54 protein-coding genes (2 of these 54 running past the window's edge) are annotated in these 57,303 nt (G+C 48.3%); 29 read left to right on the forward strand and 25 right to left on the reverse strand.

The genetic code is table 11. The features are described from left to right. The 5 genes from Q5L94_RS09030 to narL all read right to left on the reverse strand — a co-directional run. Positions 1-1,045, reverse strand: the 5' portion of a protein-coding gene (locus Q5L94_RS09030; RefSeq protein WP_317498113.1) for an acyl-CoA dehydrogenase. The gene continues 128 nt to the left of window position 1, outside the view; only the first 1,045 of its 1,173 coding nucleotides appear in the window; its start codon is at positions 1,043-1,045; its stop codon lies off the left edge, out of view. A 20-nt stretch (positions 1,046-1,065) separates the two neighbouring features. Beyond that, positions 1,066-1,755: a helix-turn-helix domain-containing protein gene (locus Q5L94_RS09035; RefSeq protein WP_317498114.1), complete on the reverse strand. Its 690-nt coding sequence runs from the start codon at positions 1,753-1,755 to the stop codon at positions 1,066-1,068. An 85-nt stretch (positions 1,756-1,840) separates the two neighbouring features. Beyond that, complete coding sequence (locus Q5L94_RS09040; RefSeq protein WP_317498115.1) at positions 1,841-2,038, reverse strand: YfhL family 4Fe-4S dicluster ferredoxin; 198 nt, start codon at positions 2,036-2,038, stop codon at positions 1,841-1,843. Beyond that, positions 2,035-3,333, reverse strand: a complete 1,299-nt coding sequence (gene yegQ / locus Q5L94_RS09045; protein WP_317498116.1) for a tRNA 5-hydroxyuridine modification protein YegQ — start codon at positions 3,331-3,333, stop codon at positions 2,035-2,037. The genes Q5L94_RS09040 and yegQ overlap by 4 nt, the downstream gene beginning before the upstream one ends. A gap of 137 nt (positions 3,334-3,470) precedes the next feature. Next, positions 3,471-4,130, reverse strand: a complete 660-nt coding sequence (gene narL, locus Q5L94_RS09050) for a two-component system response regulator NarL (RefSeq protein WP_317498117.1) — start codon at positions 4,128-4,130, stop codon at positions 3,471-3,473. 248 nt (positions 4,131-4,378) lie between these two features. On the opposite strand from narL, the gene Q5L94_RS09055 reads away from it, so the two are divergent. Next, a complete protein-coding gene (locus Q5L94_RS09055) occupies positions 4,379-5,683 on the forward strand; it encodes a nitrate/nitrite transporter (RefSeq protein WP_317498118.1) in 1,305 nt (434 codons plus the stop codon). Positions 5,684-5,702: 19 nt separating this feature from the next. Here Q5L94_RS09055 and Q5L94_RS09060 read toward each other — a convergent pair whose 3' ends face one another. Beyond that, the gene (locus Q5L94_RS09060) at positions 5,703-7,499 is read right to left on the reverse strand and encodes an ATP-binding protein (RefSeq protein ID WP_317498119.1); all 1,797 of its coding nucleotides are present in this window, start codon (positions 7,497-7,499) and stop codon (positions 5,703-5,705) included. Between the two features lie 193 nt (positions 7,500-7,692). Continuing rightward, on the reverse strand, positions 7,693-9,933 hold the full coding sequence (locus Q5L94_RS09065) for a nitric-oxide reductase large subunit (protein ID WP_317498120.1): 2,241 nt from the start codon (positions 9,931-9,933) through the stop codon (positions 7,693-7,695). A gap of 371 nt (positions 9,934-10,304) precedes the next feature. Here Q5L94_RS09065 and nrdG point away from each other — a divergent pair, with 371 nt between their 5' ends. From nrdG to nhaD, 3 genes are all read left to right on the forward strand, one after another. Next, the gene (gene nrdG / locus Q5L94_RS09070) at positions 10,305-10,778 is read left to right on the forward strand and encodes an anaerobic ribonucleoside-triphosphate reductase activating protein (protein WP_317498121.1); all 474 of its coding nucleotides are present in this window, start codon (positions 10,305-10,307) and stop codon (positions 10,776-10,778) included. Between the two features lie 2 nt (positions 10,779-10,780). Next, on the forward strand, positions 10,781-12,619 hold the full coding sequence (gene nrdD / locus Q5L94_RS09075; protein WP_317498122.1) for an anaerobic ribonucleoside-triphosphate reductase: 1,839 nt from the start codon (positions 10,781-10,783) through the stop codon (positions 12,617-12,619). A gap of 191 nt (positions 12,620-12,810) precedes the next feature. Continuing rightward, positions 12,811-14,244 carry a sodium:proton antiporter NhaD gene (gene nhaD / locus Q5L94_RS09080; RefSeq protein WP_317498123.1) on the forward strand — a complete coding sequence of 478 codons (1,434 nt, stop codon included), beginning with the start codon at positions 12,811-12,813 and terminating at the stop codon, positions 14,242-14,244. Positions 14,245-14,644: 400 nt separating this feature from the next. On the opposite strand, the gene hemN is transcribed toward nhaD, so the two are convergent. Both hemN and Q5L94_RS09090 read right to left on the reverse strand, forming a co-directional pair. Beyond that, positions 14,645-16,006, reverse strand: coding sequence for an oxygen-independent coproporphyrinogen III oxidase (gene hemN / locus Q5L94_RS09085; protein WP_317498124.1), 1,362 nt, complete (start codon positions 16,004-16,006; stop codon positions 14,645-14,647). A gap of 34 nt (positions 16,007-16,040) precedes the next feature. Beyond that, complete coding sequence (locus Q5L94_RS09090; protein ID WP_317498125.1) at positions 16,041-16,538, reverse strand: SCP2 domain-containing protein; 498 nt, start codon at positions 16,536-16,538, stop codon at positions 16,041-16,043. Positions 16,539-16,628: 90 nt separating this feature from the next. On the opposite strand from Q5L94_RS09090, the gene Q5L94_RS09095 reads away from it, so the two are divergent. The 3 genes from Q5L94_RS09095 to Q5L94_RS09105 all read left to right on the forward strand — a co-directional run bounded on the left by Q5L94_RS09095 (position 16,629) and on the right by Q5L94_RS09105 (position 19,807). Continuing rightward, positions 16,629-17,621, forward strand: a complete 993-nt coding sequence (locus Q5L94_RS09095; protein ID WP_317498126.1) for a peptidase U32 family protein — start codon at positions 16,629-16,631, stop codon at positions 17,619-17,621. Between the two features lie 5 nt (positions 17,622-17,626). Continuing rightward, the gene (locus Q5L94_RS09100; RefSeq protein WP_317498127.1) at positions 17,627-18,499 is read left to right on the forward strand and encodes a U32 family peptidase; all 873 of its coding nucleotides are present in this window, start codon (positions 17,627-17,629) and stop codon (positions 18,497-18,499) included. A gap of 105 nt (positions 18,500-18,604) precedes the next feature. Further along, complete coding sequence (locus tag Q5L94_RS09105; protein WP_317498128.1) at positions 18,605-19,807, forward strand: NnrS family protein; 1,203 nt, start codon at positions 18,605-18,607, stop codon at positions 19,805-19,807. Here Q5L94_RS09105 and Q5L94_RS09110 read toward each other — a convergent pair. Beyond that, positions 19,804-20,196: a YbaN family protein gene (locus Q5L94_RS09110; RefSeq protein WP_317498129.1), complete on the reverse strand. Its 393-nt coding sequence runs from the start codon at positions 20,194-20,196 to the stop codon at positions 19,804-19,806. The two genes, Q5L94_RS09105 and Q5L94_RS09110, sit on opposite strands and share 4 nt — an antisense overlap. Next, positions 20,193-21,737, reverse strand: a complete 1,545-nt coding sequence (gene norR, locus Q5L94_RS09115) for a nitric oxide reductase transcriptional regulator NorR (protein ID WP_317498130.1) — start codon at positions 21,735-21,737, stop codon at positions 20,193-20,195. Before norR ends, Q5L94_RS09110 begins: the two co-directional genes overlap by 4 nt. 157 nt (positions 21,738-21,894) lie before the next feature. Here norR and Q5L94_RS09120 point away from each other — a divergent pair, with 157 nt between their 5' ends. Continuing rightward, complete coding sequence (locus Q5L94_RS09120; protein WP_317498131.1) at positions 21,895-22,434, forward strand: hemerythrin domain-containing protein; 540 nt, start codon at positions 21,895-21,897, stop codon at positions 22,432-22,434. Here the strand turns inward: Q5L94_RS09120 and Q5L94_RS09125 are convergent. Further along, positions 22,428-23,618, reverse strand: a complete 1,191-nt coding sequence (locus Q5L94_RS09125; RefSeq protein WP_317498132.1) for a murein transglycosylase domain-containing protein — start codon at positions 23,616-23,618, stop codon at positions 22,428-22,430. The two genes, Q5L94_RS09120 and Q5L94_RS09125, sit on opposite strands and share 7 nt — an antisense overlap. 107 nt (positions 23,619-23,725) lie before the next feature. Between Q5L94_RS09125 and Q5L94_RS09130 the strand changes: the two genes are divergently transcribed. From Q5L94_RS09130 to Q5L94_RS09150, 5 genes are all read left to right on the forward strand, one after another. Beyond that, a complete protein-coding gene (locus Q5L94_RS09130) occupies positions 23,726-26,389 on the forward strand; it encodes a M14 family zinc carboxypeptidase (protein ID WP_317498133.1) in 2,664 nt (887 codons plus the stop codon). Positions 26,390-26,398: 9 nt separating this feature from the next. Continuing rightward, positions 26,399-27,061 (forward strand): TrkA family potassium uptake protein, encoded by a 663-nt coding sequence (locus Q5L94_RS09135; RefSeq protein WP_317498134.1) that lies wholly within the window; start codon positions 26,399-26,401, stop codon positions 27,059-27,061. Continuing rightward, a complete protein-coding gene (locus Q5L94_RS09140) occupies positions 27,058-28,428 on the forward strand; it encodes a TrkH family potassium uptake protein (RefSeq protein WP_317498135.1) in 1,371 nt (456 codons plus the stop codon). Before Q5L94_RS09135 ends, Q5L94_RS09140 begins: the two co-directional genes overlap by 4 nt. Positions 28,429-28,492: 64 nt before the next feature. Next, a complete protein-coding gene (locus Q5L94_RS09145; protein WP_317498136.1) occupies positions 28,493-30,385 on the forward strand; it encodes a methyl-accepting chemotaxis protein in 1,893 nt (630 codons plus the stop codon). Positions 30,386-30,411: 26 nt separating this feature from the next. Then, complete coding sequence (locus tag Q5L94_RS09150) at positions 30,412-30,846, forward strand: DUF4399 domain-containing protein (protein ID WP_317498137.1); 435 nt, start codon at positions 30,412-30,414, stop codon at positions 30,844-30,846. On the opposite strand, the gene dinB is transcribed toward Q5L94_RS09150, so the two are convergent. Further along, positions 30,843-31,913 carry a DNA polymerase IV gene (gene dinB / locus Q5L94_RS09155; protein WP_317498138.1) on the reverse strand — a complete coding sequence of 357 codons (1,071 nt, stop codon included), beginning with the start codon at positions 31,911-31,913 and terminating at the stop codon, positions 30,843-30,845. The two genes, Q5L94_RS09150 and dinB, sit on opposite strands and share 4 nt — an antisense overlap. 84 nt (positions 31,914-31,997) lie before the next feature. Between dinB and Q5L94_RS09160 the strand changes: the two genes are divergently transcribed. Together Q5L94_RS09160 and Q5L94_RS09165 are read left to right on the forward strand one after the other, a co-directional pair. After that, complete coding sequence (locus tag Q5L94_RS09160) at positions 31,998-32,423, forward strand: cytochrome c5 family protein (protein WP_317498139.1); 426 nt, start codon at positions 31,998-32,000, stop codon at positions 32,421-32,423. A gap of 222 nt (positions 32,424-32,645) precedes the next feature. Continuing rightward, positions 32,646-35,246, forward strand: a complete 2,601-nt coding sequence (locus Q5L94_RS09165) for a diguanylate cyclase domain-containing protein (RefSeq protein ID WP_317498140.1) — start codon at positions 32,646-32,648, stop codon at positions 35,244-35,246. Positions 35,247-35,253: 7 nt separating this feature from the next. On the opposite strand, the gene rep is transcribed toward Q5L94_RS09165, so the two are convergent. Further along, positions 35,254-37,263 (reverse strand): DNA helicase Rep, encoded by a 2,010-nt coding sequence (gene rep / locus Q5L94_RS09170; protein WP_317498141.1) that lies wholly within the window; start codon positions 37,261-37,263, stop codon positions 35,254-35,256. A 110-nt stretch (positions 37,264-37,373) separates the two neighbouring features. Here rep and Q5L94_RS09175 point away from each other — a divergent pair, with 110 nt between their 5' ends. From Q5L94_RS09175 to Q5L94_RS09185, 3 genes are all read left to right on the forward strand, one after another. Beyond that, the gene (locus Q5L94_RS09175; RefSeq protein WP_317498142.1) at positions 37,374-37,619 is read left to right on the forward strand and encodes an accessory factor UbiK family protein; all 246 of its coding nucleotides are present in this window, start codon (positions 37,374-37,376) and stop codon (positions 37,617-37,619) included. A 9-nt stretch (positions 37,620-37,628) separates the two neighbouring features. After that, entirely contained in the window at positions 37,629-38,369 is a 741-nt protein-coding gene (locus Q5L94_RS09180; RefSeq protein WP_317498143.1) for a ferredoxin--NADP reductase, read from the forward strand. A 291-nt stretch (positions 38,370-38,660) separates the two neighbouring features. Then, the gene (locus Q5L94_RS09185) at positions 38,661-39,098 is read left to right on the forward strand and encodes a hypothetical protein (protein WP_317498144.1); all 438 of its coding nucleotides are present in this window, start codon (positions 38,661-38,663) and stop codon (positions 39,096-39,098) included. 143 nt (positions 39,099-39,241) lie between these two features. Here Q5L94_RS09185 and Q5L94_RS09190 read toward each other — a convergent pair whose 3' ends face one another. The 6 genes from Q5L94_RS09190 to Q5L94_RS09215 all read right to left on the reverse strand — a co-directional run bounded on the left by Q5L94_RS09190 (position 39,242) and on the right by Q5L94_RS09215 (position 43,825). Then, positions 39,242-39,559 carry a CcdB family protein gene (locus Q5L94_RS09190; RefSeq protein ID WP_317498145.1) on the reverse strand — a complete coding sequence of 106 codons (318 nt, stop codon included), beginning with the start codon at positions 39,557-39,559 and terminating at the stop codon, positions 39,242-39,244. Beyond that, the gene (locus Q5L94_RS09195; protein ID WP_317498146.1) at positions 39,559-39,804 is read right to left on the reverse strand and encodes a type II toxin-antitoxin system CcdA family antitoxin; all 246 of its coding nucleotides are present in this window, start codon (positions 39,802-39,804) and stop codon (positions 39,559-39,561) included. The genes Q5L94_RS09190 and Q5L94_RS09195 overlap by 1 nt, the downstream gene beginning before the upstream one ends. Positions 39,805-39,932: 128 nt before the next feature. Then, positions 39,933-40,664 (reverse strand): DsbA family protein, encoded by a 732-nt coding sequence (locus tag Q5L94_RS09200; protein WP_317498147.1) that lies wholly within the window; start codon positions 40,662-40,664, stop codon positions 39,933-39,935. A gap of 30 nt (positions 40,665-40,694) precedes the next feature. Next, positions 40,695-41,219, reverse strand: coding sequence for a protein disulfide oxidoreductase (locus Q5L94_RS09205; protein WP_317498148.1), 525 nt, complete (start codon positions 41,217-41,219; stop codon positions 40,695-40,697). Beyond that, positions 41,212-43,293 (reverse strand): protein-disulfide reductase DsbD family protein, encoded by a 2,082-nt coding sequence (locus tag Q5L94_RS09210; RefSeq protein WP_317498149.1) that lies wholly within the window; start codon positions 43,291-43,293, stop codon positions 41,212-41,214. The genes Q5L94_RS09205 and Q5L94_RS09210 overlap by 8 nt, the downstream gene beginning before the upstream one ends. Before the next feature lie 49 nt (positions 43,294-43,342). Then, positions 43,343-43,825 (reverse strand): hypothetical protein, encoded by a 483-nt coding sequence (locus Q5L94_RS09215; RefSeq protein ID WP_317498150.1) that lies wholly within the window; start codon positions 43,823-43,825, stop codon positions 43,343-43,345. Positions 43,826-43,903: 78 nt separating this feature from the next. Here Q5L94_RS09215 and Q5L94_RS09220 point away from each other — a divergent pair, with 78 nt between their 5' ends. Further along, positions 43,904-45,448 (forward strand): YifB family Mg chelatase-like AAA ATPase, encoded by a 1,545-nt coding sequence (locus Q5L94_RS09220; RefSeq protein WP_317498151.1) that lies wholly within the window; start codon positions 43,904-43,906, stop codon positions 45,446-45,448. A 97-nt stretch (positions 45,449-45,545) separates the two neighbouring features. Here Q5L94_RS09220 and ltaE read toward each other — a convergent pair whose 3' ends face one another. Continuing rightward, on the reverse strand, positions 45,546-46,568 hold the full coding sequence (gene ltaE / locus Q5L94_RS09225; protein ID WP_317498152.1) for a low-specificity L-threonine aldolase: 1,023 nt from the start codon (positions 46,566-46,568) through the stop codon (positions 45,546-45,548). 128 nt (positions 46,569-46,696) lie between these two features. On the opposite strand from ltaE, the gene Q5L94_RS09230 reads away from it, so the two are divergent. The 4 genes from Q5L94_RS09230 to Q5L94_RS09245 all read left to right on the forward strand — a co-directional run bounded on the left by Q5L94_RS09230 (position 46,697) and on the right by Q5L94_RS09245 (position 49,770). Further along, positions 46,697-47,662 (forward strand): cysteine synthase family protein, encoded by a 966-nt coding sequence (locus Q5L94_RS09230; RefSeq protein WP_317498153.1) that lies wholly within the window; start codon positions 46,697-46,699, stop codon positions 47,660-47,662. A gap of 29 nt (positions 47,663-47,691) precedes the next feature. Beyond that, complete coding sequence (locus tag Q5L94_RS09235) at positions 47,692-48,864, forward strand: cystathionine gamma-synthase (protein WP_317498154.1); 1,173 nt, start codon at positions 47,692-47,694, stop codon at positions 48,862-48,864. 214 nt (positions 48,865-49,078) lie between these two features. Continuing rightward, on the forward strand, positions 49,079-49,309 hold the full coding sequence (locus Q5L94_RS09240; RefSeq protein WP_317498155.1) for a hypothetical protein: 231 nt from the start codon (positions 49,079-49,081) through the stop codon (positions 49,307-49,309). A gap of 29 nt (positions 49,310-49,338) precedes the next feature. Next, complete coding sequence (locus tag Q5L94_RS09245) at positions 49,339-49,770, forward strand: VOC family protein (RefSeq protein WP_317498156.1); 432 nt, start codon at positions 49,339-49,341, stop codon at positions 49,768-49,770. An 18-nt stretch (positions 49,771-49,788) separates the two neighbouring features. On the opposite strand, the gene Q5L94_RS09250 is transcribed toward Q5L94_RS09245, so the two are convergent. Next, positions 49,789-50,748 carry a threonine/serine dehydratase gene (locus tag Q5L94_RS09250; protein WP_317498157.1) on the reverse strand — a complete coding sequence of 320 codons (960 nt, stop codon included), beginning with the start codon at positions 50,746-50,748 and terminating at the stop codon, positions 49,789-49,791. 62 nt (positions 50,749-50,810) lie between these two features. Between Q5L94_RS09250 and Q5L94_RS09255 the strand changes: the two genes are divergently transcribed. Beyond that, complete coding sequence (locus Q5L94_RS09255) at positions 50,811-51,419, forward strand: YjaG family protein (RefSeq protein ID WP_034818955.1); 609 nt, start codon at positions 50,811-50,813, stop codon at positions 51,417-51,419. On the opposite strand, the gene Q5L94_RS09260 is transcribed toward Q5L94_RS09255, so the two are convergent. Then, the gene (locus Q5L94_RS09260; protein ID WP_034818953.1) at positions 51,367-51,669 is read right to left on the reverse strand and encodes a membrane protein; all 303 of its coding nucleotides are present in this window, start codon (positions 51,667-51,669) and stop codon (positions 51,367-51,369) included. The genes Q5L94_RS09255 and Q5L94_RS09260 overlap by 53 nt on opposite strands. After that, positions 51,666-52,247 carry a 16S rRNA (guanine(966)-N(2))-methyltransferase RsmD gene (rsmD, locus tag Q5L94_RS09265; RefSeq protein WP_317498158.1) on the reverse strand — a complete coding sequence of 194 codons (582 nt, stop codon included), beginning with the start codon at positions 52,245-52,247 and terminating at the stop codon, positions 51,666-51,668. Before rsmD ends, Q5L94_RS09260 begins: the two co-directional genes overlap by 4 nt. A gap of 103 nt (positions 52,248-52,350) precedes the next feature. Between rsmD and ftsY the strand changes: the two genes are divergently transcribed. The 5 genes from ftsY (at position 52,351) to Q5L94_RS09290 (ending at position 56,612) form a co-directional block, all read left to right on the forward strand. Continuing rightward, positions 52,351-53,682, forward strand: coding sequence for a signal recognition particle-docking protein FtsY (gene ftsY / locus Q5L94_RS09270; protein ID WP_317498159.1), 1,332 nt, complete (start codon positions 52,351-52,353; stop codon positions 53,680-53,682). 2 nt (positions 53,683-53,684) lie between these two features. Beyond that, positions 53,685-54,362 carry a cell division ATP-binding protein FtsE gene (gene ftsE / locus Q5L94_RS09275; protein ID WP_011233490.1) on the forward strand — a complete coding sequence of 226 codons (678 nt, stop codon included), beginning with the start codon at positions 53,685-53,687 and terminating at the stop codon, positions 54,360-54,362. Beyond that, positions 54,359-55,348 (forward strand): permease-like cell division protein FtsX, encoded by a 990-nt coding sequence (gene ftsX, locus Q5L94_RS09280; protein ID WP_317498160.1) that lies wholly within the window; start codon positions 54,359-54,361, stop codon positions 55,346-55,348. The genes ftsE and ftsX overlap by 4 nt, the downstream gene beginning before the upstream one ends. 145 nt (positions 55,349-55,493) lie before the next feature. Continuing rightward, entirely contained in the window at positions 55,494-56,354 is an 861-nt protein-coding gene (gene rpoH, locus Q5L94_RS09285; RefSeq protein WP_317498161.1) for an RNA polymerase sigma factor RpoH, read from the forward strand. After that, positions 56,355-56,612, forward strand: coding sequence for a YkgJ family cysteine cluster protein (locus tag Q5L94_RS09290; protein WP_317498162.1), 258 nt, complete (start codon positions 56,355-56,357; stop codon positions 56,610-56,612). Here Q5L94_RS09290 and Q5L94_RS09295 read toward each other — a convergent pair. Then, positions 56,569-57,303, reverse strand: partial view of a divergent polysaccharide deacetylase family protein gene (locus Q5L94_RS09295; RefSeq protein WP_317498163.1) — the 3' portion only. It continues 21 nt past the right edge of the window; the window shows 735 of its 756 coding nt (coding positions 22-756); its start codon lies beyond the right edge, outside the window; the stop codon is at positions 56,569-56,571. The two genes, Q5L94_RS09290 and Q5L94_RS09295, sit on opposite strands and share 44 nt — an antisense overlap.

Here is a 57,303-nt window from a genome sequence, read left to right on the forward strand (position 1 = left end):
CGTTACCACCGTGCATGTCACGAGCCTGGCGGGCAATATCCAGCGCCTTACCACAGCTGTTACGCTTAATCAGCGATATCGCAGTGGGGCTTAATGTGCCTTTATCAAGCTCGCGTCCGGCTTGCAGGCAGCCTAATAACCCCAGGCTGATTTCGGTCTGCATGTCGGCCAGTTTTTTCTGTATTAACTGGTTTGCTGCCAGCGGGCGACCAAACTGGCTGCGCTCCAGCGTATATTGTCGTGCTGCGTGCCAGCAGAATTCAGCTGCACCGAGCGAGCCCCAGGCAATACCATAACGGGCCTTGTTAAGGCAGCTAAAGGGGCCTTTTAAACCTTTAACGTCCGGGAAAATGTGATCTTCGGACACTTCAACGCCATCCATAACAATTTCGCCGGTGATAGAAGCACGTAATGAGAATTTACCGTCAATTTTAGGTGCGCTCAGGCCTTTCATGCCTTTTTCCAACACGAAACCGCGAATCTCACCGTCGAGTTTTGCCCAGACCACGAATACATCCGCAATAGGCGAGTTTGTGATCCACATTTTAGAACCGGAAAGAACATAACCGTTGTCGGTGCGCTTGGCGGTGGTACGCATACTGGCCGGGTCAGAGCCAGAGTCGGGTTCGGTCAGGCCAAAGCAACCAACCCATTCACCGCTGGCTAATTTAGGTAAGTATTTTTTACGCTGAGTTTCAGTACCAAAGGTGTAGATAGGGTGCATAACCAAAGAGGATTGCACACTCATGGCACTGCGGTAGCCGCTGTCGACACGCTCAATTTCTCGTGCAATAAGGCCATAGCTAACGTGGTTAACACTGCTGCCGCCGTATTCTTCCGGTAAGGTTGCGCCTAACAAGCCCATCTCACCCAACTCGCTCATAATTTGGCGATCAAAGTTTTCGTTGCGGTTCGCCTCAAGCACGCGTGGCATGAGCTTTTCCTGAGCGTACTGATGGGCGCTCTCCTGAATCATTTTTTCTTCATCTGACAAGGTGTTTTGCCAGTTGAGCGGATCGGACCAATTAAAACCGGCGGATGACATCTGACCTCCTGAAAAAAGTACTAAGCGACTCGACGCTCCAGAGCCGTAAAGTCATTAATAGTGAGAATAGACTGCTCGGTGTTAATCAGCTGTTGCTCTTTCAGTGCGGTAAAAATACGGCTGACAGTTTCCACGGCCAGGCCCAGGTAATTGGCAATATCTGTACGCGTCATTGGCAGTCGGTACTCACTACGGGAAAGCCCATGTTGATGCATATGCGTGCTTATTGAAAGTAAAAAAGCCACAACTTTCTGCTCCGCACTGGTATTCACAATGTTTAAGTAGTGTTTGCTGCAATTTGCTAAACGTCGGCTCATAAGCTGCAGAAGGTTACTTTCAACTTTAGGAAGCTCTTGTGCAAATAGTTTGCTCAGTCTTATTTCACACAGCATAGAGGTTTCCATGGTCTCGCAATATGTGGCTGCTGAACCGCTGGCTAAGCTCTCAAGACCGACAATATCACCAACCATATGGAAGCTGGTAATTTGTTGTTTACCATTGCTATCAATGGTGTAGCACTTTACCGAGCCGCTTTTTATTGCGAAAACTGAATTGAGCTTTTGTCCTTCACTAAAAACAACACTACGCTTGTTAAAAAGATGCGGTTCGCGGCTGCATTTATCAAGAATTTCGACATCGGTTGGTACTAAACCGGCGGGTACGCAAATTGATTGCATGCTGCATTGGCTACATTGAATTGGGGTACGCATAATCATCTCATCCGCTGAATTATTGATCTGGTTCACTATACAAAACCCTCCAGCAAATTTATCTACCTCTAAAGAGAGATGAGAGTTACCCCTTATCTTGTAGAATATCGACAGCCTCTACCGGACATACCGCGTAGCAGTTTGGTGTATCGTAATAACCTTCACACTCTACGCACTTGCTCTGGTCTATCTCGTAAATGCTGTCGCCCATAGAAATAGCTTCGGTTGGGCATTCGGGTTCGCAAACATCACAGTTAATACAGCCATCGTTAATGATAATCATGCTACTTTCCTCACGGTTGCTTCTTTTATCAGAAAACAAAAAGGAACATCGTTTTTCTCTATGCTGACCGGCGTCTGCAGTTTCACTTGATAACCGGAACCGGGGGCGCGGATCATGGCCTCGTCTTTAAGTGACTCCATGTGTGTCAATTGAAACGGATAGTTGCCTTTGGGTGTCATCAGCAGCAGTTCATCTCCAATAGAAAAGCCATTTTTCACCTCAACTTCATACACGCTAGTGTCTGCAGTTGCTGCTGCCAGTTGCCCGACCAGAATATGCTCGCCTTCGCTGTGCGAACGTTCATAATTCTGTAAGTCTTGTGGCGTATGGCGTTGCAAAAAGCCTGCGGTGAAGCCCCGGTTTGCCATACCTTCCAGCTCACTAAGCAGTTCGTTATTAAAAGGCTTACCGGCCACGGCGTCGTCAATTGCGCGCCGATAAACCTGAGCGGTTCTGGCAATGTAATAGTCTGACTTGGTGCGACCTTCAATTTTTAAGGAATGCACACCCATTTCAACTAAGTCCTTTACGTATTCAACCGCGCGTAAATCCTTCGAGTTCATGATGTAGGAGCCGTGTATGTCTTCATCCAGCAACATCAAGTCCTGCGGACGCTTCGGGTCGCCGAGAAGTACCGGCTCATATTGACCCACAGCGTTTTCCTTTGCTTGGTGCACTTCATAACCCCAGCGACAGGCATTGGTGCAGGCACCCTGATTGGGGTCGCGCTTGTTCATATACCCAGAAAGCAGGCAGCGCCCGGAGTAGGCCATGCACAGTGCGCCGTGTACAAATACTTCAACTTCTATGTCCGGTACCTGCTTGCGCATTTCAGCAATTTCTTTGAGCCCCAGCTCGCGAGACAAAATTACCCGCTCAATGCCTTGTTGTTGCCAGAACTGAAGTGCCGCCCAGTTGACCGTGTTGGCTTGCACAGATAAGTGCAGAGGTTGCTCGGGAAAATATTGTTGCAGCAACATAACCACGCCGGGATCGGACACAATTAAGGCATCGGGCTTCATGTCGACAATGGTACAAATGTGCTCAACAAACCGGGCCAGTTTGGCATTGTGTGGCGCAATATTGACCACAACGTAAAAACGTTTTCCTTGCTGGTGAGCTTCGTTAATGCAATCGCCTAAATTCTCCAGGGTAAAGCTGTTATTGCGTACGCGCAGGCTATAGCGAGGTTCGCCGGCGTAGACGGCATCTGCACCGTAAGCAAACGCCATGCGCATAGCTTCGGGGCTGCCGGCAGGACAAAGTAACTCAGGACGGAAATTTGCGGCTGACATAAAACACCTGTATCACCAAACTAATGACGAAGAATAACAGAGTCAGGAAATTGGCAGGTTGACGCAAATCAAGGAGAGATAGCGAGGGTACATGTTGGCAAAGTACCCTCCCAGTCATGGACCGTTATTATCAGTCCTTATTGAGGCGTTTTATTACCCTGAAGGTTGACCATCCATACGGCGGCCTCAACCCGCGAGCGTAGTCCCAGTTTTTTCAATAAGTGCTTTACGTGCACTTTAACCGTGCCATCTGAAATATCCAGTTCGCGGGCAATGACTTTATTACTCATCCCTTTAGCAATTAAGCTTAAAATTTCGTGCTCGCGATTGGTTAAGTTACTTAACTGCGAAGTGGTGGACTGCGTTGGTTGGCGCAGGGCGGTCGCCAGTATTTCGGTAATAGCTTCGCTTAAAACCATTTTGCCGGTAACAGCGCGGTGAATCTGTTCCAGTAGCAGCTCTGGTTCCATGTCTTTTAGTAGATAACCGTCAGCACCATTAGTTATTGCCGCAACCACATCATCATCAGCATCACTCACTGTTAACATGATAATCCGCGAGGTGACTCCTGAATCGCGGAGTCTTTTCAGAGTCTCTATGCCATCCATACCCTGCATGTTCAAATCCAGAACAATTAAGTCAGGGTCGTGCTCAGCCGCTAATAGCAAGGCGTCCGGGCCATTACTGGCTTCTGCAATAACGGTCATATCATCTTCCATTGCAATCAACTGCTTTAGTCCTTTGCGCAGTAGCGGATGATCATCCACTAGCATAATGCTGGCCGCATCGGTTGTCATAGTATTCTCCCTTGTAAATTGAACCCGGTTAGTTTGACATAGCTTGTGTACAAATTCACCGCGGACAAGCACTACTTACACTTCTGAATAAAACTCTCCCCCTAAAGAGGTAGCTGCTTACCCAATAATAAACCCAAAACTAACTCTTGATGTGAGTTGTATCCAAACCCTCATAGTTGCACAGTCTTTACTCTGTGAATATGACAACAAATTGCAATGTTATGGGCAAAGCTTCGCAAGCGAATACAATGAGCGATATTCGCGATTACCTCGGTTCTCGCGCGCTTTCCCGTGGGTTAACACTGAGTGTGTTATTACTGGGTGTCACCTTTTGGGCAAGCTGGAGCGTTATTGTTGTATTGCTGGCCAAATCAAATCTCCATTTAAGCCCGGTTCAGTTGTTGTCATTAGTTGCTATTGCAGGCGCAAGCGGGGCTGTGTCCAAGCTGTTAGGAACGCTGCTGGCAAACGTCTTCGGACGGTGGATGCCTACAGTTATCGCTACTCTTATGCTGCTAATGAGTATTATCAGCTTTGTTCAATTTTCAGCTATGCAGCTGAGCTATCCGGTATTGGTTGCTTTAGCTGCCGGCTCAGGCGTTGGCTGCATGATGTTTGCGCCCGCATTCGACTTAACTCGTCAGTCAAAGATCATGCTCCCCTTGCCGTTGTCCATGAGCCTGGTTATTGGCATGACGATATTCTCTCTGTTTTTAGCTCAGTTGGCTGTTCCTCTGCTGGCCACCTGGCCGCTGTTTTCGGTAGATTGCGCTCTTATACTTGAACGCAGTAGTGGTCACTTTTTTTCTCGCATTGAGGCAGGCCAGGTTATTCGGTTAAACAATTTCAGTTTTGTCTGGGCGATTCTTTTTGGCCTGACAGCCACTTTGAGCGCAGCCGCTGCTTTATTGTCAAACCACAAACAGTCATTACCCAAAGTCACCTTGAGAAAGCTGCTGACTCAAAATGGGCATGTCTGGTATTGCAGCATTTTGTACAACATGACGTTTGGCAGTTTTATCGGTTTTACTATGGCATTACCGCTGATGCTGGAATTTGTGTTCGGTTACAGCACCTTAATTCTGGTGTGGATGGGGCCTTTTGTTGCTTTGTTAGCCAGGCCTTTTGGACGTTGGCTGGCAACTATTTTTGGTGGCGCCCTGATAACGCAAATGAGTTTGCTATTGATGATGATATTTGGGGCTTTGGCTGGCCGCTATATGTACCTTGCTCAACATGGTGCCGCTGAACTCTACTTTGAGCCATTCTTCATCAGCATGCTAGGGCTGATTTTTACCAGTGCTTTAGGGAACGGCTCGGTCGTTGTCAGTATGACGAAAGTCTTTCCCAGAACTTATACTCACAGAGTGTTAATTTGGGCTGGCACTATCGCCATGCTGGGTGCGGTTTATTTGCCCTTGCGCTTCGCCTGGGCTTTGCAGTCGCAAAGTATGGATACCGTTTATATCGATTTCATTGTCTTTTATGTTATCGGATTCTTGTTAAATGGCTTTGTCTATTTGCGTCGTCATGGCCAGTTTTATAACCCTTAAGGGCGGGTTGGGTATTTTTCTATTGCAGCAAGTAGTCCGGTGTAAAGGTAAAGCAAACTTCTGTACCACCGCTTTCCAGTCTTGAAATTGTTATTTCACCACCAAGGTTACGGCTGCGTTCCTGCATAATCGCTAACCCGTAATGATTAACCTTCTCCGCGTTTTCAGGCAAACCGATGCCATCGTCAGTGATCCTAAGTGCCACGTCCTGCCCACTGGGTTGCGACAGGCTAATGTGCACTTCCCTTCCCTGGCTATGATTTACCGCGTTCTGACTGGCTTCACGAATAATTTGCAGTAAATGGATCTCTTCATGAGGCACTAGAGGAATATTATTAAGGCGGTAATCCAGGTGAACAACCATATGACTTTGTTCGGTTAACTGCTTAACCGTCGTCTGCAATGCACTGTAAAGTCCTGAGCCATCAACTTTTAAGCGGAAAGTCGTGAGCAATTCCCGCAGCTGCCGGTAGGCTGAGTTTAGGCCCTCTCTCAGCTCGTTACTGACATCATCTATAGTGGCGCGATCGTTCTTCTCAATGCCTTTGTGTAGTCTCGTAACCTGAATTTTTAAGTAGGACAAAGCCTGCGCCAGTGAGTCGTGCAGCTCGCGGGCTATAACGGTACGCTCGTGCATTAGTGCCAGCCGGCGCACTTGCTCTTCTTCCGATTTCAGACTTTGCGATAAGGCAAGCTGGTCCGCTGTTGAACTCATCAATTGCTGTTGCCAGGTTGCCAGAGGCTGTTCTTGCTCGCAGCGAACAATGAGTACACCGTAGTTTTGATCTTCCCGTTTTAGCACAAAGCGGTACACCAGCTTGTCATCTATTACCGAAGCTCCTGGGCCAGCTTTAAGACAGCTGGCGCAGTTACCAGCTTCACAGGGGTCGTGTGAACTGGGGCGCGGTTGCAGTTGCAAAAATGGGCGATTGCCTTCTTCTGTTAACAGACACAACTCAATGTCATCTACTTCGCCAATTTCGTACAGCTTTTCGATGACTTGCTGGTAATTATTGTAGTCATAACTGTGAACGATAATGGAGCGGGCGGTATCGTACAGAAAAGATAACACCTTGTTTTTGCGGGACAGTTCCTGAGTTTGTTGCTCTACCCGGCGCTCAAGGCCGCCATAAAAGTAGCTGACTGTCTCCGACATTTTGTTCATGGTGCGGGACAACTGGCCTATTTCATCTTCGTTATCAATTTTTGACTTAGCGGTAAAGTCGCCCTGACCCAAACGCTTGGAAACTGCCAGCAGATGTCGAAGCGGTTGGTTGATCTTTCGTTTTAGCACGGTAAGTAAAAAGAAAAATATGGCAACGATAAAGAATGAGGCTAAAGCCAGTGAGCTACGAACCGTCTCCATTCGTCTTTCTGAATGCTCCTGCAGCTGGCCGACCAAAGTGTCGAGTTGATTCACATAGTTGTCTATAGCGTTACTTTGCTGCTCTGAAAAGCGAGCAAAATCTTGTTCTGCTATTTCCGAGTGCACCCGCCGCCATTCGGTTTTAGCGCCGTTGGCTAACTGCTGAATACTCCCGCCGGCTTTTACGAAGTGACGATGAAGAAGAGGCTGTTCCCAGAGTGTTTCTATTTCTTGTGCCGTTTTGCTGGCCTTAATATTCTTACCGGCGGATAGCAGTAATGCGAACTTGTAGGCTTTCATCCGGTGTGAGCCCGCAACGTTAATTAACTCCGCGTCCTGCTCTGATTTTTCCAAAAGCCAGAATGCAGATAGAGAAGAGGCGCTGGCAATAATCACGATAAGCGCAAGCGATACTCTGAAGACATTAATTATAGAAGCGTTGCGTATCATTCCGGGCGACGTCCTGAGTGAAAGTTCCGGCACATGATATAGCATTTCGAAAGAGGGGAACAAATAAGTGCGAATTAATCCATCACTTTATTGCGAGGGTGCTAGGGGGGCGGCTCATACATCTTCAAGTAAACTCCTCACAAAAGAAAAACCAAGCTTCCGCAACAATTGCAGAAGCTTGGTTTATTAAGGGTTAGTCAGACTTATGCTTTAAGCCTTTTACAACTTGCCAGCTGATGCCTAATGCACCCACGATGAAGACCATATCACCAACCGTACGGAACCAGCGTAGGTTCTGTAGCAGAGGCTGCTGCATAAAGGCTTCACTGCGTGCATACCACAAGCCTTCGCTGGCGGCGGCGTAGAACTGAATGAAACCGACCGGCAACAGGCTGGTGAAAAGCATGAGTGCTAAGCCAATGTTCATGGTCCAGAATGCCATTTTCATCAGTTTTTCATCGAACTGCAGGTTCGGGCGAATGTAGCGCAAAATTAACAGGACGAAACCAAGTGCCAGGAATCCGTACACACCAAATAAAGCTGCATGTGCGTGAGTTGGCGTAGTGTTCAAGCCTTGCACGTAGTACAGCGAAATAGGTGGGTTTATCATAAAGCCGAGTACACCCGCGCCCAGCATGTTCCAGAAGGCAACCGCAACGAAGCAAAGTAACGGCCACTTAATGCGTTGCATCCAGGTTGCTCGTTTTTGCAGGCTGTAGTTCTCCCAGGCTTCATAGCCCAGAACAATCAGCGGCACGACTTCTAATGCTGAGAACGTTGCACCCACGGCCATGACTGGAGTGGTTGTACCGGCAAAATACAAGTGGTGGAACGTACCTGGTACACCACCGAGCATAAACAGCGACGCGGAAGCTAACGCAGCGACGGTTGCCATGCGACGGGAAACCAAGCCCATGCTGTGGAAAATAAAGGCCAGTGAGGCAGTTGCGAACACTTCGAAGAAGCCTTCTACCCACAGGTGAACAATCCACCAGCGCCAGTATTCCATGATAGAAATGTGAGTACGCTCGCCGTAGAAGAAACCAGCACCGTAGAACAGGCCAATAGCAACTACCGAAGCGGTAAACAGTGCCAGTAAGTTCTTGTCGCCCTTGACTTTGAATGCACCCCACACACAGCGCATCATCAGTACCAGCCAGAATACGATACCCAGGAACTTACCAATTTGCCATAGGCGACCTAAGTCGACGTATTCGTAACCCTGGTGACCTAACCAGAAGTTCAGGTGTGCAGGCATAATTTGCGCAATGGCTAACCAGTTGCCAATAAAGGTACCTGCAACAACTAACACCAATGCCCAGAACAGGATATCGACACCCAGTTTCTGATACTTGGGATCTTTACCGCCATTAATAATCGGCGCAAGAAAGAGGCCTGCAGCCAGGAACCCAGTGGCAATCCAGAACATGGCAGCCTGAATGTGCCAGGTACGGGTTAGTGAGTAGGGGAACCACTCGGAAATATTAATGCCGTAGAATTCCTGTCCCTCTACTGTGTAGTGTGCGGTTAATCCACCCAGTAAAACTTGTAGCGAGAACAGCGCAACCACAATAAACAGGTATTTACCTAAGGCTTTTTGTGAGGGCGTGAGCTTAATTTTGGCTATGGGATCATGCTCTGGCGCAACAGGGTCTTCTTCGTCGTGTTGACGTAAAAACGCCCATGCCCAGATTAAGAAGCCGACACCGGCAATTAAGAGAATCACACTGACAATTGACCAGATAATATTCTCCGCGCTAGGCACGTTATCTATCAAGGTTTCATGTGGCCAGTTGTTGGTATAAGTAATATCTGAGTCAAAACGTTCTGTCGACGCGGCCCAGGCTGTCCAGAAGAAAAAGTCGTTCATTACCGCACGACGCGCTTCTGAAGGAAGCGTATTTTCTTTCATGGCGTAGCTGACGCGGGTAGGGCGCAGCTCCGGGTCATCGCTGAACAGCTTTGAGTAATACTCGCCGGTCTGCTCAATAGCCTGAATGCGTCGCTCACTGAGAATAACGGTATCTGAAGCTTTATCGTAAGTATTGGTCCGATACTCTTCTTTCAGCTCGTATTCCAGTTGATTTTGCTGCGATCCCTCAAGCTGTTCGTAGGGTTTGCCAAAGACTTCGTTCGCGCGAATGTCCAACCAGGCAATAAGTTCGCGGTGTAACCAGTCAGCTGTCCAGTCGGGCGCCTGGTAAGCACCGTGCCCCCAAATGGAACCCAGTTGCATGCCACCAACAGACTGCCAGGCGGTTTGCCCGTCTAAAACAGACTCTTCGGTTGCAATGACTTTGCCATTGGTACTCATGAACTTATCCGGAATAGGCGGAGCCTCACGGTAAACTTCTGTTCCGAAGTACCCTAAAAGTCCAAAGGTAATTGCGAGAACCGCAATTAGCGTCCACCAAAGCTTACGATAACCGGCCATAATTGACCTCCTTGATGCTGAACAGCTTCATATTGTTACTCCATAGGTTTATGAGCAGAGAATTTTGATTAATTCGCTATGCATTCACCTAAGTGCAATATTGAGGCCATAGTTTAATTTACTGATAAATAAGGGATTTAATTTCAAAAGGGTATTTATAACTTAAGTTTATTAGGTTGTTTTTACTTTTATGGTCAAAAGTACCCGAAAGGTTATTTCTACCCTTTAATGGGTATCTCTTTAAGGCTCCTGTCATTTTTTTCTTCTTGCTTAAATCTTGAGCGTGATCAATGCACCCGAAACAGACTTAACTATGCTGAAGCACAATATGTAGTGATTATTTTTATATTAATAACAATATATGGTTTTTTATGGCGATTTATCCTGAATCTTTACATTACAGTGCAGAGCAAATTGTCTGGCAGGAAGTTCCGGGAAAAGTGACTTTAGCTTACACCATTACGGGCTGCCCGGTGGGGTGCAAAGGTTGCCATAGTGTGGATAGCTGGCCGGTGGGAAGTGGCTCATCTCTAACCCAGGAGCATCTGGCACAGCAGCTGCAAAAATACCGTGGATTAATAACCTGTGTTTTATTTCTGGGCGGCGAATGGCAGCCCACAGCACTACTGAAACTATTAAAGCAAATACGAAACGAAGGGCTGGAGACCTGCTTGTATACCGGTTATGAAGACGTCTCTCTGACCCTACGCGAACAACTGACTTATTTAAAAACCGGGCCGTGGATAGCTGCCCGGGGCGGGCTGGAAAGCCCAACCACCAACCAACGCTTTTATGACTTACGGACACTGCAGTTATTGAACTGCGCGTTTCAAACAGGAGAATAATTATGTTGCGCTTAAACCAAGAACAAGTCACTGGCAAAGTCGATTTCATTCACGAGTATCTGCATGCTCAAAACGCGGCCGATGGCTCGAAAATGGATGCAAACGCCAACGTCACACAAAAGAACATAGCAACGCTTGAAGCCGAGTTAATGAAGGACTTTTTTGTGCAGGTTAACCGCAAACAGGTCAGTAATAAAATTAGCGAACTCTTCGGTAATGATCTGGCGAAAGAGTACGTTCGACAAATTGAAGATCATGAAATATACGTACATGACGAAACCAGCCTGAAACCTTACTGTGTTTCAGTCACCATGTACCCGTTTTTACGTGACGGTTTAACTAAGCTGGGTGGAGAGTCTCAGGCACCTAAGCATTTAGAGTCTTTCTGCGGCACCTTTGTTAACTTTGTTTTTGCCGTGAGCTCGCAGTTTGCCGGGGCTGTTGCTACGGTCGAGTTTCTAACCTACTTCGACTACTTTGCTCGCAAAGACTACGGTTACGACTATTTGAATACGCATCGTCACCAAATTGAAAACCACCTGCAGCACGTGGTCTATGCGCTGAATCAGCCTGCGGCGGCCCGCGGCTACCAGAGTGTATTCTGGAATATTTCCATTTACGACCAGCATTACTTTGACAGTATGTTTGGCGAGTTTGTTTTCCCTGCGGACTTTACCAAACCTGAGTGGAGTTCGGTTAGCGCATTACAGGACTTCTTCCTGGACTGGTTTAATAAGGAACGTGAAAAAACGATATTGACCTTCCCGGTGGTGACTGTGGCCATGTTAACTGACAACGGTCAGTGCAAAGATCAGGCATTTGCCGAAAAAATAGCCGGGGAAATGGCAAATGGCAACTCCTTCTTTGTTTACTTATCTGACAATGCCGACTCGTTAGCGTCCTGTTGCCGACTACGCAGCGAAATTAGCGACAATACCTTTTCTTATACCCTGGGTGCCGGTGGTGTTGCGACAGGCTCTATTAATGTCATTACCATGAACATGAACCGTTTGGTGCAGGATGGCAGAGATTTAGAGGAAGAAGTCCGCAAAATCCACAAATATCAGGTGGCTTACAGAAAACTGCTGGAAGAATACAAGGAAGCGGGTCTGTTAACGGTCTATGACGCCGGCTTTATTACCCTGGACAAGCAGTTTTTGACTATTGGTATTAACGGCATGGTTGAAGCGGCGGAATCGCAGGGGATTACTGCAGGTAACAACCAGGCCTATAAAGATTTTGTGCAAAGCCATTTAAAAGTCATTTATGACGCAAACAAGGCCGCTAAAAAAGAATACGGGCACATGTTCAACACAGAGTTTGTGCCAGCAGAAAACCTGGGCGTGAAGAACGCCAAGTGGGATCGATCTGACGGTTATAAAGTGAGCCGTGACTGCTACAACTCCTACTTCTATGCCGTAGAAGACGAAGACGCCAATGCACTGGATAAACTGGTTCTTCACGGAAAAGAATTGATTGAATACCTGGATGGCGGTTCGGCATTGCATTTGAACCTTGATGAAAAGCTCAATACCTCTGGGTATTTGTCCTTACTGAACATTGCGGCGAAAACGGGCTGTAATTACTTTTGCATTAACGTCAAAATTACCATTTGTAATGCCTGTGAGCAGATTGATAAACGCACCTTAAGCGAATGTTCCAGCTGTGGCTCTGAAGACATTGATTACGGAACCCGGGTGATTGGTTACTTAAAACGAGTGTCTGCTTTTAGTGCAGGCCGTCGAAAAGAGCACCATTTGCGTCATTATCATCGCAAGCAGCCTGCAGAGGTTGCTGTGGGTGCGGCACAATCCAATAGGGTATTTCGCAGAGCTAGCTAAAGTGGCACAAAATGCTGACAGAGAGGGATGAGTTTTCCCTCTTTCTGTAGCTCTCAAAATTCGAGTTTTGTGGTAATCTCCGCGCGAAAATTCCTGCCGGAATAATCAACCATTTTCATTCTTAACCACCAACCAACAAGGAGAGTTGGTGCAGTTTATATTTTGGTTCTGAACTGCACTGAAAAAACGCTATGAAAAGATTACTGTTTACCGTCATTTCGCTGCTGTTTTCGGTATCAGTACTGGCTGCAGAACCCTCTGCTGACCGTATCGATCTCACCTCATCGACCGTTGGTTATGCTGCCATCGTCATTTTTATTCTTGCTTATATTTTAGTGATGGGTGAAGAGAAACTGCACATGAGAAAATCCAAGCCTGTGCTGCTAGCGGCAGGAGTTATATGGATACTCATAGGGTTTGTTTACACTGGCGACAACGCCGCCCTCGCCGAAGAAGCCTTCCGGGAAAATTTATTAAAATTTGCGGAGCTGATGTTGTTTTTGCTGGTGGCAATGACCTACATCAATGCTCTGGAAGAACGGCGTTTGTTCGATGCGCTCAGCGCCTGGTTGATGAAAAAGGGCTTCACTTATAGAAAGCTCTTCTGGATAACCGGGTTTTTAGCGTTTTTCATTTCGCCTATTGCGGACAACCTGACCACAGCTCTGTTGATGTCAGCCGTGGTTATGAAGGTTGCCGAGGGCAATAAAAAGTTTGTCGCGCTTTGCTGCTCCAGCATTGTTATAGCCGTGAATGCTGCCGGCGCGTATAGCCCATTTGGTGATATAACCACACTTATGGTTTGGCAGTCCGGCAAGGTAGAGTTTACTGAGTTCTTACAGCTGTTTGTGCCTGCATTGGTGAACTACTTAATACCCGCAGTTATCATGAGCTTCTTTATTGAGAACAAAAGCCCGACAACGCTGCATACCGAAGTGGAACTTAAGCGGGGAGCCCTGCGCATTACCTTCTTGTTCTTGTTGACCGTTGCAACCGCCGTTGCATGCCACATTTGGCTGGAGTTGCCTCCTGTGCTCGGAATGATGATGGGGCTGGGCTACTTACAGTTCTTCGGCTACTTCCTGCGTATGACCCTGCCGGGGTCACTGGCGCGCAAACGGGCAATGGCAGAACGCGAGGGCGACCAAAAACGCCTGCAACAACTTGGTGGTGTCGTGCCATTCGATGTATTCAGCCGGGTTTCCCGTGCCGAGTGGGACACCTTGCTGTTTTTCTACGGCATCGTCTTATGCGTTGGTGGTTTAGGCTTTATGGGTTACTTAGGTTTACTGTCCGAGTCTCTTTATGGTGGTTTAGACCCAACCATAGCAAACAGTATTCTTGGCGTGGTCTCCGCTCTTGTAGATAACATTCCGGTGATGTTCGCGGTACTGTCCATGGACCCTGAGATGTCCACCGGACACTGGCTGCTCATAACCCTGGCCTGTTGTACCGGCGGCAGCCTGCTCTCTATCGGTTCCGCCTCAGGCGTTGCCTTAATGGGACAAGCCAGAGGTTACTACACCTTTATGTCGCATCTAAAATGGACACCGGTAATAGCAATAGGTTACGCAGCCAGCATCCTGCTACACCTATGGCTAAACCAAGCCACCTCCCTGAGCTAGTGGCGGGGAGGGGGGGAAAGGACTCTCTTGCGGTTAAGGTTTCCGGCTCAGAGAGACGCCTGCAAGTACATCCCTGTAAGGCTTGGGTGGCGCCATCCTTGGCGCCACACACTCTCTGAGCCGGAAACCTCAACCACTCGACGTCCTTTCCCTAACCTATGCTTTGCCGAGGCTTCTTCGGCGCTCTTGCTTTTCGGATATTGTCGTTCAGCCGGCTATTAAGGTTTGTTTTCCGAAGTCAGCTGATAGAGGTAACCCGGTCGCGGCACGCGCCGGAGAGCTGGTAAGAAAGTGTGTGGCGCCAAGGATGGCGCCACCCAAGCCCCCAGGGATGGGTTCACGGCGTCTTTCTTACCAGCTCTCCAAGCGTAACCGAGGCCGGGTTACCGCCCCCAGCCAGCTAAACGACTTTGGAGTAGCGGTTTTGGCCGTGATCCAGGTATTCGTCGAAACAGGCGCAGATGCTGCGAACCCAGAGGCGACCTAAGTCGGTGACGCGGAGCTTTTTGTCGGAGACGTCGACTAAGCCGTCTTCAATGAATGGTTTTAGTAGCGGTATGGCTTCGGCGAAATGTGCCCAAAAATCTTCGAGATCCCATTCTGCTTTAAAAGCTTCTATATCAAGCTCGAAATGGCAAATAACCTGAGAAATTAATGCGGCACGCAGCTTATCTTCATCGTTTAACGCCATGCTTTTTATAATGGGTTTTTGTCCGTTATCTATCATTTTGTAGTAGGCAGGAAGCTCTTTTTCGTGTTGCCACAGCACACCGTTTACCTGGCTAATGGATGATACACCTAAGCCCAGCAGTGCGTCCTGACCGTCGGTGGTGTAGCCCTGGAAGTTACGCTGCAAGCGGCCTTCGCGCTGAGCTATGGCAAGGCCATCGTCTTTTTTTGCAAAATGGTCCATGCCGATAAACTGATAACCGGCGTCGTTCAGTTGTGTAATGGCTTGTTCCAGCAGACTCAGCTTAACCGACGGCTGTGGAATGGATTCTTCCGGTATTTTTTTCTGCCCGGCGAAACGCTGGGGTAAATGGGCGTAGCTAAACACCGAAATGCGATCGGGATCCATTTCAATGACTTGCTCAATAGACTTCTTAAAGGTTTCCGGGCGCTGGTAAGGCAGGCCGTAAATAAGGTCTAAGTTAATTGACTCAAAGCCTAATTCTTTACTGAGTTTTAGCTGATGCGCAATAAGCTCAATATCCTGTACGCGATTGATCGCAATTTGAACTTTCTTGTCGAAGTCCTGTACCCCATAACTTACACGGTTAAAACCTAAATCGCGTAAATGGCGAAGCTTTTCGTCGCTGCAGCTGCGTGGGTCAATCTCTATGCTGACCTCAGGATTATCCGCGAAGGTAAAATGCTGATGAACCAGTTCCATTAGGCGGGTCAGTTGCTGTTCGGTCAAAAAGGTCGGGGTGCCACCGCCTAAGTGAATCTGGCGGATCTTCTTGTCCTTTACCATAGGCTGATACATCGCCATTTCGCGGGCGAGATAATCCAGGTACTTATCGGCTTTATGCTGGTGGCGGGTAACAACTTTATTGCAACCACAGTAATAGCAAAGCTTGTGGCAGAAAGGTAAGTGCAAATACAGACACAGTCCGTCATTTGCGTTTTTCAGCGCGGCTTCTATGCGGCTTTCTGAAAATTGTTCGGAAAGCATTAACGCTGTGGGATAAGACGTATAACGAGGCCCATTAATATTGTATTTTTCTATTAACTCTTTATCCCAGGTAACTGTACTCATAACCACCTCTTGACCCCAGCCAAAAACTATTTAATTAACTTATCTGTATTGTTTCACCTTTTTCTTTATAAATAAAATCACTAAAGCGCTCTCCTATTAAATATAAGGCCCTTGGTAGCTTTTGATTTACCTCAATAGTGTCTAAGAAGTTTTTTAAATGTAACCCTAATTCGGTATTGCCTTTCACCATTAGTTTTCGATTAAAGAATAATGTGTCGGGGTCAACCTTTCCGTAAATCAGTAAAAGCAGTGCGTCAGCGTCTGCTGAAAGCTTTACATCGGCTTCTGCTAGGCCCTTAAGGGATTTCAGTTGATTTCCTTTTAACGTCAAAAATAGAGATAAATCAATGTCTTTGACCTTTATCTCTATTATGTTTCCGGAAATAAAATTAAGCTCTCCTGAAGAAATTTCTTCCTTAAATAAAAGGTTTAATAACTTTTCAGATCCAAAGTTAATAAATTGAGACGGAATTAATTTATTTATTGGGCGAATTAATTTAGGTATAGAAGATACCCAGTTGGTGGTATTCATGTTTTTCTCCGTTTGCAACAAAAATAAAATTTCGAGCACTATAATGAATTAATAATTAGTGCGCTACAAAATATTAAATAGAGGTTTTAAATGGAATTGCTGTGTCCGGCCGGAAGTATCCCTGCATTAAAAGCGGCTATAGAAAATGGTGCCGATGCGGTCTATGTGGGACTAAAAGATGAAACCAATGCGCGTCATTTTGCAGGTTTAAATTTAAACCAGATGAAGCTATCGGAAGCAGCGGACTATGTACACAAGCATGGGCGTAAACTGCACGTTGCCATTAATACCTTCGCGCATGCCAACAGTTGGGAGAAATGGCGTCAGGCGGTTGATGATGCTGTGCTGGCGGGTGCCGACGTGCTGATTATCGCTGACTTAGCTGTATTGGCTTACGCCGCCGAAAGATACCCGAAAGTAGAACGGCATTTATCGGTACAGGCCTCTGCAACCAACGCCGGAGCCATTCGATTCTACCAGCAGTTTGGCGTGTCGCGGGTGGTCTTGCCCCGAGTGCTGTCTATGCAGCAGGTGCGGGCACTGGCGCGTACGACGGATGTCGAGCTGGAGGTATTTGCTTTTGGTAGCCTCTGCATTATGGCGGAAGGGCGTTGCTACTTAAGTTCTTATCTGACCGGTGAGTCACCCAATACAGCAGGTGCCTGCTCGCCTGCAGCTTTTGTCGAGTGGGACGAACAGGACAACAAACTGGAATCTCGACTTAACGGTGTGCTTATCGACCGTTTTGATGAAAACGAGAAGGCCGGTTATCCCACCTTGTGCAAGGGGCGTTTCTCGGTTGATGATGAAATCTACAATGTGCTGGAAGAACCCACCAGCCTGAACACTTTAAGCTTGTTGCCGCAACTTTATAAAGAAGGCATTGCTTCGTTGAAAATTGAAGGTCGGCAGCGCAGCCCGGCTTATGTGGCGCAAATTACCCGGGTGTGGCGTCAGGCTATCGATACGGTCATGGCAGATCCCGACAACTTTGAAGTAGTGGATAACTGGAACTCAGTTCTGTCATCACTCTCTGAGGGCAGTCAAACGACGCTCGGCGCGTACCACCGGAAATGGAAGTAACCAACATGAAGTTTTCATTAGGACCTATTCTGTATTTTTGGCCGAAACAGCAAGTTTTTGATTTTTACCAGCAAGCCGCGGAATCAGATGTTGACCATGTGTATCTGGGCGAAACCGTTTGCAGTAAGCGTCGTGAGTTAAAGCTGGATGACTATCTGGCGATAGCGCACATGCTAAGAGAAGCCGGGAAAAAAGTAACGCTGTCGACAATGACCTTGTTGGAAGCTCCTGCGGAGCTCCGGGAGCTGGGTAAATATTGCGATAATGGCGAGTTTGATGTCGAAGCCAATGATGTCAGCGCTATTAACTTATTGCAGGAGCAGGGGCTGAACTTTACCGCCGGGCCGGCCATTAATATTTATAATCACCAGAGCCTGCGCCGTCTTATTGATATGGGCATGACCCGCTGGGTGGTTCCATTTGAACTTTCCCGCGACTGGCTGCAGGACGTCTTACAGCACAACCTTATTGACACCGTGAGGGACTGCTTTGAAGTGGAAGTTTTCTCCTTTGGTCATATACCTTTGGCCTGGTCTGGTCGCTGCTTTACTGCCCGCTCGGAGAACCGCCCGAAAGATCGGTGCGAGCTGTGTTGCATAAAATACCCGGAAGGCCGGGAAGTGAAAAGCCAGGAAGGTCAGCAGGTGTTTGTACTTAATGGTATTCAGACGCAATCGGGTACACGCTATAACTTGATAAACCAGCTACCGGGTATGAATGGCCTGGTCGATATTGTGCGTATCAGTCCGCAACCCGAGGGGACTTTCGACTGGCTACAACGCTTCCGCACTAATATCAATGGGGAACACCCCGTGACCCTGACGAGCAAAGAGAACAATGGCTATTGGTTGCAACTGGCGGGGCTAGCGACAGGCTAGAATCTCTAAATAGGTATTAACTGACTTTTAGTGGTAGAGCGTCGATCTTCGTCAAAATAAAAGGTATATTAAAAATGTATCTTTTATTAATAAGCGGTGACAGTGATGCAAATCACAGACAGACAAAAAGAAGAGCAGTTAACTCCTATTCTGCGGCAGGCGTTTCGGCCTCTGTTCCTTTTGGGTGCAGGGTTCAGTGCCGTAGCGATGCTGCTGTGGGGGTTAGCACTTGGTGGAAAGCTCAGTTTGCCTGTATACGGCAACATCATGTTCTGGCACAGCCATGAAATGATATTTGGCTTTGTTATTGCCATAGTCCTGGGTTTTTTATTAACTGCGGTGCAGAACTGGACCGGACTTAGGGCACCACATGGCAAAACTCTGCTTATTCTGACCGTTTTATGGGCAGCCGCCAGGTTAATGTTGCTGTTGGGCGGTGAACTGCCGTGGTGGTTGGTTGCAGGCGTGGATGTCAGCCTCTTACCTGTTGCCGCGTTGCTGTTCGGGCGTATGGTGTTAAAAGTAAATCAGACCCGGAATTTATTCTTTGTGCCCATTTTGCTGTTGCTGACGGTGTGCAACTTGCTTATGCACTACGGCTTACACTTTGGTCACTATCATATTCAGGTGCTTGGTGCTTACAACGCAGTATTTCTGGTGACCTTGTTAATGGCTATTATTGGCGGACGAGTGCTGCCAATGTTTACTGCCAACGGTACTCAAACGCCCAAAGTAACGCCAATTGTCTGGCTTGATCGCATCGCCTTAGGCAGCTTGTGGCTTATCTTTGCTGTGCACTTTCTGAATCTGCACACGCTGTTACCTAACCAGATAATGGTCGTTTTATTTGGTGTTTCAGCTGTGGCTACCGGTGTAAGAGTTGCGCGCTGGAAAATCTGGATAACCTGGAGAGTACCGCTGCTTTGGTCATTGCATTTAGCTTACTGGTTTATTCCGGTTGGGCTGGCCTTATTTGCATTGCGTTACGCGGGCTTTGACCTGACTCAGAGTGTTGCGCTGCATGCCTTAACCGCCGGAGCTATGGGAAATATGATCCTAAGTATGATAGCGCGCGTTTCGTTGGGTCATAGTGGGCGTCCGTTGCAACCAAAACTGATAATGACCGGCGCATTTCTACTGGTGTTAATAGCCGCTTTAACCCGGGTCTTCATAATGTGGCTGGTTCCTGATTTAGCCAGCCAGTGGTTAATGTTTAGCGCTATAGCCTGGACAATGGCTTATGGTATTTATGTTGTGGTTCATTTTAAGGTGCTGACAACCCCCCGCGCCGACGGTAACGCAGGTTAAGTCTCTTGCGGAGAGTGGTCGGGGCGCGTAGCCAGCCAGCACCCGACCACAACCAGAACAACCCCGACAATTGCTTTTAACCACACCGGAACCTGCGGAACAAATAACCATAGCACCAGGTACCCGGTTGCCATCATGACTAAGGCGATTATCTTAGAGCGGCGTTTAATGACCCGGTGTTCGCGCCAGGCTTTTATGTCCGGGCCGTATTTAGGGTGGTTAAGCAGCCAGGCTTCAAGCCGGGGCCAGCCTTTACTAGCAGCCCACAATGCAGCAATGAGAAAAGGTACTGTGGGCATTACCGGCAGGGCAATGCCAATAAGTCCAAGCAATACAAAAAATAGCGCCAGAGCGCGCCACAATAACCGAATTAACAGCTCCCGCGTCACGACTTCATTCCTAATCGGCTGGCCATTTTGTGCAGGTTACTGGCATCCAGCTGCAGGTCTTTAGCGGCCTGGCTCCAGCTGTTGTTATGACGGCTCAAAGCCGCTTCTATCATCTTACGCTGAGTATAATTTACCGCTTCTTTCATCGACACGTTAGCCGGAGGTAAGTTGGTTCCTGCGGAGTTTTTTCCAGAGTCGGCGGTGGCTGACAAAGGCAGTTGCACATCCAGATCCAGCATGTCGGGTTCAATAGTGGCAATATCGGTTTTTTCCACTCCGTGGCTCAGTAGCTTAATAGCGGCCCGGCTTATAACATGTTCCAGTTCACGCACATTACCCGGCCACTGGTATTGTTGTATAGCAAGCTCAGCCTCCGGCGATAAGCGCAAAGCCCGCAACCCCAGACGAGCCCGGTTTAGCTCGAGAAAATGCCCGGCCAGAATAGACACATCGTCACCGCGCTCGCGTAATGGCGGAATTGGCAAAGGATAAACCGAAAGGCGGTGGTATAAATCAGCACGGAAAGTTTCATTACTGACTTGCTGGCGCAGGTTGCGGTTGGTGGCTGCTATAAGGCGAACATCTACTTTTCGGTATTTGTCAGAGCCTAAACGCTGAATTTCACCATTTTGCAGTACTCGCAGTAACTTGGCCTGTATGGATAAGGGCAGCTCGCCAACTTCATCCAGAAACAGCGTGCCGCCGTGAGCGACTTCAAAGCGTCCTGAACGATCGCTGGTTGCCCCGGAAAACGCCCCTTTTACGTGACCAAAAAGCTCGCTTTCTGCAAGTGACTCCGGCAGAGCCGCACAGTTCACATAAATAAGGGGTTTGTCGCTGCGTTGCGAGAGCAAGTGCAGTTCACGGGCAAACAGCTCTTTACCGACACCGGTCTCGCCCAGCAGCAACACGGGCAAATCGGCACTGGCAACTACCCGCAGTTCTTTGAGTACACTTTCAATGGCTTTGCTGTGCCCGATAATTTCCGATTCGTTTCTTTCTGTGGTTCCGGATTTTGGCATGGTGCGCTGCTGGCCTTGTCGCAGAGCCCTGACGTTTTGCTCCAGCTGGCCAATGCGAACGGCGGTCTCAACGAACAAGCTAAACTTTTGCAATTCAATCATTGAGTTGTCGGTAAAGGTTCCGGGATGCAGGGCGTCTAACGTCAGCACGCCCCAACACTTATTCTCCAGATACAAACTCATACCCATGCAGTCGTGAACGGGTAGCGCATCACCAGGCTGATCAGCGAGCAGTCCGTCGTAAGGGTCTGGTAATGAAGAGTCGTGCTCAAACCGCACGGGGTTACGAGAAGCCAGTAATGCTGCTAACCGGGGATGTTGTGCCACAACGAAGCGGCGGCCCAGGGCTTCGCGTACCAGTCCCTGAATAGCAACCGGTTGCAGCACTTCATTATCCAGCTTTAATAAAACCACTGCGCCGCAGTTAAAGTGGCTGCGCAAGGTGTTGACTAAATTTTGTAAACGAACGGCTGCAGGCTGCTCGGTAAGCAGGTCTGCTAATAGACTTTCTTGCAACATGGTTAAATTGACTGCCCAGGTTAAAAATACCCTTCTTGGTTGGGTTGATAGTACCGCGGCACCCCGGAGAGTCAATAATCCTAACGGGGTAGGAGCTGGCCTGTTTGTTGCAATCCTTACTGGAGTAAGAAACTTTATTTAGCAAACAGGAGTGACCATGAGTACTTTCGATGACCGTTTACAGACTGCCGAGCAACAATGGCAGGACGCTTCACCCAAGCATTTGATAGAGCATATTTATCTGCGTTTTCATCAGCGCCATCGCGAACAGCTTCCTGAGTTAAAGCAATTGGCCATGCGCGTTGAAGCCGTTCATGGTGATCACCCCGAAGCCCCGGTTGGTCTGACTGAACACCTGGATAATCTGATGCAGGAGCTGGAAAGCCACATGACAAAAGAAGAGCAAATTCTGTTTCCTTTGCTGTCACGTGGTGTTTATCCGGGCGGGCCAATTTCAGTAATGGAAAGCGAACACGTTCAGCATGAGGGGGAGCTTAATAGAATTGATGAACTGACCAACAACTTAACGTTGCCGGAAGGCGCCTGTGGTACCTGGACAGCTCTTTATAAAGGCTTAAAAGAGCTGCAGGATGACTTGCACGAGCATATTCACCTGGAAAACAACCTGCTTTTTGTCGAAAAGAAAGCATCGCCACCTGAGCACGGTAAAGACTTTTGTTGTGGTTCGTGTCAGTAACCCTGCTTAAAGTACATCACCTTTTCTAAATATCGGCGGCTCTCCGACAACGGATGCTTAGACGTTAAGTCCCGGTAAACAATGCCGGGCTGACTTCGGTTTATAATTTGAACTGCGTTGCTGCGGTTGGAGGAAAAGGTTTCCAGCACATTACCTGCGCCACCGTTGTACGCTGAAACAATTGCGTATTCGCGACTGCGCGGATGTTGCACACCTTTTAGGTACTGGGTGTTCAAAATGTGCAAATAGGCACTGCCAATATCAATGTTCTGAGCCGGATCGAACAATTGTTGAGACGTGGGCTGTCCGGGAATTTTACGAACACGCTCAAACACGTCACGTCCGGCGGTCGATGCCACTACCTGCATTAAGCCGTAAGCGTTAGCGTGGCTCACCGCATAAGGATTAAAGCTACTTTCGGTTTCAATAATGGCATAAATAAGCTCAGGCTCAAGGTTATAGCGTCGCGCTGCGGCTATAACGTAGTCGGCATACTGGTGTTTGCGCAACTCCTGGTGTTCGTCGACTAAAGCAATTTGAACCTCATACACCTGATTGTTTTTAGCGCGCCGGGTGCGCAGCTGGTTTTTCACCAAATACTCGGCAAAGCGATTCGCCCGCCATTCGTATTCGACGACCACATTGTCCTGGTCAACAACTTGCCCGCGCAAAAACGGTTTTCCCGTTTGCTCAGGCTCTTTATCGGTAAAAATATCAACCGCGGTGAGGTCGGTTGGCGTTAACAACGTACGCACAATAGCGGCTTTGAGTTGTTCCCGGGTTTTGGCCGGATCATTGCTGTCATGCAATGTCGCAACTGTCAGCAGGCCCTGCTCAAAATCGACAACGGCTTTGGCATGAAAGTTATCGCTGTATTTAACGTACTTCTTCTCACTGGGAACTGTGTTTTCCTCATCGCCCCAAATGGCTTCAGCAACGGCGCGCAAGTCGCGCAAGGCCTCGCGTAAATCCTCAATGTCGCTAATAAGCTGTTGCGGGTTGCTGCGATAGCTGTGCAAACGCTCACGCGCCATAGATTCCACCACAGCGGTTGGGTCGTTACCGCTAAGCACGCCGGAATTGACCACGCGTTTTACGTTATCAGGTGTTATTTGGCATCCTGCCAAAATTAGCGTTGTGGCTATAGCCGCCAGCAGCGTGGTTAATTGAGTCTTTTTATTCATAGTGCCTAAATTGAGCTTCACTTCCCTTGTTCAAGCTTTTACATTAGAGAGGCATAAAAAGAAACCCTAAGCACAGTTAAAAAGTGCATAAAACAACAGGAATGAAGATGCGCAGTCTCAAATTTGCGGCGCTGATAGCCGCCTCATGGTTGGTCATGCCGACTCAAGCACAACAACTCTCGGGCGAGAGTTCGTTACTCCCCGAAGCAAACTACAGTAATTCAGAAGTTACCGTAGAGCAGGTTTTGGGTTACCCCATGGGCACCAAGATTACCAGCCCGGCGGATATGAGCCGCTATTTTGAAGCATTGCAGCAGGCTTACCCCAAACAAGTAAAGTTGCTTGAGTACGGTAAAAGCTGGGAAGGGCGTACGCTTTATTATGCGGTTATCTCCAGTGAAAAGAACATAGCCGACTTTGACAGCTTTATGCAGGGCATGCAGGCCTTAGCCGACCCACGTAAAACTGATAGTGACGAAGCTGAGCAGCTAATTGACGAATTGCCCGGTAGCATCTGGCTGTCCTATGGCGTTCACGGCAATGAAATTTCTTCCCCTGAAGCGGCAATGATGACGGCCTATCATTTACTGCATGACCAGCGTGAGCAGACCCAACGCTGGTTAGATAACACCATGGTGTTTATTGATCCACTGCAAAACCCGGACGGACGTGCCCGCTTCGTGGATCGTTACTACATGAGTGTTGGGCTTGAGCACTCTGGCGATCGCCGCAGTGCGGAGCACAACGAGCCCTGGCCAAACGGGCGCACGAACCATTATCTGTTTGATATGAACCGTGACTGGATTGCGCTGACTCAGCCCGAAATTAGTGGGCAAATTGATGCCTTACTAAAATACTATCCGCTGGTGTTTGTTGACCTGCACGAAATGGGTGGCGACTCCACTTACTATTTCACACCCGAGGCTCGTCCATATAACCCACTGATTACCGAGTCACAACGCGAAACGCTGAACTGGATTGGTAAAAATAACGGCCAGTGGTTCGACGAAAAGGGCTTTGATTATTTTACCCGCGAAATTTTCGATGCTTTTTATCCGGGGTACGGTGCCAGTTGGCCGCTGTATCAGGGCTCGGTAGCAATGACCTACGAAATGGCTTCGGCGCGCGGGCATTTATTTGACCGTGCAGACGGTGACGTACTGACCTACGCCGACGGTGTTCAGCAGCATTTTATAGCGTCTATCTCGACTATTCAGACAGTTTCCGAACGCCGCGAAGCCTTATTGCAGAAGTTCTGGGAGTACCGCAAGTCAGCGGTCGAAGCAGGCGAAGACGGTGATGTCCGTTCTATTATTCTGCCCGCCCAGGATGACCCGGCTGCCGCACGTAAACTGGCCTCATTACTCGTTGAACAGGGCGCGGAAGTGAAGCTGGCGGAAAAGGCGTTTGGCGTGTGCGGTACTGATTATGAAGCTGGCGCTTATATCATTGATATGGCACAGCCCGCACACCGCATGATACGTACCTTAATGGATAAACAGGTGGATATGGCGGATGACTTTCTGGCAGAGCAGGAGCAGCGCCGTAACAATAACCTGCCGGATCAAATTTACGACGTAACCGGCTGGTCACTGCCGTTAATGTTCAATGTCGACAGCCACACCTGTGATGATTTACCTGACGTCGCCACAGCCTTTGTAGAAGAAGGTCGTATTGAGCCTGGCAAAGTGACTAACCCGGACGCCAAAGTGGCTTTTTTGGTTCGCTGGGGTGACATGAACGCAGGACGTTTTCTTACTGCGGCGTTGCGCGAAGGGCTGGAAATTCGCCAAAGCGAATTAGCCTTCACCCACGAGAGTGCCGGTGAATTCCCTAGTGGCTCATTGATTTTAACCCGCGCTGACAACTCCGATGACTTTCAGGCCAAATTACAAAAGCTCGCTGAGGCGTCAGGCGCAACCGTTGAAGGCGTTGATACAAGCTGGATGACTGAAGGTCCTAACTTTGGTTCGCATAACGTAAGCAAACTTGAAGCACCGAACATAGCTATTGCCTGGGATGAGCCGGTTAGCCCCTACAGTGCCGGGCATACCCGCTTTGTGATTGAACGACAGATGGGGTACCCGGTAACAGCTATTCGTACCATGCAGTTATTGCAAAATGATCTTAATGGTCTGGATGTTTTGATATTACCGCAAGGCGCATACTCCGGCGTATTTAACGACAAAACCGTTGAGAAGATCCAACAGTGGGTACAGGACGGAGGTGTGTTGCTGACCTTAGGCAGCGCCTCTGCCTGGGCGGTTGAGACCGGTCTGCTTAATACTCAACTGGAACGCAAAGTGCCGGAAGAAGGTGTTACTGAGCCTGATGAAGAAATTAAAGTAGACGGTAAAGTGATTGAAAGCCGCGAGCAGTTCTTAACGGAAATAAAACCGCACGGCGCTGACCCCGACTGGGTGCCGGGTGCTTTGCTAAATACCGAAGTAGATACAGACCACTGGTTAAGCGCCGGTGTTAAACCGCAGGTTGTGAGTATTTATAACGGTAACGACGTATTTACCCCCATTGATATTGATCACGGTCGCAACATTGCGTGGTTTGCTGGCGCGGATAGCCTGTTAGCCAGTGGCTTTTTGTGGGACGATATAGCTCAGCAATTACCTTACAAACCGCTGTTAATGTGGCAGCCAAGCGGTAAAGGCATGATTATCAGCTTTACTCAGGAACCCACGTACCGTGCCTATATGGACGGCTTAAATACCTTGCTGATGAACGCCTTGTTCCTGGCACCGGCAAAAGCACAATAGGAGTGTGACATGGCACAGTTTGGAATTATTGGTCTGGGCCGTTTCGGTGCCCGGACATCGTTGGAGCTATTAGAGCTAGGTCATGAAGTTATTGGCGTTGATGCAGACGAGAAGCTGGTTGAAGAACTTGCGGATCAGCTCACGCACTCGGCAATTTGCGATGTTACCGACGAGAAAGCACTGAAGGAGCTCGACTTATCGAATTGCGATGTGGTTCTGGTTGCTATTGGTGAGGATTTACAGGCCAGTTTGTTGTGTGTACTGCACTTAAAAACCATTGGTGTGAAAACCATATGGGCAAAGGCCACGTCTAAGTCGCATCACCAAATTTTGTCAAAACTTGGGGTAAGTCGCATTATTCACCCGGAAGAAGAAATGGGCATAAGAGTTGCTCAGGCTCTGAATTACCCCATGGTCAATGAGTACATGTCGCTTGGGCACAATTGGTTTTGTGTCGAAATCGCATTAGGCGAAAATCTTGAAGGCAAAACACTCAACGACATCTTGCCCGATAACACCGATAACTTCCATTTGCTGTTATTAAAAAAACGGGACGAAGTAACGGCTACACCGAGCCCGGAAACAACCATAGAAGGCCATGAAACGCTGGTTATGGCGGGTAGCTTAAAAGCGCTGAAATCAATTGCACCGAAGTTGGTCGAAGAGTCATGAAGCAATGGTTACCCTCTTTTTTTATGGCGTACACCAGAGCCAGAAGGAGTCGGCATAAAAAGCTTAAAGTAGGCCCGCCGGTTGTTCTTGCCGGCGGCTTCTTTGTCTTAATTTTGTTCGGTGCCTTATTACTAAAACTCCCTTTTGCGACGGTTGAACCTATTACCTGGCTAGAAAGTTTGTTTACAGCGGCATCGGCGGTCACGGTAACAGGATTGGTGGTGGTCGATACCGGTCAGGCTTATACCCCCTTCGGACTTACCGTTATTGCAATGTTGATTCAGACTGGCGGTATTGGTTTTATGACATTCGCCATTCTGGCGGTTATGTCTATGGGCGGAAACATTGGCATTAGCTATCAGCTCGTAGCAAGGGAGGCAATGCAGCAGACCAGTTTAAAAAATATTGCTAAGACTGCCAGAACCGTTTTCTACCTGGCATTAATTGTTGAGCTTCTGGGAACCGTAGTTTTGACGTTAACCTGGTGGGGTGAGTTTGGTTTTTGGGGAGCGCTAGGTGAGGCCGCTTTTTATTCAATATCAGCTTTTAATAACGCGGGTTTTGCCCTATCTGCAAACAGCTTAAGTGACTACGTTGGCAGTATTCCCGTGAACTTAGTTGTCACGTTCATGTTTATTGTCGGCGGCTTAGGTTTTTCAGTATTGATGAACATATTCGAGAAGCGACGCTGGAATCAGTTTTCGGTATATACACGCAGTATTCTTATAGCCACTCTTTTAATTAATATTCTTTCTGCCTTTATCTTTTGGTTATTGGAGCATAGTAACCCCAACACCCTGGGGTCTTTATCAACATTACAGCAGACTTTAGCCTCCTGGTTTCAGGCGACAACGCCACGAACCGCGGGCTTCAATACGGTCGATATTGGACAGCTGCGCGAACCAACCTCAATGTACGTTATGTTGCTAATGTTTATTGGTGGTGGCTCAATGAGTACGGGCGGCGGTATTAAGCTAGGTACTTTCATTGTTTTGATGATGGCAACTTACGCGTTTCTGCGGCGCAGACAGCACGTGACACTTATGCAGCGTAGTATTGAACAGCAAATGGTGATGAAAGCTCTGGCGGTTTCAATGATTACGCTACTAATGGCGTTTCTCGGCATCTTTTTTCTAATGATTTTGAATCCGCTGCCGTTTATAGATGTAAGCTTCGAAGTTTTATCGGCATTGGCGACGGTCGGGTTGTCACGGGGAATAACGGGCGAGTTAACTGAAGTGAGCCAGGTTTTAGTCATTATTCTGATGTTTGCCGGACGAGTAGGGCCGCTGACTTTAGTGTACTTTTTAACAACTCCACACCGAAAAAGGGTTCGCTATCCGAAAACCGAAGTGCAGGTGGGGTAGTTTGCTAAGTACAGAGTAATTTTAAAATACTGATTAAAAAACAATAACAAGAGAAGCTCCGAAGATGCTGAATAAATTAAAGTTCACGCAAAAGGTTATTATTGTTGCGTCATTGATACTGGTACTCGTGCTGGGGGTCTTCACGCTGACCAACTTTTTGCAGATGTCGAATCAAACCCGCAGTAATTTGCAGCATCAAATGCAGGCTTTGTCTGACTCAGTATCAAACAATATTTCGCAGTGGTTTAATGACCGCATGAGCATTGTTCAGGCAACCGCCGATGCTTACCGTGTTGATGATTCTACAGATCGTGCTTTAGAGCGGGTTCAACAGTCAAAAGCCGCTGGTAAGTTTAAAAATGTGTATTACGGTCTGCTCGACGGTACTTTTCTGCTCGATGACCCCAGCATCGACCTGCCGGACGATTACGATGCCCGCAGCCGCCCCTGGTACCAACTGGCGGTTGATGAGGGGCAGCCAACCTATACCGCACCTTATATTGACGTTACCACCAATGAATTGACTATTACTGCGGTGGTGCCCATGCGTCGAGATGGTCGGCTGGTGGGAGTTGCCGGTGGCGATATGATGCTGGATGAGATTTCTGACATTGTTAACGACATCGATTTTATGGGGCTGGGTTATGCCTTCTTAGTAAGCGGTGATCGAAATATTCTGGCACACCCCAACAAAGACTGGATTGAAAAGTCCGTGAACGATTACGCCGGGCAGCCAGTTGCTTTAAATTCTGATTTTTCCGAATACCGTATTGATGGAGCGGACCGCCTGGTGTCATTCCATAAAATAAAAGGTATTCAGGGAGTTGAATGGTATCTGGGAGTGGTAATTGACCGCGAACAGGCCTACAGCAACGTGTCATCCTTTGCCTGGACCGCCATTGTCTACTTGGTTATTGGCATTGTGGCAGTCGTGGTGTCATTAACTTGGTTGTTGCGCTTATTGCTTAAACCTTTGCGTCGCTTAAATGAGGCCGTAACTGATATGGCCCGCGGAGAGGGTGACTTAACGCAGCGGCTGCCGGTTGAGTCCAGTGACGAGTTTGGTCTTGTTTCACGCCGTATGAACGAGTTTATTGAGAAAATCCAGCAAGCCTTGCTGGAAGTGAATGCGGCCGCACAACAAGTGGAAGGCAATATTCGCAGCATGGTTAAGGCAAGTGACGATTCAATGGAAATTGGCAGTGAACAGGCCGGAAAAGCCAGCTCTGTTGCAACGGCAGTCAATGAACTGGGCGCGAGTGCTAATGAAATTGCCGAGAATGCTGCAAAAGCCTCTGAGCAGGCAAGCTCTGGTACCGAAAAAGCGTCATCTGCCAGAGATTCTTTGCAACACAACCGACAACAAATTCAGCACTTGTCTGAACGTATGGATGCCTCCAGCCAGGCAATTCATACCCTGGATGAGGACACACAGAACATTGGTAAGATCATTGAGGTTATTAAAGGCATTACTGAGCAGACCAACTTGCTGGCTCTAAATGCGGCTATTGAAGCGGCACGAGCAGGGGAAGCCGGTCGCGGTTTTGCGGTGGTAGCGGATGAAGTGCGCAGCCTGGCTCAGCGGACTTCGTCGTCGGCAGGCGAAATAGAGACAATGATAGAGCGGGTTCGAGCCGGCACGCGCAGTGTTGTCCAGGTTATTCAGGAAAGTCAGGAAATAAGCAGTGCCTGTGTGTTAAGCGCGGAAGAGTCTGCTGAGCACATGTCTGAAATTAACGCTATTATTGTAACTATTGATGACGTGAACCACTCAGTGGCCTCGGCAACAGAACAGCAGACTTCAGTGATCCAAACGCTTGATCGTGACATTATGGATATTAGCAGTATGAACGATCAGAGTGTCGACAATCTAAATAATACCAAGCAGGCTTGTCGCGAGCTGAATACGGCCTTTGAACGCTTGGAACAATTGGTGACACAGTTTAAACTGAATTGATCGAAATCAACTATTGGAGCAAACCTATGAACAAAGCATGGATGATTGGCGCCATAGCACTACTTGGCGGACCTGTTCTGGCAACAACGGCTCAGGCAGTAGAACGTACAGAAGCATCAGAGCAAGCCCAGGCTTATATTATTTCTCCGCAAAACGGGGAAGTGGTTGGTAAAACCTTTAAAGTGAAGTTTGGCTTAAGCGGTATGGGCGTAGCGCCTGCTGGTGTCGATGTGGAGAATACCGGACATCACCATTTGATGATTGATAAAGACGAACTGCCAGCCATGGACAAGCCTATGGGCGGCGACGTGACTCACTTTGGTGGTGGTCAGACAGAAACTACCGTGACTCTAGAGCCGGGTGAACACACGCTACAAATTATCTTAGGTGATAAGAACCACGTACCGCATAATCCGGCCGTGGTGTCAGAAAAAATCACTATTACAGTGACAGACGACTAATCCAGCTCAAGTTCGAGTTGTAACTGCTCGTTGGGGTCAGGCAATGTTGCACTGATCCCCAACAGCCTTACCCCTTTCCCTTTTCCACGCTGCCAGGCTTCATCTAATAACTGATAAAACAGGCTGGGTGAAATAAACTGAGAACTGCGGGAGACCGTTGTTTGTGTGAAGTCCGAGAATTTCAGCTTTAGTGTCTGGCTACGAATGGGCTGCTCACGCCAGTGAGTGATTTTCATTCGTTGACGCAGTTTCGGTAATAAATTGTCCTGAACATAAGCCTGAGCTGTCGATTCCAGTCGCATATCCGTTGCTAAGGTTTGTTCAACTCCGACACTTTTGCGAATACGCTCTGTAACAACTTCGCGGCGGTCCCGGCCATGGCAGCGCTCAAATAGAACATACCCGGCTTTATCACCAAGAATGGCCTGCAATTGCTGCAGTTCGATATTCTGGATATCTTTTCCTGTAGAGAGCCCATAGTTAGTGAGCACTTGCTGACTTTTGGGTCCGACACCGGGAATTTGTTTGAGGTTTAATGTCGCAATGTAGTCCATAACTTCCGCCGGACGAACCACAAACTGACCATCGGGTTTGCGCTCTTCGCTGGCAATTTTGGCCACCATTTTCTGATTAGAAATGCCGGCAGAGCCGGTTATTCCCAGCGTTTTAATTTGGTCACGAACAAAATTCATGGCCAAAGTTGCGCTGCCTTTAAAGCCTTCCAAATGAGTTAAGTCCAGATAAAACTCGTCGATAGAAGCCGGTTCAATGCGGGGTGTGAGTTCATGCAGAATATCCAGAACCTTATTGGACAGTTCGCGGTAGTAGTTGCCGTCGGGTCGTATAAAGGTTAATTGCGGGCACAAACGGCGGGCATGACTACCCGGCATCGCACTTTTAACCCCAAACTGACGAGCCAGATAATTTGCCGTTGCAACAACCCCCCGTTCCCCACCGCCGCCGACAGCAAAAGGGCGTGTTTTCAGGCTTGGATCGCGTAATTCTTCTGCCGAAGCAAAGAACGCATCCAAATCCAGCAAAGCTATTTTGCGAGCAATTTCAGCCAAGTGTTTATCCTTTGCACATTTGGGGTTATAATCGCATTCACTAACTGGGCGTGCAAGAACACCAGCCATTTGTAGGAGAAACCAGTGAAAGCTATGAATTCATTTTTCGTTAAGAGCGTTTTAGGCACCATTTCAATGCTGTTTGCGCTAACTATCAGTGCAGCATCAGTGCAGGATGATATGTCCCGTGAAGCGATCGCTGAGCGTATTAAGCCTTTAGGTAAGCACTATGTGGCTGGTGAAAGCAGTGCCGCTGAAGAAAGCAGCGGACCGCGTTCAGGCCAGCAAGTTTATGATAAGTACTGTACAGCCTGCCATACCAGCGGTGTTATGGGAGCTCCAAAAATGAACAACGCTGCCGACTGGCAACCACGTTTAGACCAGGGCATGGAAACGGTATTGAAGCACGCAGTTGAAGGCTTTAATGCCATGCCGCCTAAAGGAACCTGTAGCGACTGCTCAGAAGAAGAAATTCAAGCAGCAATTGATTACATGACTGAAGAAATTTAGTTGCGTCAGCAATTGCAGTAAAAAAGGCCACCACTCGGTGGTCTTTTTTTTGTGTCAATCGACGTTAATTTTTCCTAGTAACTTCCCTCGCTAATTAATTTTTAACCAAATCTTTTCTATTTTTTGACACCAGTCTATACTGTACGACTGTTAGTAAAAACAACAAGTGTTAATTAAATGTATTTCGCGGCAAGGAGTGTCAGTGTCTAAGGGTGAACCTGAATGACAGACTGTACGGATAGCGAGGAACAGCTTCAGATTATAAAAACTGAAAATGAACGCTTGCATAAGGTCATCGCCCGTCTAAAGGGGTTGACCCAAAAGTACCGGTCTGCTGAAGTCGTACAAAAAGCGCTGTTTCGAATCTCGGAACTGGCGGCTTCTGCGCGCGAAATGGATAACTTTTATCAGTCTCTGCATGAAATCATCGGTGAGCTGATGTACGCCCGCAACTTTTACATCTGCCTTTATGAACCTCAGGAGGAACTGGTTGACTTTGTCTATTTTGTTGACGAAATTGACCAAGACACCATATTCGAACGCATTCCGATTGATCAGCTCAGTAAAGGCTTAACGGGTTATGTTCTGCGAAAAGGGCAGTCTTTGCTTTGCCCTCCGGAAGTGTATCAGCGCTTAATTGATAACGCCGAAATAGAAGGTTTAGGGGCAGAGCATCAGGACTGGTTAGGTGTTCCGTTAAAACGTGGTGACGTGACCATAGGTGTTATGGTGGTGCAGAGCTACAGTGCCAACGTTCGTTATGACACCTCAGATGAAGATTTGCTCACCTTTGTATCGCAACACGTGGTGAATGCCTTAGAGCGATTAAGGCAGCGCGACTTAATGCAAAGTGAAATAGAACACCAGACAGCCGAATTACGCCACGCGAATGAAAGCTTAATGAGCGAGATTACCATTCGTGAAAGGGCCGAGCAGCAAACCTCGGTGCTTTTTGCTATTTCCGAACTGACCAATACCTCTGACGATATGAATGCCTTTTATCGTCAGTTGCACAGACAAATCGGTAAATTGATTCACGCCGACAACTTCTTTGTCGCGCTTTTATCAGACGATAAAAAGTTTATACATTTTCCTTACCATGTGGATGAAACAGGCGCTAAAGCCGAACGCCGACGAGTCGGCAAAGGCCTAACCGAATACGTTATTAAAATGCGTGAACCGGCCTTTATCGACGCTCCGGTGCGTCAAAAGCTGCTGAAGAAAAACGAAATAGAGCTAGGTTACGGTGGTATGAAACTGGCTAAGCAATGGCTCGGTAGCCCGTTAATGATGAACGGGCAGGTGTTTGGGGTTATTGCGGTTCAGACCTACGACGGCGACTTTTTATACCATAGCGATGATTTAGAACTGCTGAACTTTGTTTCACAGCATGTTGCCGTGGCTATTGACAGAAAACGTTCAGCCGAAGAAATACAACGCGTAAACCAGTTCCTCGAAAAGAAAGTGGCGGAGCGTACCGAAGAGCTGGTGTCCGAAATAGAACGACGGAAAAAAACCGAATCCAGCTTATTCCACGCAGCGCACCACGATAATCTGACCGGCCTGCCTAACCGCATATTGTTCAATGAACGTTTGCAGCAGGCTGTGGCGCATAAACGACGGCACCCTGAGCACCATTTTGCGGTGCTATTTGTTGACCTTGACCGCTTTAAAAATATAAATGACACGCTCGGGCACTCTGCCGGCGATGAGTTCTTGCTGGAAGTTAGCAAGCGTATTGGTGACTGCGTACGTGACAATGACATGGTGGCGCGCTTAGGTGGTGATGAATTCGTTATTCTGCTGGATACCATTACCAGTATTGATGACGCCAAAGACGTTGCCAAGCGCATGATCCAGCAAATGAGTGAGCCTTTCCATCTGAATGGACAGGAGCATTACTCCGGCGCCAGTATCGGTATTGCCGAGTGTCTGGAAGAGACCGATTCGGCTGAACGGCTGTTGCGCGACGCAGATGCCGCCATGTACCAGGCTAAGGGTATGGGGCGTGGACGCTATGTATTATTTGATGACAGCATGCACGAAAATCTGGTGGACAGTGTTCGTAAAGAAACGGCACTGCGCCATGCTAAAGTTGAGAAAGATTTCGCTGTCAGTTTTCAGCCAATAGTGAATTTAACCTCAGGCGAGGTCAAAGCCATAGAAGCTAAATTGGTGTGGGAAGACCCGCGCTACAGCTTTAACAGTGAAGAGTTGTTACCTCTGGCCGAGCGCACCGGCCTTATTGTGAAACTTGACCGCTTTGCTTTACGAGCAGCCTGCCAGTGGCTTGTTGAAAATAACGTCAGCGCCGACACTATGCTGCACCTGAATTTATCTGTGCGTCATTTATTGAAAACCAGTCACTTGAATGAGCTGGTGAATATCGTGACGGAAAGCGGCGTTAAACCAGAGAGTATCGCACTGGAATTTGATGAAACCGACTTGGTCCGAGACGGCCGCCGGGTACTGGCCAGTTTGAGACGGCTTTCCGAATTTGGCTTTAAGCTGGTTATAGACAACTTTGGCAGTGGCTCCGGGCCGCTTCAGTTCCTGTATAACTTTCCGTTTACCATACTTAAACTGGATCATCATTACATTGCCCGGCTGAGCAGTAATAACCGGGCGCAAGCTATGTTAAAACACATTGTGACCTTGTGTCATGAGCTCGATATTGCTGTTTATGCCGATGGACTGGAAACTGAAACGCAAAAAAATGATGTGGAAAAGCAAGGTGTTAAGATAGGGCAAGGCAGCTTCATTGACGAAAACTATGAAGGCACTGTAGCCAAAGACGACGACACCTCTTCCGTATCAGCTTAGTTGTGCGCTACTTTTTCAGTGCGTTTTTCAACATTTCCAGACCCTGACTTCGTTGCTCTTCGCGTTCCTCGTCAGATTTTTGCTTGCGATGTTCCCATTCTAAATCGTCCTGCGGTAATTCCAGCAAAAAGCGGCTGGGTTGTGGCTCCGTTTTTTCTCCAAACTGACGGCGCTCCTTAGCCATAGTAAAGACTAACTTATGCTGGGCGCGGGTAATGCCGACGTAAGCCAGGCGACGCTCTTCCTCAATATTGTTTTCATCAATACTGCTTTGGTGCGGCAGCAGGCCTTCTTCCATGCCCACTAAAAACACTTGTGGAAACTCGAGACCTTTAGAGGCATGCAACGTCATTAGCTGCACCTGTTCAAACTGCTCGTCGTCTTCGTTACGGGACATCATATCGCGCAGCGACAAGCGACTGACCACCTGATTCAATTCCATGGGGTCATGTTCGGCGTCGCCTGTTAGCATGTCCGATACCCAGCGGTGGAGTTCGTAAACGTTTTTAATCCGCATTTCGGCAGCTTTCGCGCTGGGGCTTTGCTCAAACAACCAGTCTTCGTAGCCAATTTCGCTCAGCAGTTGTTTTACCGCGTCACTGGCGTCTTCCTGATGATCGGCGCGGCGGGCCAGGGTATCTATCATGTTCCGGAACACGTCCACATGCTGAAACACACCGGTGCTAAGCTGCGTTTTTAAATGGGGCGACTGACAGGCTTCAAATAAGCTACAGCCTAACTCCTGCGACAAGCGGCCAATACGCTCAACGGTTTGTGGGCCAATGCCGCGTCGCGGGGTATTAATAATGCGCAGAAACGCGGTGTCGTCGGTTGGGTTCACCAGCAGACGCAGGTACGCCATAATGTCTTTGACTTCCGCGCGGGCAAAAAATGACTGGCCACCGGTAATTTTATACGGGATGCGGTTGTTCATCAGGGCTTTTTCAAACAGACGCGACTGGTGATTACCCCGGTATAAAATGGCAAAGTGATGATACGGCGTTTTGCGAAGGAACCGTTGTTTTACAATTTCGGCAACCACGCGTTCCGCTTCATGCTCTTCGTTACGACCAAAAATAACGCTTATCGGCTCGCCGTATTGCATTTCCGAGAACAGCTTTTTCTCAAATACGTGCGGGTTGTTTTCAATCAAAATGTTCGCGGCTTTCAGAATACGCCCGTGCGAGCGATAGTTTTGCTCCAGCTTAACCACGTCCAGTTGTGGGAAATCCTGTTTTAACAAAGCGAGGTTCTTTGGCTGCGCGCCACGCCAGGAGTAAATGGACTGGTCATCGTCGCCCACCACGGTAAAACGGGCGCGTTCGCCCACCAGTAACTTGACCAGTTGGTATTGACTGGTGTTGGTGTCCTGATACTCGTCCACCAATAGGTACTGAAACTTTTTCTGCCAACGCGCGCGGGCGTTCTCGTTGGTCGCCAGTAACTGCGTTGGCAGGCGGATCAAGTCATCAAAGTCCACGGCATTACAGGCGCTCAGGTTATTCTGGTATTGCTGATAAACCTGAGCAAAGGCCTTTTCCTGATCGTTCCCGGCTTTTTGTAGAGCCAACTCCGGCGACAGCATGGCGTTTTTCCAGTGGCCTATCTGGTGCTGACAGGCTTGAATCAGCGCTTTGTCGCCCTCAAATACATCTTCAGTCAGGGCGTTAAGCAGGGCGTAGGTGTCCTGGTCGTCAAACAATGAAAAACCGGGCTTAAACCCCAGGGTGCTGAGTTCCCGACGAATAATATTCAGTCCCAGAGTATGAAAGGTGCACACGGTTAAACCGCGCAGCTGCGCTTTCGGCAAGGTTTGCGCAATACGCTCTTTCATCTCTTTGGCGGCTTTATTGGTAAAAGTCACTGCACCAATTTGCCGGGCGGTATAAATTTGCTGGCGGATCAGGTACGCGATTTTCTCGGTTATTACCCGGGTTTTGCCACTACCGGCACCGGCAAGCACCAATAAAGGGCCTTGGATGTAATGTACAGCCTGGTTCTGGCGATCGTTCAGCATGGGCGCCGCGGAGTTCCTGATTCGTGAAAAAGCTGATAAGAAGCTCGGATTTTACCTGAATCTCCTGCTAAGCTAAACGCATAAGCAACGATTTACACAAAGAGAGACTTATGGACAACAAAACAATAGAAAATATTGCTCGCCAAATTAACGACAGCATGCCTGCCGGCGTGAAAGAACTGGCCGGAAACATGGAGCAGCGGGTTAAGCAAACACTGCAATCACAGCTGTCGAAACTGGATTTAGTCACCCGCGAAGAGCTGGACGTACAGCAGCAAATGTTACTGCGCTTACGTGAGCGTGTTGAACTGTTGGAAAAAGAGCTGGAAGCGACCAAGAACCAAAGCAAGGACTAAGTCAGACGTATGATCCAATGGATTAGTGGAAAAGTTGTCGAGAATTACCGTTGGAGTTCTGGCGTTTTCAGTTTAAGAGTTGTGGCCGAGCCTTTTGATTTTAAGGCCGGACAGTTTGTCCGTTTAGGTTTGAATGTGGGGGGCGAGCAATTGCTGCGCGCCTACTCGCTGGCCAGTGCACCGGGTGAAGCCATACTGGACTTTGTCATTGCCGAAGTGGAAGGTGGCGAGGTCAGTACCAAGTTAGCTCAGTTGCAGCCGGGTGACAGCGTGGATATTACCCAGCCCGCCGGTGGCTTTTTCACGCTGGACGAAGTACCGGAAGGCGGCAGCTTGTGGATGCTTTCTACCGGAACCGGCATTGGCCCGTTTATTTCCATGCTGAGAACCGAAAAGCCATGGGAACGATTTAAACGCATCAACCTGGTGCACGGTGTTCGTGTGGCAGAAGACCTGGTTTATCAGGGGCAAATAGAGCAGTGGCAACAAGAATACCCCGGGCAGTTAGGCTATCAACCGGTGATTACCCGTGAAAACATTCCCGGAGCTCTCTCTGCGCGCATTCCTGAACTGATCAACTCAGGACATTTAAGCAACGCACTTGACACGCCGTTAGACACCAGCGCACAAGTCATGCTTTGCGGTAACCCGGATATGATAAAAGAGTCACGTGCCGCGTTGGCTGAATTGGGGCTTGCCAAAAACACCCGCCGTAAGCCTGGTAATGTGACCTCTGAAAATTACTGGTAATGGTTATATTTGAAACGTTTTCAAGATTTTTTGGGCGGCAAATGTTTGCCTCAAAAACGGCAAACCACCGCTTGGTTTATTGGTGCCGCCAATAATTTTACCCTGAAGTTTTGAAAAAACGGGTGTGCTTTGTATTCTCTCTCTTAAGCTCGTTAGTTGCTAACTCGTTATCCATTTGAATATTTACTGGCGGATAAGAAAATTTATTAAGTTTGACTCAAACCTGGCGCGTAATTTGCTCGTTAATTCATAAAGCATAGTAACTTTGACGACAAAAGCGTTGGCGGATTTATGATTGTATCAAGGACTGAACATTTTCTATCTTCATTAACTTCGGATAAATTGCCTGCTAAAGACAACCAGCAGGGTAATACCGCTACTGACGTTAATAATGAGGTTGAATTAAGCTCTGAAGGCTCCAAATTGAGCGAAGTGTATGATGAACTTAAAGGAAAATTTAATGCTCGTGCTATGTCTCCTAATGAAATGGCCGACCTGGCGCATCACCTTGAGTCTAAGGGCATAATTAGCTCATCTGAGGCCGCTGTAATGGCATTTCACTTGGATCCTTCACAAATGTCTTCTGAAGGGAAAAAGCTTGACCGGGATAAACCGATTGATCAATTGGAGCGATGGACGGGGCATCTTGAGTTCGCAAAGAATCATAATATGACAGAAAGTATCGAAAATACCCAGACTATTGTGAATATATTGAAAAACCTCGCGTAATACGAGTAAATTTATGTATCGAGGCTCTAACTGTTCTTTCTTCATTATCTCTATAGCCTGATTTAGCAACGCTTTAAGGCTAGCTCCTACGAAATTGGGCTTTAAATTTCTCCATTCGGCTTTTTGCCTGCTCGTAACTCTCGTTATATTCCAAAAAATAGGAGGTCGATAGCCGCTGTGATTCTATCTCTGTCGTGGGATAGATCATCGACTGTGTTAGTGAGCTGAGTTTTAGAAACACTGGCCATATCTTGTGTCATCAATGCGAAAGTCTTTCCCTCAACGGTAACATCCGGGTTCAGCTTGGTGAGTTGAAAGGATTCAGCCAGCGCAGCGGGTATCAAAGGTATCACTAAGGTTGTCGATAAGGCTGACAGCAGATCACTCTGCACATCAATAAGATAGGGGTAGGTTGTGCGTGTCGTTGTATTGTTATTGGCATAGACGGTGAATTGAGCCATCAGAATTTTCGCACGCTGTCGCTGAATGTTCCGTTGCGCTCTACAAATTGGTTATACGCCTCCATTGCGTCAGAGTTTTCTTTCAGCCACTGCGCTTGTTCTTTTAAACGAATTTGTTCCTTCAATGCAGACTCAAGTGTCGCCGATAAATTGATGTCAAGCGATTTTGCTTTTGCCAGAAGTTCAGCGTTAATACTGACATTGGTCGGCTTCTTTGAAGCAGAAGCGGTTGTGTAATCAGCCATTTTATCACCTGTTATTAAAAATGCGTAATTCATGCGCATTAACCATGCGCATGAATTATAACAGAGTTAATTTCAGATGGTTAACTCTTCATCCTTGAGGCTCATACCAGGCTGGTAATGAACACTGATTAATTCAGGTTGAACTGTGTTGTCGCTATTTCTTCCAGCTTGTCATAAGGGATGTAACCAGGAGTTACCTGCTGGCCAATGATAATGGTCGGTGTGCCGCGAAAGCCTAGTTCGCGAAACGCCGACATGTTTTTGCGAATAACCGCTTCGCTTTCACTAGACGGTGACAAAAAGGCCTCGGTACCCGTGACTTGCGCAACGCTTTGCAGTGAGTCAGCGGTATGCATGCCCGACTTTTTCATCATTAGGTTATGGGCTTCAAAAAAGGCCTTAGGGTCATTGCGCCACAGGTTCAGCCCATAAAGTGCTGAGTTGGTTTTGAGCCCATCAACCTGCTGTTGGCGTAAAGGCACAAAAATGTTCACGATCTGAATAGATGGGTATTCCTCAACGAGCTTATGCAGACCGGGTTCTAACTTTTTGCAAAATGGACAGTTGTAGTCGGTAAATACAATGATTCTATGCGGTGCATCTCTGTCACCTAAAATTGGATGTGCAGCAGACTGATACAGCCACTCCTGATGGTTAGCGAAGGCGTTTTTCTGCTCACTTTGCTGTTCTAAAAAGCGCTGTAAGCCTCGGTGAATGTTTGGAATAAGCTCCGGATTCTCACGCAATAGCTGTTCGACTTTTTCCAAATCTTCTTCTTGTTGTGGGTTTAAATCTTGCGCAAATACGTTGCTGCTAAAGATAAAAGCAACGATGAAAAACGTTTTATAGATAAAATTCATACAACTTTCCTACTTAAAAAATTAGTTACTTCAAAAAAACTGGTGAAACCAAAGGCGAATAAACAAACCGGGAGGTGTTGTGACCCCGGTTGTCGCCGACACAATGTCACCGTTTTCAATAATGATGATGGTTGGCGTAGCAGATACCTGCCAGCCATTTGAGACGCGGTTGAGGTTGTCGTTAACAATAGGAAACTCATACCCTTTCGCCTGCGCATAGCGCGTCAGCTTGTCATTGTCGCCGGAGCGTAATGCCACGCTGATTGTCGGGTAGTGGTTGCCAACGTAATCAACCGTAGGCGATACCGCCGGACAGACCGGGCACCAGGTCGCCCAGAAGTACAAAACGACCGGGCCGTCCTTACTCATTTCGCGTAAGTTATATTGTTCGCCGTTTATGTCTGTTAATGACGAAAGCTCGGCCGGAACAGATTCCGGCACGTCACTATTGCGAAAGGCATCGACCACGAACGCCACTGCTGAGAACAGCACAATATAAAGCGCTGCAGTTCGAAGCCGTTTTGTCCAGGACGTTTTGGCTTTGCTCTTACTCACTGGCATCCTCCAGCGCGTCCATGACTTTGTCTTTACTGAGCACTACGGGCAGGGTTATGCCGTCCGGAGCACCGGGTCCATAAACTTTGTTAAAGGGCACACCAAAGGTGTTGTTGGCTTTCAGGTATTGGGTAATGCTCTCGTTGGCTTTGGTCCAGTCGCCACGTAGGCGGGTGACATGCTCCTGACCCAAGGCAGTGAATACCGGGTCTTGCAGTAATACGCCCACTTTATTGGCCTGGCAGGTGATACACCAGTCCGCGGTCACATCGACAAATACGGTTTCACCGTTGGCTACGGCTTCATCAACACGCTCTTGCGTTAACGGTTGCCATTGGTGATCCTGCGGCAGTTTGTTGACCCATCTATCAGCGGTAAGAATTAACGTGATACCGACAACGGCAGCTAATACTAAAAAGCCGCCAATAGATAAAAACAGCGCCTTGCGGCCATGCACTTTACCGATAATAATCAATGTCAGAATAGACAAAACGACCGTTAGCGCCAGGAATAACTCGTTGCTGATAAAGTTTTTCAGCAAGGTCGTCAGCCAGACGGAGGTTGCCAGCATCATAATGGCGAAAATGTGTTTCACCCATTGCATCCAGCGACCGGGTTTGGGCAGTAACTTGGCGGTTTTCGGGAACACGGCTATGAGTAACCAGGGGAACGCCATACCAACCCCAAGAGCGGCAAAAATCAGCAGAATAACTGATGATTCAGCAGCTAATGCAAAGGCCACCGCGGTACCCAAGAAAGGCGCTGTACAAGGTGTAGCCAAAACCGTTGCCAGCATGCCTTGCAGGAAGTGCCCTTTGTAGCTGTTATCGCCGGCGGCTGCAGCACTGGCGCTTAAAGAGGACGGCAATTTAAATTCAAAGGCGCCCATTAAGTTCAATGCGAATAGCCAGGTAATAGCAATCAGTACGGCAATGAAATAAGGGTTTTGAAACTGAATTCCCCAGCCGACAGAACCGCCTGACCAGCGAAGCACCATCAGCCCCAGGGCAATGACGAGAAACGAGCTGATAATACCCATTGATGACGCAAAAAACTGCTTACGCACCACCTTCGGCTGTTGTGCACCAGACAACATAAGGCTTTGAACTTTCAGGCCTAATACCGGCAACACGCAGGGCATAATGTTCAAAATAAGCCCACCCGCTAACGCCATAAGTAAAATGGCCCACAGCGGAGGTGCGTTATTTGCAATAGTGCCTGCGGTTAGCTGAACGTTATATTCAGCGGCAAACTTTTCATCACTGACCGCAGTGATGAGTGCAGCGCCACTAAGGTCTGGTAGCTCCAGCCAGTGGCTAACGTCAATATTCGCCGTGAGCGTATTGCCTTCCACCTGAATATCCGGTGATGAAAACTCTGCATCGGCCAGAGCGTCGTCGCTGCTGTGTATAAACAGCTGAGGATCTTGCCAGCCGTTGTCACGCTCTATGGTCAGTTGAACGCGTTGGTTGGCGTCGGACCAAATAGCCTGCTTCACGTTATTGCTGTCGTATTCCCTGGGCACTTTGCCCATGGCCTGATTAAAGGCAAACGCGCGATCACTGTCGACGGTCAGGGTGTCCAGAGCAACTTGCAAGTCAATCGGGTAGTCCGTTAAAACACAAACGGTGGTACAGGACGACATAGTCAGCGTACCGCTAATGTGCGCCTGCCTGGCATCCGGGCTTAGCTGTATCATTAGCGGAAAGGTCAACGACCCCTGATACCCAACGGTATCTATACCCTGAATGCTGTAGCGTGAAGGCACCGGCCAGTGCCATTCAATATCGTCAATATTGTCTGACTCAGACCAGTCAAAGGTTGGCGGTATGCCGCCTTCGCCGGGTGAACGCCAGTAGGTTTTCCAGCCTTCATCCAGCTCAACATGTAGCAGGGCGGGTAGTAAGTTCCGCTCAGTCTCATAGTGGCCGGTAAGTTCCAGCTTCATCGATACCGGCGGGTGATCTTCATGACTGAGCCAGCCAGTAGACGGTGTTTCCGCTATGCTTTGTGCGCTGTAAAGCAGCAGCGCAGCAATAAGCGATACGAGCCATAACGGTAAAATTTTATTCATACATTACTCCTGAAGTTAGTATTCCAACGATGAAAATCCGTTGGAAGTCTTACTCCAGAAAGCAACAAAATACGGCGTGGGGTCGCCTTTTACAGGAAAAGAAAAATAGCGGAGGCGCTAACTGCTTGTTAACAGCGGTTTTCAGCGCCAAAGTCAGAAGAAAAAAGAAAGACAGTGCCGCGTAAGTGATGTCGGACTGGAACTGCTGCAATAAATGCGCTGTTTTGTCGCAGTCGGCTTTGACGCTTTCGTGTTTTGCACCTAAGTCTGCATGGCTTCCGACAAGCTGTTCAGCCGCCGGTGCGCCCTGATGCTTAGGACAGCTTTCCAGCCAGCCAAAGTTCTGTCCCCAACACAGCACAAAAACCAGCAATAGCAATGGTGCTATATACCGACCTTTTCGACACTGTTGATTCAGTTGGTGGAACATGGCTTTTGGTGACCCTTGGTTATTCGGTTTACTCTTAATTAAGGCAAGATGATGACAGAAGTGGGTATAAAAGCAAGTGAGAGAAGTAATGATATCGGTCATTGCTTGAAGTGTTTAGCTTACAGACAGGAATGTTCCCGAGGCTTATAGTTACGCCGTTGTTTAGTCACGGAGAGACAGATGGCGTTAGCGCGAGTTTATACCCGGGCATTGATAGGTATTCATGCGCCGGAAATTCGGGTTGAAGTGGATCTGGCAAGGGGAATGCCAGGGTTTACGATGGTCGGCATGCCGGCAACCACAGTTAAGGAGGCTCGTGATCGGGTCAAAACCGCCTTGATGAACGCGGGGTTTGAGTATCCACCGGCCACGCGTATTACCGTCAATTTAGCGCCGGCTGATATTCCTAAAACCGGGGCTCGTTACGATTTAGCCATAGCGGTTGGGATATTAGCGGCTTCCGGGCAAATACCGGATGCTATTCTGGAGCAAGCGGAGTTTTATGGTGAGCTCGCCCTGACCGGTGAGTTACGCGCAGTAAATGGTTTAATTCCAGCGTTGCTAGCGTGTCGTAATAAAAAGCGGCAGGCGTTTGTGCCTATTGCTAACGAGCAGGAAGCCGGGTTAGTACGTGAACAAAAGAGCTGGCTGGCGGCCGACTTAGTCAGTGTTTATGAACATTTGCATGATCACCAGCTGCTGAGGGAATCAAAGCCGATAAATTGGGCAAAGGAATCATCGAACGATGATGGTGATTTAGCCGATGTTGTAGGGCAGGAGCAAGCTAAGCGCGCATTGTTGTTATCTGCGGCAGGTAAGCACCACTTGTTGTTCGTCGGGCCACCAGGCACGGGCAAAACCATGCTGGCGCAACGGCTTAATGGCATATTACCTCCACTGACCGAGCAGGAAGCTATGGAAATTGCCGCGGTTAAGTCGGTGTCTTTTGACTATCATCATGCGGAGGCTCTGACCCGGCGAGAACTGCGATCTCCTCATCATACTTGTACTGCTGCGGCGTTGGTCGGAGGGGGCGCGGGTAATTCTGTCCGGCCCGGAGAAATATCCTTAGCAAACAATGGGTTATTATTTTTAGATGAAATGCCCGAGTTCAGTCGACATGTATTGGACTGCTTACGTGAACCTCTCGGAAGCGGTGAAATAACGATTAGCCGAGCAGGCTACAACGTCAAATTCCCGGCTAACTTTCAGCTGGTTTGCGCGCTGAACCCTTCTCCTTGCGGTCAATTCGATGGCTCCTTAGCTAACTGCCGTTCCACACCTGACCAAATTCTCAAGTATTTAAATAAGCTTTCAGGTCCTTTGCTGGATCGTATCGACATCCAGGTGATGGTGCCACGAGAAACGGAATCAATGAGTCTGAATGGTGGAGCCAAACGCAATAGCCAAATGACTTCTGCAGAAGCAAAAAGCTTAGTAGAGAAAACCAGGCAGCGCCAAATACAGCGACAGGGCTGTCTGAACAGTCAGGTTAAGCCGAAGGCGCTGAAGCAAATATGCGAGTTGTCAGACAAAACGGAAGCATTTTTAGCAAAAGCCTCCGAAAAGATGAAGCTGTCCCACCGAGCTTATCACCGGACTCTGCGTTTAGCCCGAACCATTGCTGATTTAGCCGACAGCAAAAAAATAGAACAACAGCATCTGGCGGAGGCATTGAATTATCGTGCGCTGGATCGGCTAATTGATCAGGTGCAAAGTTTGTAGCCTGATGCTATTGCATCAGGTGCGATCTGCCCGCCAAAACTCACGCGTAAATAACAACCTTATGGTGATGTGACCAACACCGCACCTGATGTGAACATCAGGCTACGTCAGTGAGCCACTGCTTAAACAGCTCAACAAAACGCTCCAGCTGTTCGCGGCTGACATCCAGATGGCACACCAACCGCAGCTTTTGGCCGCCGGGCAGTTTAATGTCGTGTTCTGCCATCAGTTCCCGCAAGCTGTCCGCCGGTAAACTGTCTGATAGCTCGACAAAGGTCATGTTGGTACCGGAATAGCGGACTTTGGCTTCGGTACCTGCCAGCAACTCAGAAAGTTGTTCAAACAACCATTTCGCGTTGTCGTGATCTTGCTGTATACGCTCAAACTGATGCGTTAACGCGTAATCAATGGCTACGGCAATAAACCCGGCCTGACGCATACCGCCGCCCACCATTTTGCGCCAACGACGCGCGTGGGCGATCAAGTCTTTCGAGCCGGCCAGCAGTGAACCAATAGGTGCGCCCAGACCTTTTGAACAGCACAAAGACACACTGTCGAAAGGCGCGGCAAGTTCCGCCATGCTGCGTCCGCTGGCAATAGCGGCGTTGGGTAAACGGGCGCCGTCTAAATGCATGGACAAACCATTCTGGTCGGCCAGAATACGGGCTTTATCAAAATAGTCCTGGTCTATTAACTGCCCGCCGTGGGTATTTTCAAAGGCCAGCAAGCGGGTGATAGGAAAGTGTGGGTCGTTGGGTTTTATACGCTTTTTTATAGTCTCCAGCGATAAGGTTCCGTCCGCTTCCACTTCTACCGTCTGTGGCACTATACTGCCTAAAACTGCAGCGCCGCCGGCTTCGTAGCGGTAAGTGTGATACTCCTGACCGACAATGTATTCTTCGCCGTTGCGACAGTGGCTCATTAACCCCAGTAGGTTACTTTGTGTACCGGAGCTGCACAGCAAAGCATCTTCCTTACCGAGCAATTCAGCCACGCGCTTTTCCAGCGCGTTAATTGACGGGTCTTCACCATAAACATCATCACCAACGGTCGCTTCGGCAATGGCGGCACGCATTGCAGCGCTGGGAAGGGTTACGGTATCACTGCGTAAATCCAGCATAACAGCCTCATTTTGGGGTTAGTTATAACAACTATCATCCGGTTCTAAGCACAAGGTTGTTTAGCGAGCTCAGGCAAGGGATAATGGTGTAATATTGAACCAGACACTCGACAACAAAGCGAGCCAATATGAAAGTTTTTAATAATGTAATAGAAATGGTTGGTAACACGCCAATGGTGAAAGTCACCAATATGGATACCGGCCCGTGTGAGCTGTATTTTAAACTTGAACTACAGAACCCCGGCGGTTCTATCAAAGACCGGATTGCGGTGGAAATGGTTGAGCAGGCCGAAAAGCAGGGCAAATTAAAGCCGGGCGATACTATTATTGAAGCGACGGCCGGTAATACCGGACTGGGGCTGGCATTAGTCGCGTCAAGCAAAGGCTACCCGCTGAAAATTGTTATGCCTGACAAAATGAGTCAAGAAAAAGTGAATAACCTGCGCGCTATGGGTGCCGAAGTGGTACAGACGCGCTCCGACGTACAAAAAGGCCATCCTGAGTATTATCAGGATATGGCAGCACGCATGGCGGAAGAAAACGGTTACTACTATGTAAACCAATTTGAAAACCCCGCAAACGTCGATGCTCATTACAAAACCACTGGTCCGGAAATTTGGGAGCAAATGGAAGGTAACCTTGATGCGTTCGTTTGTGGTGTTGGTTCTGGCGGAACCTTAACCGGTGTTGGCCGTTATTTACGCGAACAAAAAAGCGATATCGACTTAGTGCTGGCTGATCCGGCAGGCTCTATTTTAGAACCACTGGTTAACCGTAACGAAGAAGTGGAAGCGGGCAGTTGGTTGGCCGAAGGCATTGGTGAAGATTTTATCCCGACCATTTGTGACATCAAATTAGCCAATACCGCGTTTGCCATTTCTGATAAAGAGGGCATGCAAACCGCGCGTAAAGTACTGGAAAAAGAAGGCGTTATGGTGGGTTCATCAAGCGGTACTTTAATTGCAGCGGCGCTGCGTTATTGCCAACAACAAACCGAGCCAAAACGCGTTGTGACGCTAGCTTGTGATACGGGTAACCGTTACCTGTCCAAGTTGTTCAATGACGACTGGATGCGTGAGCAAAACCTGCTGTAATACTTGTTGTAAATTAAGGAACCTGAATCATGGCAAATGAAAAAACAATGAAATTCGCGACGCGCGCCATTCACGGCGGGCAGTCTCCTGAGCCGGTAACAGGCGCGGTTATGCCGCCAATTTTCACCAGCTCAACATACGCACAGGAAAGCCCGGGTCAGCACAAAGGTTTTGAATATTCGCGCTCACATAACCCGACGCGTTTTGCCTGGGAGCGTTCAGTTGCTTCTTTAGAAGGTGGCAAGCAAGGTCTGGCTTTTGCGTCTGGTATGGCGGCAACCTCGACTATTTTGGAGTTATTAGACAGCGGCGACCATATCGTTGCTATGGATGACTTATACGGCGGTAGCTTCCGCTTATTCGATAAAGTGCGCGGACGCTCTGCTGGCCTGAAATTCTCTTATGTCGACTTAGCTGATTTAAGCGCAGTGGAAGCAAGTATTCAGGACAACACCCGCATGATCTGGGTGGAAACGCCAAGCAACCCGATGCTGAAACTGGTCGACATTGAAGCTATTGTAAAACTGGCTAAGAAAAAGAATCCGGACATTATTGTGGTGGTGGACAACACTTTTGCCACGCCGTTTAACCAGCGTCCGCTGGAAATGGGCGCCGACATGGTTATGCACTCGGCAACCAAATACCTCAACGGTCACTCTGATATGGTTGGCGGTATTGCGGTTGTTGGCGACAATGACGACCTGGTCGAGCGCATGCTGTTCTTACAGAACTCAGCAGGTGCTATTGCCGGTCCGTTTGATTCATACCTGGCATTGCGCGGCGTGAAGACGTTGGCATTGCGTATGCGTCATCACAACGAAGCGGCAATGGAATTAGCCAAGTGGCTTGAGCAACATCCGAAAGTTGAAAAAGTCATTTACCCAGGGCTTGAGAGCCACCCCCAGCACGAGTTGGCTAAAAAGCAGATGCAGGGCTTCGGCGGTATGGTTTCTATTTTACTGAAAGGTGATTTAGAAGCGGCGCGCAAATTCCTGGAATCGGTAGAAGTGTTTGCTCTGGCAGAAAGCTTGGGCGGCGTTGAATCACTGATTGAGCACCCGGCTATTATGACTCACGCATCGGTTCCAAAAGAGAATCGTGAGAAGTTAGGCATTCTGGATAATTTCGTGCGGGTGTCGGTTGGCATTGAAGATCTGGATGATCTGAAAAACGACTTAGACAACGCGCTTAATGCATTTTAATCGCTATTAACGATTAAAAATTCAATTTTTAATATGTAAAGCCGGCCTTTGAGCCGGTTTTTTGCTTTTAATTTCATAGGTTTATACAAAGTTTTACAGTTTAGTCATAATTGAGTAGTCTTTATCTATCGGTAATTACTTGCGAGTAAAAACTGATTTAGAACAAAAAATAAAAACGCAAAAGCGTTGCATAAATAACGAAAAGGAAAGACTTATGCTATTGAGCCTCATGGTACTGCAAGGACTCGTAGCCGCTCTATTGTTTTATACTTTAGTGGGCCAGCATCAGAAAAAGCCGCTATGGAATTTGTTAGCGGTATTAACCGCCGGTTTCATTCCGCCGGTAAACTGGGCGCTTCTCGTGTTCGCTATTGGTGTCAGAATGTGGCGTCGTTCGCCGCAAACCAACACATCACAAAACATAACGGCAAAGCTCAGCCACTAAGTGGCTAAAGAGTAAGGCAATTTAGCAGTATGTCAGACACAACCAATGTACGACCCTTTCATTTAGCCATTCCTGTCAGCTCACTCGATAATGCCCGTGCGTTTTATGGCGATGTGCTTGGGCTGTCACAGGGACGCAGCAGTGACGAATGGATAGACTGGAACTTTTTTGGTCACCAGTTTGTGACTCACGTTGCACCCAATGTTGCCGGTTTAAAAAATCACAGCGGCGTTGATGGTCATTCGGTTCCCGTTCCGCATTTTGGTGTAGTCTTATTACGTGACGACTGGGAAGCGTTGGCAGAACGTGTGAAAGCCGCGAATATTGAATTTGTCATAGAACCCTACATTCGCTTTAAAGGCAAGCCGGGCGAGCAGGGCACCATGTTCTTCTACGATTACTGCGGTAACGCGCTGGAATTTAAGACCTTTAACGACGACAGTCAAATCTTCGCAACCTAAGTTTTGAACGCGGTTTGACTACTGGCGCAGCTTTACATTTTCCGGCTGCGCTGCAACGTTACCACCACTTAGCACCAGGCCTACTCGTTTACCCTCAAATAGCGCCTTATTTTGTATAACCGCAGCTAAAGCGATAGCAGACGACGGTTCCACAATAATTTTCAGATGATGCCAAATCAGCTTCATGGCGCTTAGGGTGTCTTCGTCTTTCAAGACTAAGATATCGCTGATACGCTGCTGAATAATGGCAAAAGGCAACTCACCAATTTGAGTCAGTAAACCATCGCACAGGCTTTTCGCGGGTAACGCCGGTTGCCGCTCTCCGGCTTTTAACGATAAAAAGGCATCATTCGCTAATTCCGGCTCCGCGCCGAACACTTGTATTTCGGTATCGTCGCAGGCAAGACAGGCGCCTGAGAGCAAACCACCACCACCCAGTGGCGTTATTACCGCATCCAGTGCGTCAGTTTGCTCCAGTAACTCAAGTGTTGCTGTGCCCTGACCGGCAATAATGTCGGCATGATCATAAGGCGGTATAAAGTGGCTTTCACCTTCGTTCTGCCACTTAGCCACAATGGCTTCACGCGCTGCCATACCCGGCTCTATGTTGGTAATTTCCGCACCGCCGGCTTCAATGTTTTGCCGTTTTATTGCGGGAGCATTAGTGGGTACGCCGACTTTTACTTTTACACCCAAAGCTTTACCTGCATGGGCTAATGCCGCACCATGGTTGCCGGAAGATACGGTGATAACCCCTTGCTGGCGCTGCTCCGGGCTAAGTTTAAGTAACGCGTTAGTGGCACCACGGAACTTAAAGGCCCCGGTACGTTGCAAATTCTCGCATTTGAAAAATAATTCGCAGCCCAATTGCTGATTTAACGCAGGGTTTGTCAGCACAGGGGTCTTGACGGTATAGCTATTAATTCTTTGCTGCGCTTGTACGACATCGGCATGGCAGGGGAGCGATAACTTCGGCATAATACGAGCCCTTAACGAATAAAACGACACAGTGATAAGCATACACTGTCTGGAGCCGGAACGTGAGTCAACTCGATACCTTTCAGCGCATACGCGAACTACCGCGTGAACAGCAAATTGTTATGGCGTTATATTTGTGCGAACGCATGGTTCCTAATTACGACTTCTTCCATCAGTTAACCGGCTTTGGCGACAGTAAACCTTTGCACGGCACGCTAAATGCCTGCTGGGACTGGGTCGCGAACCCGAAGAAAACCAAGGTTAACTTTGCCCGCTGGCAGGAAAAAGTGGACGAACAAACGCCCAGTGAATACGGGCACGATATGCTGGGTGTCTACCCGGCAATGGATGCCTGCACGGCGTTGAGTACGTTGTTGCAGGGACTGCTGGACGATAACGCCTCTAATTTTCTTGATGTGGCAAAAATATCGCAAGCCAGTGTGGCGAAGTTTATTGAACTCAATGACGCCGAAGAAGTGGGCACCGAGCAGTTAAAAGAGCACGTTCAGACACATGAGCTAATGGAATACGAAGTGGCTATTCAGCAGGCCATGATCAACTTTCTTGAACAACAGCCTGCGGTAAACAGAGCTTTGGTAAGCCAGTTAAAAATGATGCTTAACGACGAGGGGGTGTCGAACCTTGGTCTGGCTTTGGACGCTGAAGAATAGACAGCCAGGCGAAAATGCCAAAGGCCAGAATTTGCCAGCTGTCGCCTTTGCGCCAGGGGAATACCTCTTTCATGGTGGCTACAAAAATACCAAGCAGCAGTAAGTGGGTAATAACCATAATGGCTAATAGCAAGCTCAGCAAACCAATGGACTGAGTGCTGAGCTCGCCGTTTGCCCCTGCAAGCAGAGCAAAAAGACCCAGCCAGATAACGGCAAAAACCACTTTACCCGCAATAATAATAACTTTCATGCTATGTCCTTAGTCAGTAAACGAAAGCAAACTTGTCCGTGAGTTTTCTCTTTGGTCACGCGCCAGTTTGCCGGTAATTTAAGCGGCCACTCTTTTTCTGTTTCCAGATACACCCGATTGTCGGCTGTCAGCCAGTTATTTTCATCCAGTAGTTTTAACGTTTTATCAGCCAGCCCTTCGCGAAACGGCGGGTCAATAAAAACAATGTCGTATGCTTCAGCGGATTGAGTTTGCAGCCAGTCGAGTGCGTTATGAGTAATAACATCAATGTTTTCACTGCTTAACAAGCTGACATTGTTCTGTAACTGCTGGCTTACCGTTTTTACGGCCTCAATCAGGGTCACTTGAGCCGCTCCACGCGACGCAGCCTCGAAACCTAAGCTGCCACTGCCGGCAAATAAGTCCAGCACCCGGGCGTCGGTAATGTCCCACTGCAGCCAGTTAAACAGAGTTTCGCGTACGCGGTCCGTGGTGGGTCTTAAACCCGGGCTGTCGGCAACGGGAAGGCGACGACCGCGCCATTGTCCGCCAATAATCCGATAGTCGCCGCTGGCGCTTGTCTGGCGTTTTTGTCTCACTCTGTGGCTTCCTTTATTCAGACCGTCGTCAGTTTGTTAACAGCATGGTAAACTAAAGCCTATAGTTTAACGATTCCTGCGTGTCAGTTCCAAGGAAACCAATATGTCGATGTTTTCGCTGTTTAAGAAAAAGCGTAATAAGAAAGCACCCGAGGCCGAAGAGAAAAAAGAAGAGACGGTAGTCGAAGAACAGGAGCAGCAAGAGCCTGAATCAGAAGCTGAACCTGAATCTAAGCCTCAGCCTCAGGACCAGCCAGAACCAGAACGAACTGAGACACGAGAAGAATTGCCCAGTGCAGTTGACGATTGTGCGCAAGTTACTGCTGAATCGCATGCGGCAAAAACTGCTCCGGAAGCGAAAGAAGCAGCTCAGCCTGAAGTGGTTAGCGAGCCTGAGCCCATAGTTGAACCAGAGCCAGAATCAGAAACTAAATCCGAAGCTAAGCCAGAACCAACCGAAGTCGCACCAAAAGAGAAGGGTGAGAAGAAAGGTTTCTGGGCACGTCTGACCCAAGGTTTACGCAGAACTTCCGGTTCTATCGGTTCAGGTCTTATTGGCGTATTCCGCGGTAAGAAAATTGATGACGACCTGTTTGAAGAACTTGAAACTCAGCTACTCATGGCGGATTTGGGCGTCGCGACCACTACCAAAATTATCGACAACCTGACAAAACAAGCCGACCGCAAGCAGTTAAAAGACGCGGAAGCTTTGTATGAGTTGTTACAAGAGCAATTAGCTGAGATTTTAAAGCCAGTCGACAAACGCCTGGAAATACCGGAATCTGATTCTCCTTATGTGATTCTAATGACCGGCGTAAACGGTGTGGGTAAAACCACCACTATTGGTAAGCTGGCTAAGCAATTTAAAGCAGAAGGTAAGTCAGTAATGCTGGCTGCCGGTGATACTTTCCGTGCGGCGGCGGTAGAACAGCTGCAGGTTTGGGGCGAGCGTAACGACATTCCGGTTATTGCTCAGCATACCGGAGCCGACAGTGCCTCGGTTCTTTATGACGCGCTGCAGGCCGCCAAAGCACGCGACGTTGATGTGCTTATTGCGGACACCGCCGGACGCCTGCAAAATAAAGCCAACCTAATGGAAGAGCTGAAAAAGCTGGTTCGGGTAATGAAAAAGCTGGATCCGGAAGCACCGCACGAAGTGATGCTGACGCTTGACGCTGGTACCGGACAGAATGCTATTAGTCAGGCAAAACTCTTTACCGAGGCTGTGGGCGTTTCGGGTATTGTGATGACCAAGCTCGACGGCACCGCAAAAGGCGGGGTGATTTTCGCGGTCGCAGACCAGTTCGCCATACCTATTCGCTATATTGGTGTGGGCGAAAGCTTAGAAGATTTACGGCCTTTTGTGGCAAAAGACTTTATCGCGGCGCTATTTGACCGTAACGTAGACGAATCAGAACAGACAACAGCGAGTTAATCATGATCCGCTTTGAGCAAGTCAGTAAAACCTATCGTGGAGGCCATCAGGCGCTAAGCCATGTCGACTTCCACGTAGAGCCCGGTGAAATGGCTTTTTTAACGGGTCACTCCGGCGCAGGTAAAAGTACCTTGCTCAAACTCATCAGTTTAATGGAAAGACCAACCGCAGGCCGGGTGCTGATTAATGGGCACGATTTGCGAAAGATTAAGCCCTCGCAAGTGCCTTATGTGCGTCGCGATATTGGCATGATTTTTCAGGATCACCGCCTGCTGATGGATAAAACGGTGTTTGATAACGTTGCGCTGCCGCTGATTATTGAAGGTTACAGCGTTCAGGAAGCGCGCAAACGTGTTGTGGCTGCGCTTGAGAAAGTGGGTATAGCCGACAAAGTAAAACATTATCCGAAAATGCTGTCTGGTGGTGAGCAGCAACGAGTGGGTATTGCCCGCGCTATTGTTACCAAACCACCTTTACTACTGGCCGATGAGCCCACCGGTAACCTCGATCCTAAGTTGTCGATGGAAATTATCCGGCTGTTTGAAGAATTTAATAAAGTCGGTGTTGCTGTCCTCATTGCCACCCACGATTTAGGCCTTATTGCGCGCTTACGCTACCGCACTTTAACCTTAAAAGACGGGCGCATGATTAACGATGGCCTGGAGGACAGTGAACTATGAGTTTATTGTTCCGCAACCGCAGCATTGAAAAAGGTGCCAGCAATCGCGGCCGCTTACCCTGGTGGCGTCGGCTTATTATGGTTCCAGTGCATCATGCCCAGCAGGCCATTGCCAGTTTAGGCGAGTTGTGGCGTAACCCTTTTGCTTCTTTCATGACTATGGCGGTACTGGGGCTGAGTCTGACGCTGCCTTCGTCGCTTTACGTGTTAGTCAAAAATACCACCAGTATTGCTGATAACTGGCAGGAAGCCTCTGAAGTTACTTTGTTTTTAAGGAAGGATCTGCAGCAATCTGAAGTCGACACATTAAAAACTCAAACGGAACTCTCTGAAGGTGTTGAGTCAGTGCGCCTTATTCCCAAAGAGCAGGGGTTGGAAGAGTTTCAGAAAGAGTCAGGCTTTGGTGAAACACTGGATTACCTCTCGTCAAACCCGCTGCCGGATGTGCTGGTCGTTATTCCGGCTGAGTCGCATCGTTCGCCGCAGCGGGCAGAGGAATTGCTCAACCGGCTGGAAAAGCAGCGTGAAGTCGCTTACGCGAAAATGGACCTGGAATGGCTTAACCGACTGCAGGGAATTCTCAATTTAATTGAGGATATTCTCGGAGCGCTGGCCGTGGTGTTGTGTTTGTCGGTGGTGCTTATTGTCGGGAACACGATTCGGTTAAATATACTGTCCAAGCGTGACGAAATTATGGTGATGAAACTGGTTGGCGCGACTAACGCTTTTATTCAGCGTCCTTTTTTATACACCGGAGTCTGGTACGGAATTATTGGCGGACTGGTTGCCTGGTTAGCAACCGCGTTACTGATCTGGTGGGTCGAGAGTGCCGTAGTAGATTTAACTGAACTTTACGAAACGCCTTTCCAATTAAATGGTCTGACGTTAGGCGAGCTGTTGATTATATGGTTGGTCGCTGTGGGATTAGGTTTAGCAGGTTCTTACTTAGCTGTAAGACGTCATATACAAAGCATAGAACCTGAATAAAATGGGGTTGCGAAAGCCATAGGCTTAGTTATACTGAATTACCTGATCTGCAATGATCATAATGGAACTTTTAGACTCAAAAAGGGTCTTAAAAGCTGACTGAAAAAGCAGTAATTAAGTCGGTATTTTAAGTAGAGGTTGTTAAATGAGCACTGAATTAAACACTATGGCATTATCGGTTCCCCAAGGGGCAGGACTCGACGGCTATATTCAGTCAGTCAACCGTATTCCTATGCTCACCGCCGAAAAAGAAAAGGCGTTGGCAACAAGATTATACGAGAACAGTGACCTTGATGCAGCGAAAGAACTCATCATGTCGCATCTCCGCTTTGTGGTACACGTAGCTCGTAGTTATTCGGGTTATGGTCTGCCGCAAGCCGATTTAATTCAGGAAGGCAATATTGGTCTAATGAAGGCCGTGAAACGCTTTGATCCATCAGTTGGTGTGCGTCTGGTGTCTTTTGCTGTTCACTGGATAAAAGCAGAAATTCATGAATACGTGCTGCGTAACTGGCGCGTTGTTAAAGTGGCAACCACTAAGGCACAGCGTAAGTTGTTCTTTAACCTGCGTAAAATGAAAAAGCGTTTAGGTTGGTTTAGCCAGAAAGAAGTTGAAACGGTAGCTAACGAGCTGGGTGTCAGTACTAAAGAAGTGCTGGAAATGGAAACTCGCATGAGTGCCCACGACCAGGCGTTTGAACTGAGTTCAGACGACGACGACTCGAAAGAGGGCAGTGCCTATTCTCCGGCGATGTATCTGGAAGACAAGCGTTCCGACTTAGCTGCAGAAATTGAAGCGGAAGATTACGAGAGCCACACACAGCAGAAACTGCTGGGTGCAATGAGTCACTTAGACGAGCGCAGTCAGGATATCGTCCAGTCTCGTTGGTTAACGGAAGACAAAACAACGCTGCATGACCTGGCAGCAAAATACGAAGTTTCGGCAGAGCGTGTTCGCCAACTTGAACAAAACGCGATGAAGAAACTCCGTGTCGCAATGAGTTAAATGAAGTGCCGCATTGGTTGCGGTGCTTGCTGCATAGCCCCCTCAATTAGTTCTCCTATCCCCGGTATGCCTAAGGGCAAACCTGCGGGTGTGCGTTGTGTCCAACTCGATGACGATAATTTGTGTCGTTTGTTCGGGAAGCCAGAGCGGCCGAAAGTGTGTGGCGAGTTTTCTGCCGATGACTATGTCTGTGGCGAAACTCGCGAAGAGGCGCTTATTTTGCTGACGTCACTGGAAGAAGATACCCATTGCGGTTAGCCACAGTGGTTAACTCAGATACGAATACCAACTCAATACCCTGCTCTTTTAATTGTGGCAGTTGCTTTTGCAGAAAGCTCAGGGTTTCCGGATACGGATGGCCAATGCCTATGGCTTGTCCCTGACGTTTGGCTATACTCAGCAGTTGCTCAAATTGCTGCCGTAAATAGGGTTCATCAACCTGATTATCTAGAAACACATGTCTATGTGATGTCCGTACACCAAATTCTCCCGCCATTTGTTCTGCAACGCTGAACTCAGATGTCCGACTATCAATAAAAAAGAGTTTGCGCGCTGCCAGTGTTTCCATCACTGCCTGCATGGGCGTTTGCAGTTGGGTCAACTTGCTTCCCATATGATTATTCACGCCAGCAACGTAAGGTATTGAGTCCAGAGCATCAACCAGTTGCAGTTTGATCTGCACATTGTTCATACCCGCGGTAACCACTCCGGGACCCGGTCGGTTATTTTCCACGGCTTCCATTGGCATATGCAGTAATATTTGTTTTTTCTGATGATGAGCACGTAAAGCAAAAGCGCGGGCATAAGGGGTATAGGGCAGCACGGCGAAACTGATATTGCCGGGTAACAGAGCTGCTTTTAAATCGTTTTTATTATTGCCTATATCATCGATAACAATGGCTATTTTAGCGGCGCAGACTGGAGCCGCCAGACTCAGTAATAAACCGAA

The sequence above is a fragment of the Idiomarina sp. Sol25 genome (genome assembly GCF_033052775.1).
GTDB lineage: Bacteria > Pseudomonadota > Gammaproteobacteria > Enterobacterales > Alteromonadaceae > Idiomarina.

Excerpts from the sequence above, each read along its gene's own strand:
- Q5L94_RS09035 (WP_317498114.1), bottom strand. The coding sequence starts at position 1,755 with ATGCGTACCCCAATTCAATGTAGCCAATGCAGCATGCAATCAATTTGC.
- Q5L94_RS09040 (WP_317498115.1), bottom strand. The coding sequence starts at position 2,038 with ATGATTATCATTAACGATGGCTGTATTAACTGTGATGTTTGCGAACCC.
- yegQ (WP_317498116.1), bottom strand. The coding sequence starts at position 3,333 with ATGTCAGCCGCAAATTTCCGTCCTGAGTTACTTTGTCCTGCCGGCAGC.
- narL (WP_317498117.1), bottom strand. The coding sequence starts at position 4,130 with ATGACAACCGATGCGGCCAGCATTATGCTAGTGGATGATCATCCGCTA.
- Q5L94_RS09055 (WP_317498118.1), top strand. The coding sequence starts at position 4,379 with ATGAGCGATATTCGCGATTACCTCGGTTCTCGCGCGCTTTCCCGTGGG.
- Q5L94_RS09060 (WP_317498119.1), bottom strand. The coding sequence starts at position 7,499 with ATGATACGCAACGCTTCTATAATTAATGTCTTCAGAGTATCGCTTGCG.
- Q5L94_RS09065 (WP_317498120.1), bottom strand. The coding sequence starts at position 9,933 with ATGGCCGGTTATCGTAAGCTTTGGTGGACGCTAATTGCGGTTCTCGCA.
- nrdG (WP_317498121.1), top strand. The coding sequence starts at position 10,305 with ATGGCGATTTATCCTGAATCTTTACATTACAGTGCAGAGCAAATTGTC.
- nrdD (WP_317498122.1), top strand. The coding sequence starts at position 10,781 with ATGTTGCGCTTAAACCAAGAACAAGTCACTGGCAAAGTCGATTTCATT.
- nhaD (WP_317498123.1), top strand. The coding sequence starts at position 12,811 with ATGAAAAGATTACTGTTTACCGTCATTTCGCTGCTGTTTTCGGTATCA.
- hemN (WP_317498124.1), bottom strand. The coding sequence starts at position 16,006 with ATGAGTACAGTTACCTGGGATAAAGAGTTAATAGAAAAATACAATATT.
- Q5L94_RS09090 (WP_317498125.1), bottom strand. The coding sequence starts at position 16,538 with ATGAATACCACCAACTGGGTATCTTCTATACCTAAATTAATTCGCCCA.
- Q5L94_RS09095 (WP_317498126.1), top strand. The coding sequence starts at position 16,629 with ATGGAATTGCTGTGTCCGGCCGGAAGTATCCCTGCATTAAAAGCGGCT.
- Q5L94_RS09100 (WP_317498127.1), top strand. The coding sequence starts at position 17,627 with ATGAAGTTTTCATTAGGACCTATTCTGTATTTTTGGCCGAAACAGCAA.
- Q5L94_RS09105 (WP_317498128.1), top strand. The coding sequence starts at position 18,605 with ATGCAAATCACAGACAGACAAAAAGAAGAGCAGTTAACTCCTATTCTG.
- norR (WP_317498130.1), bottom strand. The coding sequence starts at position 21,737 with ATGTTGCAAGAAAGTCTATTAGCAGACCTGCTTACCGAGCAGCCTGCA.
- Q5L94_RS09120 (WP_317498131.1), top strand. The coding sequence starts at position 21,895 with ATGAGTACTTTCGATGACCGTTTACAGACTGCCGAGCAACAATGGCAG.
- Q5L94_RS09125 (WP_317498132.1), bottom strand. The coding sequence starts at position 23,618 with ATGAATAAAAAGACTCAATTAACCACGCTGCTGGCGGCTATAGCCACA.
- Q5L94_RS09130 (WP_317498133.1), top strand. The coding sequence starts at position 23,726 with ATGCGCAGTCTCAAATTTGCGGCGCTGATAGCCGCCTCATGGTTGGTC.
- Q5L94_RS09135 (WP_317498134.1), top strand. The coding sequence starts at position 26,399 with ATGGCACAGTTTGGAATTATTGGTCTGGGCCGTTTCGGTGCCCGGACA.
- Q5L94_RS09140 (WP_317498135.1), top strand. The coding sequence starts at position 27,058 with ATGAAGCAATGGTTACCCTCTTTTTTTATGGCGTACACCAGAGCCAGA.
- Q5L94_RS09145 (WP_317498136.1), top strand. The coding sequence starts at position 28,493 with ATGCTGAATAAATTAAAGTTCACGCAAAAGGTTATTATTGTTGCGTCA.
- Q5L94_RS09150 (WP_317498137.1), top strand. The coding sequence starts at position 30,412 with ATGAACAAAGCATGGATGATTGGCGCCATAGCACTACTTGGCGGACCT.
- Q5L94_RS09165 (WP_317498140.1), top strand. The coding sequence starts at position 32,646 with ATGACAGACTGTACGGATAGCGAGGAACAGCTTCAGATTATAAAAACT.
- rep (WP_317498141.1), bottom strand. The coding sequence starts at position 37,263 with ATGCTGAACGATCGCCAGAACCAGGCTGTACATTACATCCAAGGCCCT.
- Q5L94_RS09175 (WP_317498142.1), top strand. The coding sequence starts at position 37,374 with ATGGACAACAAAACAATAGAAAATATTGCTCGCCAAATTAACGACAGC.
- Q5L94_RS09180 (WP_317498143.1), top strand. The coding sequence starts at position 37,629 with ATGATCCAATGGATTAGTGGAAAAGTTGTCGAGAATTACCGTTGGAGT.
- Q5L94_RS09185 (WP_317498144.1), top strand. The coding sequence starts at position 38,661 with ATGATTGTATCAAGGACTGAACATTTTCTATCTTCATTAACTTCGGAT.
- Q5L94_RS09190 (WP_317498145.1), bottom strand. The coding sequence starts at position 39,559 with ATGGCTCAATTCACCGTCTATGCCAATAACAATACAACGACACGCACA.
- Q5L94_RS09195 (WP_317498146.1), bottom strand. The coding sequence starts at position 39,804 with ATGGCTGATTACACAACCGCTTCTGCTTCAAAGAAGCCGACCAATGTC.
- Q5L94_RS09200 (WP_317498147.1), bottom strand. The coding sequence starts at position 40,664 with ATGAATTTTATCTATAAAACGTTTTTCATCGTTGCTTTTATCTTTAGC.
- Q5L94_RS09210 (WP_317498149.1), bottom strand. The coding sequence starts at position 43,293 with ATGAATAAAATTTTACCGTTATGGCTCGTATCGCTTATTGCTGCGCTG.
- Q5L94_RS09215 (WP_317498150.1), bottom strand. The coding sequence starts at position 43,825 with ATGACCGATATCATTACTTCTCTCACTTGCTTTTATACCCACTTCTGT.
- Q5L94_RS09220 (WP_317498151.1), top strand. The coding sequence starts at position 43,904 with ATGGCGTTAGCGCGAGTTTATACCCGGGCATTGATAGGTATTCATGCG.
- ltaE (WP_317498152.1), bottom strand. The coding sequence starts at position 46,568 with ATGCTGGATTTACGCAGTGATACCGTAACCCTTCCCAGCGCTGCAATG.
- Q5L94_RS09230 (WP_317498153.1), top strand. The coding sequence starts at position 46,697 with ATGAAAGTTTTTAATAATGTAATAGAAATGGTTGGTAACACGCCAATG.
- Q5L94_RS09235 (WP_317498154.1), top strand. The coding sequence starts at position 47,692 with ATGGCAAATGAAAAAACAATGAAATTCGCGACGCGCGCCATTCACGGC.
- Q5L94_RS09240 (WP_317498155.1), top strand. The coding sequence starts at position 49,079 with ATGCTATTGAGCCTCATGGTACTGCAAGGACTCGTAGCCGCTCTATTG.
- Q5L94_RS09245 (WP_317498156.1), top strand. The coding sequence starts at position 49,339 with ATGTCAGACACAACCAATGTACGACCCTTTCATTTAGCCATTCCTGTC.
- Q5L94_RS09250 (WP_317498157.1), bottom strand. The coding sequence starts at position 50,748 with ATGCCGAAGTTATCGCTCCCCTGCCATGCCGATGTCGTACAAGCGCAG.
- Q5L94_RS09260 (WP_034818953.1), bottom strand. The coding sequence starts at position 51,669 with ATGAAAGTTATTATTATTGCGGGTAAAGTGGTTTTTGCCGTTATCTGG.
- ftsY (WP_317498159.1), top strand. The coding sequence starts at position 52,351 with ATGTCGATGTTTTCGCTGTTTAAGAAAAAGCGTAATAAGAAAGCACCC.
- ftsE (WP_011233490.1), top strand. The coding sequence starts at position 53,685 with ATGATCCGCTTTGAGCAAGTCAGTAAAACCTATCGTGGAGGCCATCAG.
- ftsX (WP_317498160.1), top strand. The coding sequence starts at position 54,359 with ATGAGTTTATTGTTCCGCAACCGCAGCATTGAAAAAGGTGCCAGCAAT.
- rpoH (WP_317498161.1), top strand. The coding sequence starts at position 55,494 with ATGAGCACTGAATTAAACACTATGGCATTATCGGTTCCCCAAGGGGCA.
- Q5L94_RS09290 (WP_317498162.1), top strand. The coding sequence starts at position 56,355 with ATGAAGTGCCGCATTGGTTGCGGTGCTTGCTGCATAGCCCCCTCAATT.